The organism is Actinoplanes sp. KI2 (genome assembly GCF_025630775.1).
Lineage (GTDB): Bacteria > Actinomycetota > Actinomycetes > Mycobacteriales > Micromonosporaceae > Actinoplanes.
The window spans coordinates 1-54,106 of sequence record NZ_JAOSZE010000046.1 but is presented as its reverse complement, the minus strand read 5'-3'; the positions used below and the strand labels follow the sequence as shown (position 1 = coordinate 54,106).

58 protein-coding genes and 1 pseudogene are annotated in these 54,106 nt (G+C 71.1%); 25 read left to right on the top strand and 34 right to left on the bottom strand.

Annotated elements, in window-relative coordinates; genetic code table 11:
• Positions 1 to 40: 40 nt before the first annotated feature.
• The 10 genes from ODJ79_RS37435 to ODJ79_RS37390 form a co-directional block, all read right to left on the bottom strand.
• Positions 41 to 1,366 carry a serine/threonine-protein kinase gene (locus tag ODJ79_RS37435; protein WP_263028419.1) on the bottom strand — a complete coding sequence of 442 codons (1,326 nt, stop codon included), beginning with the start codon at positions 1,364 to 1,366 and terminating at the stop codon, positions 41 to 43.
• Between the two features lie 212 nt (positions 1,367 to 1,578).
• Complete coding sequence (locus tag ODJ79_RS37430; protein ID WP_263028418.1) at positions 1,579 to 2,202, bottom strand: V-type ATP synthase subunit D; 624 nt, start codon at positions 2,200 to 2,202, stop codon at positions 1,579 to 1,581.
• A complete protein-coding gene (locus ODJ79_RS37425; RefSeq protein ID WP_263028417.1) occupies positions 2,202 to 3,575 on the bottom strand; it encodes a V-type ATP synthase subunit B in 1,374 nt (457 codons plus the stop codon). Before ODJ79_RS37425 ends, ODJ79_RS37430 begins: the two co-directional genes overlap by 1 nt.
• Entirely contained in the window at positions 3,572 to 5,290 is a 1,719-nt protein-coding gene (locus ODJ79_RS37420) for a V-type ATP synthase subunit A (RefSeq protein ID WP_263028416.1), read from the bottom strand. The genes ODJ79_RS37425 and ODJ79_RS37420 overlap by 4 nt, the downstream gene beginning before the upstream one ends.
• On the bottom strand, positions 5,287 to 5,808 hold the full coding sequence (locus ODJ79_RS37415) for a hypothetical protein (protein ID WP_263028415.1): 522 nt from the start codon (positions 5,806 to 5,808) through the stop codon (positions 5,287 to 5,289). The genes ODJ79_RS37420 and ODJ79_RS37415 overlap by 4 nt, the downstream gene beginning before the upstream one ends.
• A complete protein-coding gene (locus tag ODJ79_RS37410) occupies positions 5,805 to 6,023 on the bottom strand; it encodes a hypothetical protein (RefSeq protein ID WP_263028414.1) in 219 nt (72 codons plus the stop codon). The genes ODJ79_RS37415 and ODJ79_RS37410 overlap by 4 nt, the downstream gene beginning before the upstream one ends.
• Positions 6,023 to 6,433: an ATP synthase subunit C gene (locus ODJ79_RS37405; protein WP_263028413.1), complete on the bottom strand. Its 411-nt coding sequence runs from the start codon at positions 6,431 to 6,433 to the stop codon at positions 6,023 to 6,025. Before ODJ79_RS37405 ends, ODJ79_RS37410 begins: the two co-directional genes overlap by 1 nt.
• On the bottom strand, positions 6,430 to 7,797 hold the full coding sequence (locus ODJ79_RS37400; protein ID WP_263028446.1) for a V-type ATPase 116kDa subunit family protein: 1,368 nt from the start codon (positions 7,795 to 7,797) through the stop codon (positions 6,430 to 6,432). The genes ODJ79_RS37405 and ODJ79_RS37400 overlap by 4 nt, the downstream gene beginning before the upstream one ends.
• Before the next feature lie 19 nt (positions 7,798 to 7,816).
• Entirely contained in the window at positions 7,817 to 8,740 is a 924-nt protein-coding gene (locus ODJ79_RS37395; RefSeq protein WP_263028412.1) for a hypothetical protein, read from the bottom strand.
• Complete coding sequence (locus ODJ79_RS37390; protein WP_263028411.1) at positions 8,740 to 9,189, bottom strand: hypothetical protein; 450 nt, start codon at positions 9,187 to 9,189, stop codon at positions 8,740 to 8,742. The genes ODJ79_RS37395 and ODJ79_RS37390 overlap by 1 nt, the downstream gene beginning before the upstream one ends.
• A 237-nt stretch (positions 9,190 to 9,426) precedes the next feature.
• Between ODJ79_RS37390 and ODJ79_RS37385 the strand changes: the two genes are divergently transcribed.
• Complete coding sequence (locus ODJ79_RS37385; RefSeq protein ID WP_263028410.1) at positions 9,427 to 10,791, top strand: DUF2157 domain-containing protein; 1,365 nt, start codon at positions 9,427 to 9,429, stop codon at positions 10,789 to 10,791.
• Complete coding sequence (locus ODJ79_RS37380) at positions 10,788 to 11,153, top strand: carboxymuconolactone decarboxylase family protein (protein ID WP_263028409.1); 366 nt, start codon at positions 10,788 to 10,790, stop codon at positions 11,151 to 11,153. The genes ODJ79_RS37385 and ODJ79_RS37380 overlap by 4 nt, the downstream gene beginning before the upstream one ends.
• A gap of 49 nt (positions 11,154 to 11,202) precedes the next feature.
• Here ODJ79_RS37380 and ODJ79_RS37375 read toward each other — a convergent pair whose 3' ends face one another.
• Positions 11,203 to 11,703, bottom strand: a complete 501-nt coding sequence (locus ODJ79_RS37375; protein ID WP_263028408.1) for a universal stress protein — start codon at positions 11,701 to 11,703, stop codon at positions 11,203 to 11,205.
• A gap of 206 nt (positions 11,704 to 11,909) precedes the next feature.
• A complete protein-coding gene (locus tag ODJ79_RS37370; protein WP_263028407.1) occupies positions 11,910 to 12,707 on the bottom strand; it encodes a universal stress protein in 798 nt (265 codons plus the stop codon).
• 437 nt (positions 12,708 to 13,144) lie between these two features.
• Here ODJ79_RS37370 and ODJ79_RS37365 point away from each other — a divergent pair, with 437 nt between their 5' ends.
• The 4 genes from ODJ79_RS37365 (at position 13,145) to ODJ79_RS37350 (ending at position 17,617) form a co-directional block, all read left to right on the top strand.
• Positions 13,145 to 14,014, top strand: coding sequence for a universal stress protein (locus tag ODJ79_RS37365; protein WP_263028406.1), 870 nt, complete (start codon positions 13,145 to 13,147; stop codon positions 14,012 to 14,014).
• 169 nt (positions 14,015 to 14,183) lie between these two features.
• Entirely contained in the window at positions 14,184 to 15,506 is a 1,323-nt protein-coding gene (locus ODJ79_RS37360; RefSeq protein ID WP_263028405.1) for a universal stress protein, read from the top strand.
• An 82-nt stretch (positions 15,507 to 15,588) separates the two neighbouring features.
• Positions 15,589 to 16,500, top strand: coding sequence for a universal stress protein (locus ODJ79_RS37355; protein WP_263028404.1), 912 nt, complete (start codon positions 15,589 to 15,591; stop codon positions 16,498 to 16,500).
• A gap of 202 nt (positions 16,501 to 16,702) precedes the next feature.
• Positions 16,703 to 17,617 (top strand): universal stress protein, encoded by a 915-nt coding sequence (locus ODJ79_RS37350; protein ID WP_263028403.1) that lies wholly within the window; start codon positions 16,703 to 16,705, stop codon positions 17,615 to 17,617.
• A 175-nt stretch (positions 17,618 to 17,792) separates the two neighbouring features.
• Here ODJ79_RS37350 and ODJ79_RS37345 read toward each other — a convergent pair whose 3' ends face one another.
• Complete coding sequence (locus ODJ79_RS37345) at positions 17,793 to 18,686, bottom strand: class I fructose-bisphosphate aldolase (RefSeq protein WP_263028402.1); 894 nt, start codon at positions 18,684 to 18,686, stop codon at positions 17,793 to 17,795.
• 150 nt (positions 18,687 to 18,836) lie between these two features.
• Here ODJ79_RS37345 and ODJ79_RS37340 point away from each other — a divergent pair, with 150 nt between their 5' ends.
• Both ODJ79_RS37340 and ODJ79_RS37335 read left to right on the top strand, forming a co-directional pair.
• Entirely contained in the window at positions 18,837 to 19,112 is a 276-nt protein-coding gene (locus ODJ79_RS37340) for a DUF1876 domain-containing protein (protein WP_263028401.1), read from the top strand.
• Between the two features lie 186 nt (positions 19,113 to 19,298).
• Positions 19,299 to 19,943 carry a response regulator gene (locus ODJ79_RS37335; RefSeq protein ID WP_263028400.1) on the top strand — a complete coding sequence of 215 codons (645 nt, stop codon included), beginning with the start codon at positions 19,299 to 19,301 and terminating at the stop codon, positions 19,941 to 19,943.
• A 27-nt stretch (positions 19,944 to 19,970) separates the two neighbouring features.
• On the opposite strand, the gene ODJ79_RS37330 is transcribed toward ODJ79_RS37335, so the two are convergent.
• Complete coding sequence (locus ODJ79_RS37330) at positions 19,971 to 20,366, bottom strand: helix-turn-helix domain-containing protein (protein ID WP_263028399.1); 396 nt, start codon at positions 20,364 to 20,366, stop codon at positions 19,971 to 19,973.
• A 123-nt stretch (positions 20,367 to 20,489) separates the two neighbouring features.
• Here ODJ79_RS37330 and ODJ79_RS37325 point away from each other — a divergent pair, with 123 nt between their 5' ends.
• Together ODJ79_RS37325 and ODJ79_RS37320 are read left to right on the top strand one after the other, a co-directional pair.
• Positions 20,490 to 22,250: a GAF domain-containing protein gene (locus ODJ79_RS37325; RefSeq protein WP_263028398.1), complete on the top strand. Its 1,761-nt coding sequence runs from the start codon at positions 20,490 to 20,492 to the stop codon at positions 22,248 to 22,250.
• 427 nt (positions 22,251 to 22,677) lie between these two features.
• The gene (locus tag ODJ79_RS37320) at positions 22,678 to 23,124 is read left to right on the top strand and encodes a hypothetical protein (protein WP_263028397.1); all 447 of its coding nucleotides are present in this window, start codon (positions 22,678 to 22,680) and stop codon (positions 23,122 to 23,124) included.
• 202 nt (positions 23,125 to 23,326) lie between these two features.
• On the opposite strand, the gene ODJ79_RS37315 is transcribed toward ODJ79_RS37320, so the two are convergent.
• The gene (locus ODJ79_RS37315) at positions 23,327 to 24,187 is read right to left on the bottom strand and encodes a universal stress protein (protein WP_263028396.1); all 861 of its coding nucleotides are present in this window, start codon (positions 24,185 to 24,187) and stop codon (positions 23,327 to 23,329) included.
• A gap of 231 nt (positions 24,188 to 24,418) precedes the next feature.
• Here ODJ79_RS37315 and ODJ79_RS37310 point away from each other — a divergent pair, with 231 nt between their 5' ends.
• Together ODJ79_RS37310 and ODJ79_RS37305 are read left to right on the top strand one after the other, a co-directional pair.
• On the top strand, positions 24,419 to 24,691 hold the full coding sequence (locus ODJ79_RS37310; protein WP_263028395.1) for a hypothetical protein: 273 nt from the start codon (positions 24,419 to 24,421) through the stop codon (positions 24,689 to 24,691).
• A gap of 29 nt (positions 24,692 to 24,720) precedes the next feature.
• Entirely contained in the window at positions 24,721 to 24,879 is a 159-nt protein-coding gene (locus tag ODJ79_RS37305) for a hypothetical protein (RefSeq protein ID WP_263028394.1), read from the top strand.
• 221 nt (positions 24,880 to 25,100) lie between these two features.
• Here the strand turns inward: ODJ79_RS37305 and ODJ79_RS37300 are convergent, their stop codons facing one another.
• The 5 genes and pseudogenes from ODJ79_RS37300 to ODJ79_RS37285 all read right to left on the bottom strand — a co-directional run bounded on the left by ODJ79_RS37300 (position 25,101) and on the right by ODJ79_RS37285 (position 27,160).
• A complete protein-coding gene (locus tag ODJ79_RS37300) occupies positions 25,101 to 25,337 on the bottom strand; it encodes a hypothetical protein (RefSeq protein WP_263028393.1) in 237 nt (78 codons plus the stop codon).
• A 19-nt stretch (positions 25,338 to 25,356) separates the two neighbouring features.
• Positions 25,357 to 25,668, bottom strand: a pseudogene (locus tag ODJ79_RS47300) (PIG-L deacetylase family protein); the annotation flags it as partial.
• The gene (locus ODJ79_RS47295; RefSeq protein WP_411267409.1) at positions 25,665 to 26,183 is read right to left on the bottom strand and encodes a sensor histidine kinase; all 519 of its coding nucleotides are present in this window, start codon (positions 26,181 to 26,183) and stop codon (positions 25,665 to 25,667) included. The gene ODJ79_RS47295 and the pseudogene ODJ79_RS47300, both read right to left, overlap by 4 nt.
• A gap of 56 nt (positions 26,184 to 26,239) precedes the next feature.
• Complete coding sequence (locus ODJ79_RS37290; RefSeq protein WP_263028392.1) at positions 26,240 to 26,770, bottom strand: hypothetical protein; 531 nt, start codon at positions 26,768 to 26,770, stop codon at positions 26,240 to 26,242.
• A gap of 30 nt (positions 26,771 to 26,800) precedes the next feature.
• On the bottom strand, positions 26,801 to 27,160 hold the full coding sequence (locus tag ODJ79_RS37285; RefSeq protein WP_263028391.1) for a hypothetical protein: 360 nt from the start codon (positions 27,158 to 27,160) through the stop codon (positions 26,801 to 26,803).
• A gap of 250 nt (positions 27,161 to 27,410) precedes the next feature.
• On the opposite strand from ODJ79_RS37285, the gene ODJ79_RS37280 reads away from it, so the two are divergent.
• On the top strand, positions 27,411 to 28,571 hold the full coding sequence (locus ODJ79_RS37280; protein WP_263028390.1) for a hypothetical protein: 1,161 nt from the start codon (positions 27,411 to 27,413) through the stop codon (positions 28,569 to 28,571).
• Between the two features lie 79 nt (positions 28,572 to 28,650).
• Here the strand turns inward: ODJ79_RS37280 and ODJ79_RS37275 are convergent, their stop codons facing one another.
• Entirely contained in the window at positions 28,651 to 29,565 is a 915-nt protein-coding gene (locus tag ODJ79_RS37275) for a ferritin family protein (RefSeq protein ID WP_263028389.1), read from the bottom strand.
• A 435-nt stretch (positions 29,566 to 30,000) separates the two neighbouring features.
• Here ODJ79_RS37275 and ODJ79_RS37270 point away from each other — a divergent pair, with 435 nt between their 5' ends.
• Positions 30,001 to 30,753, top strand: a complete 753-nt coding sequence (locus tag ODJ79_RS37270) for an ABC transporter ATP-binding protein (protein WP_263028388.1) — start codon at positions 30,001 to 30,003, stop codon at positions 30,751 to 30,753.
• Positions 30,754 to 30,762: 9 nt separating this feature from the next.
• Positions 30,763 to 33,192 (top strand): FtsX-like permease family protein, encoded by a 2,430-nt coding sequence (locus ODJ79_RS37265; protein ID WP_263028387.1) that lies wholly within the window; start codon positions 30,763 to 30,765, stop codon positions 33,190 to 33,192.
• Between the two features lie 157 nt (positions 33,193 to 33,349).
• Here the strand turns inward: ODJ79_RS37265 and ODJ79_RS37260 are convergent, their stop codons facing one another.
• On the bottom strand, positions 33,350 to 34,228 hold the full coding sequence (locus ODJ79_RS37260) for a universal stress protein (protein ID WP_263028386.1): 879 nt from the start codon (positions 34,226 to 34,228) through the stop codon (positions 33,350 to 33,352).
• 317 nt (positions 34,229 to 34,545) lie between these two features.
• Between ODJ79_RS37260 and ODJ79_RS37255 the strand changes: the two genes are divergently transcribed.
• Entirely contained in the window at positions 34,546 to 35,076 is a 531-nt protein-coding gene (locus ODJ79_RS37255) for a DUF2231 domain-containing protein (protein ID WP_263028385.1), read from the top strand.
• A 320-nt stretch (positions 35,077 to 35,396) separates the two neighbouring features.
• Positions 35,397 to 36,191: a cation diffusion facilitator family transporter gene (locus ODJ79_RS37250; RefSeq protein WP_263028384.1), complete on the top strand. Its 795-nt coding sequence runs from the start codon at positions 35,397 to 35,399 to the stop codon at positions 36,189 to 36,191.
• Between the two features lie 193 nt (positions 36,192 to 36,384).
• On the opposite strand, the gene ODJ79_RS37245 is transcribed toward ODJ79_RS37250, so the two are convergent.
• The 3 genes from ODJ79_RS37245 to ODJ79_RS37235 all read right to left on the bottom strand — a co-directional run bounded on the left by ODJ79_RS37245 (position 36,385) and on the right by ODJ79_RS37235 (position 39,238).
• Positions 36,385 to 37,140, bottom strand: coding sequence for an MSCRAMM family adhesin SdrC (locus ODJ79_RS37245; RefSeq protein ID WP_263028383.1), 756 nt, complete (start codon positions 37,138 to 37,140; stop codon positions 36,385 to 36,387).
• Positions 37,141 to 37,293: 153 nt separating this feature from the next.
• Positions 37,294 to 37,803 carry an FMN-binding protein gene (locus tag ODJ79_RS37240; protein WP_263028382.1) on the bottom strand — a complete coding sequence of 170 codons (510 nt, stop codon included), beginning with the start codon at positions 37,801 to 37,803 and terminating at the stop codon, positions 37,294 to 37,296.
• A gap of 16 nt (positions 37,804 to 37,819) precedes the next feature.
• Entirely contained in the window at positions 37,820 to 39,238 is a 1,419-nt protein-coding gene (locus tag ODJ79_RS37235; RefSeq protein WP_263028381.1) for a ferredoxin reductase family protein, read from the bottom strand.
• Between the two features lie 161 nt (positions 39,239 to 39,399).
• Between ODJ79_RS37235 and ODJ79_RS37230 the strand changes: the two genes are divergently transcribed.
• Positions 39,400 to 39,669: a metal-sensitive transcriptional regulator gene (locus ODJ79_RS37230; RefSeq protein ID WP_263028380.1), complete on the top strand. Its 270-nt coding sequence runs from the start codon at positions 39,400 to 39,402 to the stop codon at positions 39,667 to 39,669.
• Positions 39,670 to 39,847: 178 nt separating this feature from the next.
• Here the strand turns inward: ODJ79_RS37230 and ODJ79_RS37225 are convergent, their stop codons facing one another.
• The 3 genes from ODJ79_RS37225 to trxA form a co-directional block, all read right to left on the bottom strand.
• On the bottom strand, positions 39,848 to 40,606 hold the full coding sequence (locus ODJ79_RS37225; RefSeq protein ID WP_263028379.1) for a sulfite exporter TauE/SafE family protein: 759 nt from the start codon (positions 40,604 to 40,606) through the stop codon (positions 39,848 to 39,850).
• A gap of 38 nt (positions 40,607 to 40,644) precedes the next feature.
• Positions 40,645 to 41,241, bottom strand: coding sequence for a rhodanese-like domain-containing protein (locus tag ODJ79_RS37220; RefSeq protein ID WP_263028378.1), 597 nt, complete (start codon positions 41,239 to 41,241; stop codon positions 40,645 to 40,647).
• 93 nt (positions 41,242 to 41,334) lie between these two features.
• Entirely contained in the window at positions 41,335 to 41,682 is a 348-nt protein-coding gene (gene trxA, locus ODJ79_RS37215) for a thioredoxin (protein ID WP_263028445.1), read from the bottom strand.
• A 233-nt stretch (positions 41,683 to 41,915) separates the two neighbouring features.
• Here trxA and ODJ79_RS37210 point away from each other — a divergent pair, with 233 nt between their 5' ends.
• From ODJ79_RS37210 to ODJ79_RS37200, 3 genes are all read left to right on the top strand, one after another.
• Positions 41,916 to 43,301 carry an MBL fold metallo-hydrolase gene (locus ODJ79_RS37210; RefSeq protein ID WP_263028377.1) on the top strand — a complete coding sequence of 462 codons (1,386 nt, stop codon included), beginning with the start codon at positions 41,916 to 41,918 and terminating at the stop codon, positions 43,299 to 43,301.
• A gap of 8 nt (positions 43,302 to 43,309) precedes the next feature.
• A complete protein-coding gene (locus tag ODJ79_RS37205; RefSeq protein WP_263028376.1) occupies positions 43,310 to 43,678 on the top strand; it encodes a rhodanese-like domain-containing protein in 369 nt (122 codons plus the stop codon).
• Positions 43,679 to 44,033: 355 nt separating this feature from the next.
• Positions 44,034 to 45,284 (top strand): MFS transporter, encoded by a 1,251-nt coding sequence (locus tag ODJ79_RS37200; protein WP_263028375.1) that lies wholly within the window; start codon positions 44,034 to 44,036, stop codon positions 45,282 to 45,284.
• A 557-nt stretch (positions 45,285 to 45,841) separates the two neighbouring features.
• Here ODJ79_RS37200 and ODJ79_RS37195 read toward each other — a convergent pair.
• Positions 45,842 to 46,267: a hypothetical protein gene (locus ODJ79_RS37195; RefSeq protein WP_263028374.1), complete on the bottom strand. Its 426-nt coding sequence runs from the start codon at positions 46,265 to 46,267 to the stop codon at positions 45,842 to 45,844.
• 284 nt (positions 46,268 to 46,551) lie between these two features.
• Here ODJ79_RS37195 and ODJ79_RS37190 point away from each other — a divergent pair, with 284 nt between their 5' ends.
• The 3 genes from ODJ79_RS37190 (at position 46,552) to ODJ79_RS37180 (ending at position 48,973) form a co-directional block, all read left to right on the top strand.
• Positions 46,552 to 46,932: a VOC family protein gene (locus ODJ79_RS37190; protein ID WP_263028373.1), complete on the top strand. Its 381-nt coding sequence runs from the start codon at positions 46,552 to 46,554 to the stop codon at positions 46,930 to 46,932.
• Positions 46,933 to 47,035: 103 nt separating this feature from the next.
• A complete protein-coding gene (locus ODJ79_RS37185; protein ID WP_263028372.1) occupies positions 47,036 to 47,440 on the top strand; it encodes a hypothetical protein in 405 nt (134 codons plus the stop codon).
• A gap of 27 nt (positions 47,441 to 47,467) precedes the next feature.
• Positions 47,468 to 48,973 (top strand): recombinase family protein, encoded by a 1,506-nt coding sequence (locus tag ODJ79_RS37180; RefSeq protein ID WP_263028371.1) that lies wholly within the window; start codon positions 47,468 to 47,470, stop codon positions 48,971 to 48,973.
• A 134-nt stretch (positions 48,974 to 49,107) separates the two neighbouring features.
• On the opposite strand, the gene ODJ79_RS37175 is transcribed toward ODJ79_RS37180, so the two are convergent.
• From ODJ79_RS37175 to ODJ79_RS37165, 3 genes are all read right to left on the bottom strand, one after another.
• Entirely contained in the window at positions 49,108 to 49,794 is a 687-nt protein-coding gene (locus ODJ79_RS37175) for a hypothetical protein (RefSeq protein WP_263028370.1), read from the bottom strand.
• A gap of 135 nt (positions 49,795 to 49,929) precedes the next feature.
• Complete coding sequence (locus ODJ79_RS37170) at positions 49,930 to 50,400, bottom strand: SRPBCC family protein (RefSeq protein WP_263028369.1); 471 nt, start codon at positions 50,398 to 50,400, stop codon at positions 49,930 to 49,932.
• 264 nt (positions 50,401 to 50,664) lie between these two features.
• A complete protein-coding gene (locus ODJ79_RS37165; RefSeq protein WP_263028368.1) occupies positions 50,665 to 51,291 on the bottom strand; it encodes an SMI1/KNR4 family protein in 627 nt (208 codons plus the stop codon).
• 422 nt (positions 51,292 to 51,713) lie between these two features.
• On the opposite strand from ODJ79_RS37165, the gene ODJ79_RS37160 reads away from it, so the two are divergent.
• Complete coding sequence (locus tag ODJ79_RS37160; protein WP_263028367.1) at positions 51,714 to 52,421, top strand: hypothetical protein; 708 nt, start codon at positions 51,714 to 51,716, stop codon at positions 52,419 to 52,421.
• 197 nt (positions 52,422 to 52,618) lie between these two features.
• Here ODJ79_RS37160 and ODJ79_RS37155 read toward each other — a convergent pair whose 3' ends face one another.
• The gene (locus ODJ79_RS37155) at positions 52,619 to 53,392 is read right to left on the bottom strand and encodes a hypothetical protein (protein ID WP_263028366.1); all 774 of its coding nucleotides are present in this window, start codon (positions 53,390 to 53,392) and stop codon (positions 52,619 to 52,621) included.
• A 268-nt stretch (positions 53,393 to 53,660) separates the two neighbouring features.
• Positions 53,661 to 54,074 (bottom strand): hypothetical protein, encoded by a 414-nt coding sequence (locus tag ODJ79_RS37150; protein WP_263028365.1) that lies wholly within the window; start codon positions 54,072 to 54,074, stop codon positions 53,661 to 53,663.
• Positions 54,075 to 54,106 lie beyond the last annotated feature (32 nt).

The window sequence follows — 54,106 nt, the reverse complement described above, 5'->3', positions numbered from 1 at the left end:
TGGACGACGACAACGCCGGGCCGCTGCTGCGGCACAGGCGTCACGCGGCGGCGCGGCTACGGGCTCCGCTCCGGACGGCGTATGTCAGGTCCCGACCTGCGGTGGCGGGCGGGCCGGTGGCGCGCCCGGTCGTCGGTGGCGTATCCGTCGGCGTTGTCGTGGTCGTGGGTGGCGTGGTCGTCGGTGTTGCGGTTGTCGTGGTTGGCTTGGTCGTGGGCAGTGTGGTGGTCGGGGTCGGTTCCGGTGCGGTCGTGACGGGTGACGCGGACGGCGTCGGACCGGGGTAGTGGTGGCCGGTGATGGCCGGAGACGCCGGGGCACGCGTGGTAGCCGCGCCGCTGGTCGGGGTGGCCGATGTGGCGGGCCGGGCCGGGTTCCGGCCGAACGGATCGGTGAGCGCGAGCGCTGTCGCCGTCCCGGCCAACGCCAGCAGCGCCAGGATCAGTGCGGTCACGATTCCCCGCAACCGGGGGCGGACCGGCGGCCGGCCGGGTGACTCCGGGATCGGGTTGAGCCGGAGCGTGGTGGCGGTGGCCGTCGCCCGGGTTCGCGGGGCGGCGCGTTCGGCGGCGCGGGCCATCGCCGCGGCGGACGGGAACCGGGCGGCGGGGTCTTTGGCGAGCGCGGTGGCCACCAGGTTCCTTACCGGCGGCGGCACGTCCGGGGGCAGCGGCGGCGGCTGTTGGCTGACGTGTTGGGCGGCGACGCCGATCGGGTTGTCCCCCAGGAATGGCGGGTGCCCGGCCAGGCAGTGATAGGCGACCGCGCCCAGCGCGTACATGTCGGTGGCCGGACCCACCGGCTGCTTGCGGAGCTGTTCCGGCGCGAGATAGTGGGCGGTGCCGATGACCTCGTCGGCGCCGGTGAGGCTCGCCGACCGGGCCGAGCGGGCGACGCCGAAGTCGACCAGCACGGCGCGGCCGTCCGGCTGGACGATGATGTTGCCGGGCTTGACGTCGCGGTGCACGATGCCGGCCTCGTGCGCGGCCTGCAGGGCGCGGGCCACCTGCGCCACGATCGACATGGCGTCGGAGACGGTCAGCCGGCCACGCTCGGCGATCCGCTCGTTCAGCGGCTGCCCCTCGATGTCGGCCATGACCAGGTACGTCTCGTCGCTGGGCTGCTCGCCGAAGTCGTACACGTCGGCGATGCCGGGATGGTGCAGCGCGGCCATGGCCCGCGCCTCGTGCTGGAACCGGATGCGGAACTGCGGGTCGGTCGCCCGGTCCTCGCGTAGCGTCTTGACCGCGATCGCCCGCCGCAGCACGGTGTCGGTGGCCCGCCACACCTCGCCCATGCCGCCGACGGCGATCTGGTCGTCGAGCCGGTACCGGCCGCCGAGCAAGTCTCCAGTGCGGTGCGACATGTGAATCCCTCAATCAGTCGCGGGGCGACCGAGCGCCGCCGGAAGGTCAGGGACGCGCGGTGATCCGCATCGCTGGGGAACATCGCGACCTCGGACGTCCCTAACCGCGGATCGGGGCACTGTGTCCGGGATGCTATCCCGACCATGTCCACGCCGCGGGCGGCGTTGCCAGGGCCGTCGGACAGCAATAGGTGGGTCGTCCGTCCCCGGGCTCAGCCGGGGGGCCGGTCGGCGGCCCAGCGCCGCAGCAGCGCGTCGGCCGCCTCGGCCTCCTCGACGCGCGCGTACGCGAGGCGGAGTGCTTCGCGTAATGCCGGGATGCGCCGATGTTCGAGCGCCCGCAGGCGGCGGCGGGTCAGTGCGACCTCGCGGCTGACCGTCTCGGCGGCGCGCATCGCGGCGGCGTGCACGGCGGCTGTGCGGACCGCTGCCCGGACCGCCTGGTCGGCGCACCACAGGGCGGCTTCGGCCGGGGAAGCGTCGCCGTCGGATCGTTCCGGCAGGAAGCAGTCGGCCCCGGCCGGGTAGCGCAGGCCCATCAAGGAGGTGTCGGTCGTGGTGACTCGGGCCTCGGGGGCGAGGGCCGCCAACCGGAATCCACGGTCGCCGGCGAGTTGCCCGGCGAGTCCCAGGCTGTGCTGGGCGGGCACGGCCGTGTCCTGCCATCGCCGGCCGGTCTCCGCGGCGCGGGCCGTCAGCCGCTCGGCCTCGGTGCTGAGGACGGTGAGCTTGCGGGTGAGCAGCTCGGCCCCGGCCTCGGCGACGGACAGCCGCCGCCGCAGTTGCAGGACGCCGGCCCGGCCGGGCGGCACACGGATCGCGCTGCTGCCGGCCATCATCGGATCCCGTGCTCGTCGAGCAGCGCCTCCGGCAGCAGCACCAGTTCCCGCCGGGGCAGGGTGGACAGTGCCTGCCAGGCCAGGCGCAGCGTCTCGGCCAGGTCGCGGCGTTCGTCCGGGGCCTGGCTCAGCAGCGTGCCCCGGTAGGCCGTTTCGAACTCCAGGTAGTGCCGGTCTGCCTCGCTCAGGCCCGCGGGCCCGACCAGGTCGGCGAGCTCTCCGGCCTGCCGGGCCCTTGCCAGGGCGGCCATCACCTGCGCCGCGACGTCGAGATGGTCGGCCCGGGTGCGGCCGGGGCCGGCGCCGTGCCGCATCAGCCGCGACAGCGAGGACAGGGCGTCGACCGGCGGGTACGCGCCCAGCGCGGACAGGTCGGGGGACAGCACCACCTGGCCCTCGGTGATGTAACCGGTGAGGTCGGGCACCGGATGGGTGATGTCCCCGGCGGGCATCGTGAGCACCGGCAGGATGGTCACCGATCCGGGCTGCCCCCGGATCCGGCCGCAGCGCTCGTACAGCGAAGCCAGATCGCTGTACAGGTAGCCGGGATAGGCCCGGCGGCCGGGGATCTCGCCCCGGGTGGCCGACACCTCGCGGACGGCCTCGGCGTAGCTGGTCATGTCGGTCAGCACTACCAGCACGTGGCGGCCCTCGACGAAGGCGAGGTCTTCCGCGACCGTGAGGGCCAGCCGCGGCGTGAGAATCCGCTCGATCACCGGGTCGTCGGCGGTGTTGAGCAGCATGGTCAGTTCGCCGACCGCGGCCCGGCCCTCCAACTGGTCGCGGACCGCGTCGGCGTCCGGGTGGGTGAGTCCGAGACCGGCGAAGACCACGGCGAACGGCTCGCCGGCCGCCGTGGACTGTGCGGCGATCTGGGTGGCCAGCCGCAGGTGCGGCAGCCCGGCCTGGGAGAAGATCGGCAGCTTCTGCCCGCGGACCAGGGTAGTCAGTCCGTCGATCGCGGACACTCCGGTCAGCACCGGGTCGGCCGGCGGCTCCCTGCGGGTCGGGTTCATCGGGGTGCCGGAGACCGCGGCGGTGCGCGGGCCGGACACCGGCGGCCCGTCGTCCAGCGGCTCACCGCGTCCGTTGCAGGTGCGGCCCAGCCATCCCGGGCCGACGGCGATCCGCAGCGGGCGGCCGGCGAAGCGTACGGCGGTGTCGTCCGGGTCCATCCCGGAGGTGCCTTCGAGCACCTGCACGATCGCCAGGTCGTCCTGGACGGCGAGCACGACGCCGTGCCGGGGGTCCTCGCCGCCGACGTCGATCTCGGCGTATTCGTCCCAGCCCACGCCGGTGACCCCGGCGACGGTCAGGAGTGGACCGTTGAGCTCCCGTACGGTCGTCCAGGCGGTGGTGGTCAGGTTCATGACGCCGCCTCCCATCCGGCCAGGACGGTGTCGCGCGCCCGGCCCACCAGCTCGGCGTCGTCCGGGCCGGCCAGGTCCCGGACCCGCACCAGGGGACCGAAGTCGATCGCCTCCAGCTCGTCGGCGGTGTGGCCGGCCGCGGCCAGGGCCCGCAGCCGATCGCCCACGGCGAGGACCGCCTCGACCAGCGCGGCGCCCTTCGTGGGCCCGCAATGCGCGTCTTGGGGCGACAGGGCGTTCTGCCGTAACACGGCGTCCCGCATCAACCGGGCGGTCAGCAGGGTGACCCGTTCGGGCGCGGCGAGACCGGCGATGCCGATCAGATCCGCCAGTGCGTTGAGCCGGTCGGACTCCGCGAGCAGCCCGAGCACCCGGGCCCGGTTTCCGGCCCAGTCGGCGGCGCCGTCGCGCGCGTGCCAGGTGGCGACCGCCTCGGCGTCCCGGGAGAACGAGCCGGAGCAGGAGACGGCCGGATAGTGCCGGGCGTACGCCAGATCCCGGTCGAGGGTCCACAGCCCGCGCACGAACCGCTGGCTGTGGGCGGTCACCGGCTCGGTGAGGTCGCCACCCGGCGGTGAGACCGCGCCGACGATGGTGACCGATCCGGTCGCCCCGCCGAGGCACTCCGCGGCGCCCGCCCGCTCGTAGAAGGCGGCCAGCGCGGAGCCGAGAGTCGCCGGATAACCCTCCTCGGCCGGCAGCGCGCCGGTCCGGGAGGCGAACTCCCGCAGCGCCTCCGCCCAGCGCGACGTGGAGTCGGCGATGACCAGCACGTCGTAGCCCATGTCCCGGAAATACTCGGCCACCGTGACCGCGGAGTGGACCCCGCTTTCGCGGGCCATCATCGGCATGTTCGAGGTGTTGGCGATCACCACGCTGCGGTCGGCGAGCCGGCCGCCGCCGCGCGGATCGGTCAGCGCCAGCAGATCGGCGACGACGTCGGCCATCTCGTTGCCGCGTTCGCCGCAGCCCACGTACACGATGACGTCGGCGTCGCACCACTTCGCGATCTGCTGCAGCAGCATGGTCTTGCCGGTGCCGAACCCGCCGGGCACCGCGACCGTGCTGCCCTTCAGGATCGGGAACAGCAGATCAATCACCCGCTGCCCGGTGTGCAACGGGATACGGGCCGGCAGGCGCTCGCGCACCGGGCGCGGATGGCGTACCGGCCAGCTTGCGCTCAGCCGGACCGGCGTGCCATCGATCACCGCGATCTCGTCGGTCACGGCGTACCTGCCGACCGGCGCGATCCGGTCGACGGGGCCGGTCACGCCGGGCGGCACCAGGATCCGGTAGCCGACCGGCCCGGGGCCGGGCACGGTGCCCAGCACCGAGCCCACGTCGGCATGGCTGCCCGCGGTGACCAGTGGCTCGAACGACCAGCGGCGGTCGTCGGTGCCGGCCCCGGGGGCGCGCGGCAGCAGCCACACCGGGCCGTCGCTGAGCGGGCGCAGCAGGCCATCGAAAACGCCGCCCAGCAGTCCCGGGCCGAGCGGGGCGGTCAACGGGCCGCCGGTGGCGCGTACCGGGTCGGCCGGGCGCAGCCCACCGGTGTACTCGTACGCCTGCACCGTGGCCCGCCCGTCGCGGATCGCGACCACCTCACCGGGCAGCGCCGCCGGCCCGAGCTCGACCAGCTCGTGCATGGCCAGCCTGCCCGGATGGTCCACCTCGACCAGCGGGCCGTCCACCCGCAGCACCACCCCGGCGTTCATGGCTGCCACAGCTGTTCGACAGCCGGGCCGAGCTCGCTCAGCGCCCCGTCGGCCAGGGCCGACACGGTGACCTCGACCCGGCGGCCGCCCGCGGTCCCGGCCAGGCCGCCGGGAACGCGTTGCGCCGACCCGCCGGGTCCGAGGACCTCCGCCACCCGGCTGCGCAGCGCCGCATCGACCGCCGGCTCGGCCATCCAGTCCGCCACCCGCTCCGCGACGACGCGGCGCAGCAGCTCGTACGCCTCCCGCCGGGCCCGCAGAATCAGGCGCCGGGCCGCTCGGGCGGCCGCGGCCGCGTCGTCGGCCCCGGCGGCCGCAGCGTCGGCGTGCCCCCGGCCGCAGGCATCGGCCCGGGTCAGATCGGCGCGCTGCCGGGCGGCAGCCAGCCGCCGGTCGCGGTCCTGCCGCGCCGTGTCCCGCAGCCGGTCCGCTTCGGCTTGCGCGTCCCGCAGCAAGGCCTCTCGAACCGGGGCCAGCGCGGCGTCCAGCTCGGCGGCGGTAGGCCGGGCGGTGCTCATGGCAGCACCGCCACCAGCGGGCCGGCCGCGGAGATCTCGGCCTCCAGCGCGGCCGCCGCCGACCGGGTGAGGATCACCAAGCCCACGTCGGCCGGCAGCTTGGCCCACTGCGCTCGGGCCTGCGCGGCGTCCTCCGCCGGCGCCGGCTCAAGACCGGCCAGCTCCCAGCCGCGGATCTCGGCCGGGCCGCCCAGGATCGCGATCCGGCCGGTCATCACGCGTGTCCGATCAGGATGATCGCCACGATGAGCCCGTAGATCGCGATGCCCTCGGCGAGCCCGACGATCACCATGGCGCGGCCGAACAGCTCCGGCCGCTCGCTCATCGCGGCCAGCGCCGCGGCCCCCGTGTACGCCACCGCGATCGCCGCGCCGATCGACGAACCCGCGACCGCGATCGCCGCGCCGAGCAGGGCGGCCCAGCCGGAACCGCCCCCCGACGAGGCGGGCGCGGCCGCCTGCGCCGGGCCACCGGTCAGTGCCAGGACCGTGACCACCGACGCGGCGGCGACCAGGCCGCCGTTGATCGCGAGCATCAGCCGGACCGGGATCCGGCGCCGGGCCAGCAGCGCCCCGGCGACCAGGCCCACGGCCAGCGCGGGCAGGGCGAACAACCACACCGTCATGTCGGCTCCCCCTCCACGTGTAGGGCCCACGGGTGGAACGGCCGGCCCTCCAGCTCGAACACCCGCGAGAACAGTTCGTAGTACTCCAGCCGCAGTGCCTGCACCCCGGCGACCAGCGCCTCCAGCCCGAAGGTCAGGGCGTTGCCGAGCACCAGGACGGCGACGGCTGCGGCCACCGCGGCGCCGCCGTGGTGCCAGAGGGCGACGGTGCCGGCCCAGACCAGCGCGCCGAGCGCGGCGTGGGTCAGCCCGAAGGCGGCGAGCCGGGCGAACGACACCACGTTGGCGCCGATCCGCAGCACGAGGTCGAAGAGCTGGACGCCGGTCTGCGCCACTCCCGCGGCGCCGCCGCCGGCCGCCGCGTAGAGTCCGGCGGCACACAGGGCGAGCGCGACGAGCGCGGCGACAGCGCCCGGTCCCGCAATGCTCCACCGGCCGAGATACAGGCCGGCGGCGAGAGTGGCCAGGCCGAGGAACAGGATCGCTCCGGCGGCGCCGGTCGGCGCGTACAGCGACCGCCGGGGACCCCCTTCCCGCCACCGGTTCACCGTGCCCACGAGGTAGGCGGCGGCCAGCAGGACCGCGCCGAGGCCGACTCCGGCCGCGAGCAGCTGGACGGGCTCGTCCAGCGGGGACAGCCAGAGCACCGGCAGCACCCCGGTGGGACCGAAGAACTCGCCGAACGCGATGCCGGCCGCCGCGCTGGCCAGCCCCGCGCCGGCGACGAACGGCCAGTGACGGCGCAGCCGTTGCAGCCGCTTCACCCGGCCGAACCGGAGCAGGAGCGCGGCGAGCAGCAGGATCAGGCCGTGCCCGGCGTCGGCGAACATCATCCCGAACATGACCACGTACGCCAGCCCCGACAGCAGGGTGGGATCGACGTCCGCGTACGGCACGGTGCCGTAGGTCCGCACCAGCGGGGCGAACGACTCGCGCAGCGGTGTCCCGGCGTGCAGCAGCGTCGGTGGGTCGACGCCGGCCGGGCGGGGGAGCGGAGCCAGACTCGCGTCGGCCCGGGCGAGCCGGGCGGCGAGGGCAGGCACGCTGCCGGTGGGACACCAGCCGGTCCACACCCGTACGCCGGCCTCGTCCACCGCGTCGGCCGCCACGCGTTGCAGTTCGGCCTCGCCGGCGATCAGGTCGGTGCGGCCGCGGGTCACCAGGTCGTCCAGGTCGGGCGGCACGGCGCAGAGCCGGGCGGGGCCGGCGGGTGCACCGCCGGCCCGGCGCAGCGCGGCCGCGGCGGACCCCTCCGGCTCACCGTTGGTGATCGGCTCGTCCAGCTCGACGTCACCGGCCCCGGCGATCGCCAGCAGGGCTTCGCGGGTGCGCCCGTCCGGCGCGACGACCGCCACGCGGCTCATCGGCACGGGTTGCATTCCCTCAGTACGTCGCATCGAAGACCTCGGTGAGATTGCCGCCGCGGGCGGCGGACTCGAGTGCGGCGCGTACCCGCCAGGCGTCGACGGCGAGCACCGCCGCGCAGCCGACCGCGGCGTCCCCGGTGAACCGGGCGCCATGCAGCAGCGCGACGCCGTCCCGATCCAGGCGCAGCCACCAGCGGACCTCGGCCCGCCAGAGGTCGCCGGGCACGCGCACGCCGGTCAGCACCCACCCGGCCCGCCGGTCGGCAGATTCCGCGAGCTCCGTCAGGGTGCGCGCCGGGAGGCAGGCAGCCCCGGTGAGAGGCAGTAGGTGAGCCGCTGCGACGCGGTCCACCGGCCGGTCTTCGAGCACCCGGTGCCGGGCGAGCAGCAGCAGCGCCGCGCCGGCTGCCCAGTCCGCGGCGGCCGGCACCCGCAGCGCCACCCGATGCAGCCAGGACAGCCGCGGCACCACGGACAGCGCCCATTCGCTGTCCGCCCCCGGGTCACCCCACACCGAGGCGGCAAGCGACGCGCGCAGCGCCGGCCGGGTCGCCGCAGCCTCGAGCCGGGCGCCGGCGGAGGCGAGCGCCCCGAGCCGGAACAGTGGCTCAGCGGGCCGGCCGGCGAGCTGTTGACGCCGCTCGTCCAGGTTGTCCAGCTCGTACCCACCGGCCAGCACGCGCAGCATCTCGGCGGTGTGCCGGGACTGCCAGCCCGCCAGAACGCGAAGGTGCCACACCAGGCAACGGCCGACGGCGTGTTCCGCCTGGGCCGGAGATTGTCCGGGCCGGACCTCCCGCCCGTACGGCGTGCACGCCAGCTCGGAAACAGCGGCCCGGAAGTCGGCAATACCGGCGAGCCGGCGGGCGGTCGCCACGCCGACCCGCCGCCGGGCGAGAGCCCGGGCGCGGATCGTGCCGGCCACGTCTGCCGCGGCCATCACGGCACTCCCACCGCGCGGGCCGGTTCCAGCGCCCCGCGAACCTGCAGCGTCGCCGTATCAGCGAGCGCAGGAATCCGGGCGGCGGCCTGCCGGGCGATGCGCTCTGCTTCCACGCCTGCCGTCGCGATGCGCTCCTCGCCGCGTGCCTTGGCTGCGGCGCGGGCTTCGGCAAAGGCCCTCGCGTAGAGCGCCGGCCGGTCCTCCTCGGCGGCCCGCAGGATCGCCTGCTCCTCGCGGAGAGCGTCGATCCGGATCCGGTCGGCTTCGGCGGCCCCCGCTGCGACCATGTCCCGGGCCTGCTCGACGGTCGGGGCCAGCGCCGCGAAGACCGGCGCGACCTCGGCGAGCTGCCGGCTGCGGTGATCGGCTGGCACCGCGGGCGGAGCCGCCGGGCCGGGCGGTCCGGCGGAGCGGAACCGATCGAGAAAGTCGCGAAGCCCGGGCACGGGATGTCCCTCTCGCCGCGGCGAGCCGGCGTGGCGTCGCCTGCCACCATCGTCCGTGCGGTGCTCGCGACCCGGGCAGGGCCGGAGGGCCCGGTACGGCGGGCCGTCCGCCGGATTCGTCGGCGACAGAGGCCTAACGGCCCTGCCTTTCGAGCGGCGGCGGCGATGGTATGGGGTCAAGGGAGCACCGGCCTCGCCGGCGATCGTGGCTTCCACGCAGTTCGGAGGCGGGCGAATATGAGGACCGTCGAGTTGAACGCGTTGATCGACCGCTGGGTCGCGGACGGCGTGATCACCGCTGAGCAGGCGGGCCGGATGCGCGGCGGTGGGCTGCCGTCGCCGAGGCGGCCCGGGCTGGTCGTCGAGGCCCTCGGGTATCTCGGTGGCGCCCTGGTGACAGTCGCCCTCGGCCTGGTGGCGGGGAGGTACTGGACGGCGCTGGGTCACCTCGGCCGGTTCGCCGTCGTCGGTGCCGCGGCGCTGCTGCTGGCGGCGGCCGGCGCAGCGGTACCGCGGACGCCGGCCGGGCCGCTCGCGCGCCTGCGGGCCGTGCTCTGGATGGCCGCCTGCGGCGCGCTCCTGGGCTTGCTTCTGCTGCTGGCGCGTGAGCAGTTCGGCTGGGCCGAGGAGGCAGCGTTGTGTTTCGCGGCGGGCGGCACGCTGCTGTGCGCGGCGGGATTCTGGCGGGTGCACCGCCACCCGGTCCAGCACGCGACGGCATACGCGTCGGCGCTGCTGCTGGCCGGGTCGATGGCGGCGCTGTCGCCGGGCCCGGAGACGTTGCCCGGCCTGGCGATCTGGGCGGTGGGTACGGTCTGGGCATTATCGGCGCGGGCCGGGCTCGTCCGCCCGGAGTCGCTCGGCCGATGGCTCGGGGCATTCGGCGCCGCAGGCGGTGCGCTGGCGGTGGCCGGCACCGGCTGGGGCTCGGTGCTTGCCCTGGCTACGGTCGTCGCGCTGGTCGCGGCATCGATCCGGTGGCGTGACATGATGCTGCTGGTCATCGCGTCCGGGGCGGCGCTGTTGATCGTGCCGGTAGTGGTCGGGCTGTGGTTCCCCGGCGTGTTGAGCGCGGCGTTGGCGCTGCTTCTGGCCGGGCTTGCGCTGGTCGTGGCGGCCGTGGTGGTGGCCCGGCGGCCTGGCGTGAGGTCCGCAGGTCCTGATGCGGCAGGACCAGCGAAGGAACCATCCGTCCCTGACCGGACCGCCGGATCCGGTGCAGCATTGACGGTGAGGCCCACCGGTACCTTGGCGAAAGCCTTGGACGGCGGAACCATCAGGCTCGGGCGGCATCGCCGACGCCGGTCCCATTCCGCCGTGGGTGGCGAGCAGCGCCGCCGATGGGCCTCATTCTGCCCGCCTGGCAGGACCATCGGCCCTGGTCCCGGCCTGCGCCGACGGCGCACCGTGGGGACATGCCGGGCGCCGTCCTGGTCCTCGAGGCCGATCGCGGGCCAGCCCGCCGCCATCTCGAGCGGGCTGGTCGCCGACCTTTGCCGTGGCGTCGAGGACACCATCAAAGCGTCCGACTCATCGGAGAAGGCCGGCGGGCAAGCTGGTCGCCGGGTTCACCGACACGAAACCCGAGGGAGGACGCCATGAGTCACGGCAAGGAAGTACGGGATGCGCTCAGGGGGCCTACTCGCGCGCTGCGGCAGGCCATCCCCGAGGTGTACGCGGGATACCGGGAGCTGCATGACGCCGCGCTGGCCGACGGCGCACTGGATGCCAGGACCAAGGAGCTGATCGCGCTGGCGATCGCCGTCAGCAAGGAATGCGACGGCTGCATCGCCGCGCACGCCCACGCGGCGGTTCTGCACGGCGCGACCCCGCCGGAGGCGGCCGAGGCGATCGGCGTCACCTTCCTGATGAACGGCGGCCCGGCCACCGTCTACGGGGCTCGCGCTTTCGACGCGTTCCGCGAGTTCTACGAGGAGCACGGCACCCGGGCGACGGCCGCTTGAGTAGAGGGCTAATAGGAGCCGGTCGGCCGCGGGCTCGGCGTCTTCGTCATCAAGAACGGCAAGGTGGGTCCGAGGTTGCCGCGCGTTGACCCCGCGGTGTAGACGACGACGGCATGATGACGCCGGAACGGCCAGGCTCATCGACCGGTGGATCACCACCGGGCCGCGACGCGCGGGGCGGTGGGGATGATGGCGACGGGGCAGTCCGCGAGCTCGGCGAGCCGTTTCGCGGTTCGCCGATCGCACCGGCGGCGGCGACCACCAGGGCGGCGTCGCGGCTGAGTGCGGCGAGCGCGCGGGCGGGGTCGTCGTCGTGCAGGATCTGCCGTTCCACGGTTGCCGCCTCGTCGGGTGGCAGGTTGTCGTAGAGGGCGGCGGTCAGCAGCCGGTCGCTGTCGGTCATCGATTCGCGCCGGGTCCACACGTGCACGACCCTTAGCGGCAGACCCCGTTGCCGGGCCTGGCCGCGAGCATAGATGAGTACGTCGGCGCAGCTGGAGTCGTCGTCGAGCGCTGCCAGGACGAAGTGCGGGTCGATCTGCGCGGTCATGGCGGCCTCCCTGGCTCGGAGCTCATCGGACGTCCGGGTCGTGGCGCCGGCGGCCGTCTTGACGACGATGGGTCTGGCGGCTCGGTGGCCGTCCCCTCAGGTGGCCAGTCGCCGTGTTGCCGGGCGTCCGACGGGCTCAGGTCCACCATCGCTCCGTCGGTGGGCTTGTTGTCAGGGTCGTTGGTCACCTGGTGCCGGTGGTGTGTTTACCGCGCGTCGCGTTGCTCGAGCGGTACGACGGCGACCGGGCAGGGCGCTTCGGTGGCGACGGTGAGCGGCACGTCGCCGGTGCGGGCCCGGCCGATCACGCCGCGCCGCTTGTCGCCGACCACCAGCAGGCGAGCGCCGGCGCCGGCGTGGATGAGCTGGTCGCCGACCGCGCCGGCGAGCACCGAGCGGCGGGTCGGCACCAGGGGATACGCCCGAGCCAACGGCGCGACGGCGTCCCCGAGCAGGGCTGCGGCTGCGGCCCGGTCGGACACGTGCAGCGCGGCGACCGGCAGCCGATTCTGCTCGGCATACGCGTACGCCATCTCGAGTGCGGACCGGCTTGCTGGGCTGTCGTCGACCCCCGCCACGACGTGGCCAGGGTACGGGGTTGCCGCCGCCCGGCCGATCGGGCGGACGACGACAACGGGGCAATGTGCCTGGCGCACCACCCGGCGTACCGTCCGGCCGCCCTCGCCGTCGCCGATGATCAGCAGCCGCGCGCCCGCCGAAGTTTCGGTCAGTTCCTCGGACGCATGCCCAGTGCAGATCTTGAGGGTGGTGCGGTCTCGGCCGAGGCGGCTCCGCACGGTCGCGTAGGCGCGGGCCAGGGCCGGGTCGACGACCTCGACCTCGGCCGGCGTGGGCTGGCCGGCGATGCGCTGCAGCGGCGAGCCGGGTACGCAGACGTGCAGCAGGATCAGCTGCTCACCGGTGTGCGTGGCGAGCTCGACGGCCCAGGTCAGGGCCCGCCAGCCGCCGGCTCCGCCGACACCGGCGGCGATCGGGTGGCGCATCGGTCTGCTCCGCGGGGTCAGTGCCGGGGACACCGGCACGGGAATGACTTCACGGTGCGCTTCTCCGCCTCGCCAAGGTCAGGGCCGAAGGTCATCGGTGATCGGGAAACCGGGGCCCGTCGACACTGACGTCCGGCGAAGGCCGCTCCTGATCAGCGTCGGTATTGAGGGGTGGTCGGCAATGAGGGTTTGGGCGCTCGAACTGCTCGCCTATCGCCGGATCGGCGACGGCCGCGGCTGGCCGCAGTGCTTGGCCTGCACCCGGACGGCGCCTCCCCGGCAGATCGCGTGCGGAATGCCACGTCCGGGCGATCACAGTGCTCTTCTCTGCTGGTGGGGGTGGCAGGACCATCGGCCTGTCCGAACATGACCTGCCGCTCTGACCCGGCACACCGCCGGGCCGCACGCTCAAGGGGAGACCTGGGAAAGGAGTGGTCATGAAGGTCAATCCCATCATCGTCGGCGCCGACGGCACCGAGAACAGCAAGGCGGCGGTGCGATGGGCGGCGCGCGAGGCGCAGCGCCGGGGCCTGCCGCTTCGGGTCACGCACGTCTACGACTGGGAGTGGCGCGAGGCCCGGTACGACTCGAGCAACGTCTACGTGGACGACCCGCGGCGCCACGCCGAGGGCGTCACGGCCACCGCCGCCTACGAGGCGCGGGTGGTGGCCCCGAAGCTGGAGGTCGAGAGCGATCCGGTGATCGGTCACCCGGTGGCACGGCTGCTGGCCGAGACCGAGCACGGGCAGTTGACGGTGCTCGGCAGCCGGGGCCGCGGCGGGTTCGCCAGCCTGCTGCTGGGCTCGGTGAGCCAGCGGGTGGCGACCCACGCGCCGACTTCGGTGGTCGTGGTACGCGGCCGGGGTGACGTCACCGAGGGCCCGGTCGTGGCCGGGGTGGACGACTCGCCGATCGCGGACGCGGTGCTGGCGACCGCGTTCGACGCGGCCGCCGGGCGCCGGTGCGGACTCGAAATCGTGCGGTCGTATCTGCCGGTCGTTCCGCTGTGGATGGACAAGAAGGCCGATGCCGACGCCGCTTCGCCAGAAGCTGATCGGCAAGAGTTGGCGAAGCTGCAGGCGCAGCTGGCGCCGTGGCAGGAGAAGCACCCCGACGTCCCGCTCGAGGTTCTGCTCACCCATCACGGGATCGCCGGTGAGTTGGTCGCGGCGTCGCACCGCGCGCAGTTGGTGGTGGTCGGCAGCCGCGGACACGGTGTGATCGCCGGGACCATGCTGGGGTCCACCGGACTGCAACTGCTGCACCACGCCGACTGCCCCGTCTACATCGTCCGGGCCAAGCACTGACCGCCTACGCATGTTCCAAACGCCGCCTGCGACCGCGGACGGCGGCGTGTCCGGCCACCGTCCGCGGTCGCAGCAGATTCACGCAGGCTCATGGGTGAGCTAATGGGTCCAACGACTCTCGCGGCCGGGCCGGCCGGCGGTTCAGGCTGAAGGAGAGAGGGGGCGCGAGATGACTTCGCTACGGGTGATGGCCGGATACGACGGGTCGGTGGCGGCCGGGGCGGCCATCGACGCGGCCGCGGCGTTGCTGCCCCGGGCACAGGCGTGGATCACGCATCTGTGGATGCCGCCGTTCGCGGACGACGCCCTGCGGCGCCGGCTCTGGCACGGCACCCGCCGGGTCGACGAGTTCGTCGAGGCGGTCGAGCGGGAGGGCGGCGCGGAGGCCGATCGGCTGGCGGCCACCGGCGTCACGCTGGCCCGGGCGGCCGGCTGGGACGCCGAGCCGCTGGTCGAACGTGGTTACGGCGGTGAAGGCGTGCAGTTGGCCGAGTTGGCCGAGAAACTGGAGCCGGACGCGCTGGTAGTCGGCTCCCGGGGGCTCGGCGGCGCCCGCGCCGTGCTGGGCAGCGTCTCCGACATGGTCGTGCACTACGCGACCCAGCCGGTGCTGGTGGTGCCGTACCCGATGTTCGCCGCCGAACGCCAGGCTCTGGCGGACGGCCCGATCGTGGTCGGCTGGGACGGCTCGCCCGGGTCCCGCCGGGCGCTGGCCGCGGCCGGACAGCTGTTCGCCGGCCGGCGGATCATGCTGGCCGCCGTCCAGGACAGCGAGCTGCCGCAACCGGCGCCGCCGGGTTACCAGGAGTACACGGTGCCGCCGGCGGCCGGGCTGCCGGCCGGCCGGGCGGTCGCCGAGGCGCTGGCCCGGCAAGGCGTCGAGCATCGTGCCGCCGCGGTCGTCGTCGGCTCCCGCGGCCGGTCGGCCATCCGCGAGATCCTGCTGGGCAGCGTGGCGATGGCGACCCTGCATCACGTGAGCCGTCCCGTCCTGGTCGTTCCGCACCGGGCCGGCGAGGGAGGAGCCATGATCGGCGCCGATCGCATCGAGGTGACCACGCTGCCCGCCCGTACGGTCGTGGGCCGGCGCGAGACCGTTGCTATGGCGGATCTCGCGGGGTTCTTCGGCCGGACTATCCCGCTCGTCGCCGCCGAGTTCCAACGGCACGGCATCACCCCGGCCGGCCCGGCCACCGCCGTCTACACCAACGAGGTCCACCAGATCTTCCAGGTGACCGTCGGCTTCCCCGTCGACGGCGAGCCGCCGGACATCGGCGGCCTCACCGCCGAGCATCTCCCCGCCGGCCGGGTGGTCCGGGCCGAGCACGTCGGGCCGTATCGGACGCTGCCGTCCATGTACGCCGCCCTGAGCGCCTGGTTCGCCGACCATGCCCGCGTGCCGCCGTCGCGGATGTGGGAGGAGTACCTGGTCGGGCCGGGCACCGTGGACGAGTCGGAGTACCGGACCCGGGTGGTCTACCCGCTGGGCTGACCGGCCGGGGACCAACGGCCCTGGCCGGGTCGCCGTACCGGGGTTGTGATGGGAGCAGAGGAACGGTCCGGGGAGGTCGGCCATGAGTGACCTCGACAGGCTCCGTACGGAGCGAGATTCCCGGCAGGCCCGCGCGGCCCGCGTAGACACCACCCGGTACAGCGGGGCGGTGAATCGATATCTGGGTGTGCTGGGCTACCGCCCGGATGACTGGGGAGCGCCGGGGCCGGGCCGGGTGCCACCGGGTGTGGTCGCGAAGACCGGCCTGGTGCTGGTCGGTGTGGACGACAGCCCGATCAGCTACACCGCGGTGGACCATGCCGCGATCGAGGCCGAGCTGCGTGGCTGGGATCTGCGCCTGGTGCATGTGCAGGGTTCCCGTCCGTCCGCGCAGGACGCCGGTGCCCGGTTGCTCGATCAGCTGGCCGAGCGGGTGCGTGCCTGTGCCCCGTCGGTCGCCGTGACCAGCCGGATCGTGACCGGTGCGGCGGCGTCGCGGTTGCTGGTCGAGGGGCGGCACGCCGGCCTGGTCGTGGTAGGGCATCGGCACGGCGCGGCGAGCTCGGTGTTCGGGGTCAGCGTGGGTGAGCGGGTGGCCGTCGACCACAACGGTGTGGTGATGGTCGTGCGCATTCCCGGCTGGCCGCCGGGCCCCGGGTTCGCCGCCCGCCCGATCGTGGTCGGCGTGGACGGTGACGACAGCCCGGCCGTCGGCTTCGCGCACGCCGAGGCCCGGCTGCGCGGCAGCGAACTGGTGCTGCTGCACGCGGGGCGGACGCCCCGAGTCGAGAAAGTCGAACTCTTCGGCGGTGTGCGGATGCACCGGCGGTTCGTCGCCGACGATCCAGCGGCCGCGTTGATCGACGCGTCGGCCGAGGCGGCGGCGCTGGTGGTCGGCCGGCACGGCCCGGGCGGCATGCCCGCGGGCATGCTCGGTTCGGTGAGCCGCGCGGTGGTCCAGCATGCGCACTGCCCGGTCTTCCTGGTGAGCTGAGGCGCCCGGTCTTCCTGGTGAGCTGAGGCCCGGGACCGACGTCTCCGCCGACGGGTCGTCCGGGCCCTTACGGGGTACACACGCCCGCGCTCGGACGGAGGGAGCCACAGGCTCCCGTGGTGGGGCGAGCGTGACCTATGGCCCGGCCCGACCGGTCATGCGACCGTGTCGGGCCGTTCCGCGTCCTACCTAGTCTGCGAACATGGGCAGCGAGGCGGCGACACCGCGGAACCGGCCGGTCGTGGTTGGGGTGGACGGCTCGCCCAGCACACCCGCCACCGTGGATCTGGCCGCGGCCGAGGCGGCGCGCCGTTCGGCGTCGTTGCGGATCGTGCACGTGTGGCCGGGGCGATATCGAGGCGTGTTCCGTAGCCGGGAGGCGGTGCCGTCCAAGGCGGATGGCATGCGGCTGTTGGAGGTCACGCACCGGCGGGCCGCGCTCGCCCGGCCGGGCCTGCCGATCGTCACCGAGCTGCTGGAGGGCGGGGCGGCCACCACGCTGACCGGCTGCTCGGGCGAGGCTCGGCTACTGGTGGTGGGTCATCGCGACGAGCCCCGCACCGGGTCGAGTTGGGGTTCGACCGCGGCCTATCTGGCCCACCACAGCACCTGCCCGTTGCTGGTGAACCGCGGCGCGGGCCGCGACGGGCCGGTCGTGGTGGCCTCGTCCGCCCGGCCGTCCGGGGCGGCCACGCTCGGGTACGCATTCGCCCAGGCTGCGTTGCTGGGCAGCCGCCTGGTGGCGGTGCACAGCTGGATCCGGCCCGGCGCGGCGGACGGTCGCGCGCCTACCGTGGTGAAGGGCGGGTACACCGAGCAGCGCCGTGCCGCCGAGGCGAGGCTGATCGACGCGCTCGCCGAGTGGTCGGCGCGCTTCCCGGACGTGGCGGTGGAGCGGCTGGTCGTGTCCGACCTAGATCTGGCCTGCACGATCGACCGGGCGTCGCATCGCGGCCGGTTGCTGGTCGCAGGGATCGGAGCGCACGGGCGCTTCGCCGAGCTGCTGTACGGCGCCGGGCAGGTCGGCCTGCGAGGGAGTACCTGCCCGGTGGCGCTCGTGCCGGTCGGCTGGCCGGCGCCCAGACCCGGTGCTGCTGCGTCGATAGCCGCGCGATGACACCGGCCGCCCGTTCCCGCCGGCCCTCGAGGAGTGCGCCTGCGCTGCCGGTGACCCGGAAGGTTGGCGATGCGGCCGGCATCCGGCAGTCCATCCGCCGCAGCCGCCGGCGGGCCTGATGGGCTGCCGATCCCGGAACCGGAATCTGTTGCGCCGGATGTCAAAGGTCGCGGCGTCACGGTGTCGGGTATTTGGCGAGGATCTGGCGTAGCCGGTCGACCAGGACCAGCGACTCGTCGTGCTCGCGCTGCCACACGTTACGGCCGAAGATGAGCCCGGTGGCGCCGGCCGACATCGACTCCTGGGCCTTCTCGAGCATCGCCTCGTCGCCGGCCCGGCTGCCGCCGGAGACCAGCACCATGGTGCGGTTGGCTGCCCGTACGACCGCGTCCATGGCCTCCTGGCTGCTGAACTCGCCGGCGTACGCGTCCGGCACGTCGGTGTGCTTCTCCGGGTGCGGGAAGTTCACCTTGACCACGTCGGCGCCCAGTTCGCTGGCGACGCGGGCGGCGTAGTGCACCGCGTAGAAGGAGTCCTTGCCGCCCTTGTGCTCGATCGCCGCGCCGCGTGGGTAGGCCCACACGATCAGGGGCATGCCGAGGCGCTGCGCGTCCTGTCGGACGGTGCGGTACTGGGCGAAGTCGGCTTCCTGCGCCGGCGAGCCCACGTAGAGGGTGTAGCCGACGGCGTCGGCGCCGAGTCGGACGGCGTCCTCGACCGAGGCGTGTAGCGGCGACAGCGCGTTGACGTCGCTGGGGATGTCGGTCTTGCCGTTCAGCTTCAGGATCAGCGGGACCTCGCCCGCGTAGTCCCAGTAGAACTTCTCGGCCAGGCCGATCTGGATCGCGATGCCGTTGAACCCGCCCTCGAGGGCGAGCCGGACGATGTACTTCGGGTCCCCCGCGATCGGGTCGGCGAAGAAGTCCCTCGGGCCGTGCTCGAGGCCCTGGTCGTACGGCAGGAACAGGGCGGTGCCGTTGCCCAGGCCGTGCTTGTACAGGATGCGGTGCAGCCGGGCCCGTTTGCCCGCGCTCAGCCCGCACTGGGACAGCCGTAGCCGCGCGCTCATGACGATCTCCTTTCCTTCTCCCTTCACCGTGCGCGCGGATCGGCAGGTTCGGTCAGGGTCAGCGGTCCGGGACCGCCGGGACCAACAGCACTGGCCGCTCCGGACGGTCCGGACTGGGATGGTGACCGGAGGATCGGAGGAGGTGCCGTCATGACGCACACCCGTACCTGGACGGTCCAGGTGAACATCGCCGAGGACGAGCTGGAGCGCACCACCCACGCCGCGGCCGTCCTGCACACCGACGCCCGGTCACCGGTGCGCGGCGAGGGCCACGCCCGGCGGCGGCCGACGGACATGGAGGTGCCGGAGATCGGCGACGAGCTGGCCACCGCGCGGGCGCTGGCCGATCTCGCCTACCAGCTGCTGGACGTGACCACGGCCGACATCGAGCAGTTCACCCACAAGCCGGCCCGATTGACGGCCTGACCTTTGCCGCGCCCGGCGACTGGCACCGGCCGGCGGAGCGCGGCGCCGCCGCCCGCCCGGAGCCCCGATCTCGAAGCTGCCGCCCAGGCCGTGGGCCCATGAGGTCGGGCTTGACCTGGCATTGTCCCCGGCCGGACGGGACTTTCGGTCCTGTGGCGGGCCCGCCCACGACGGTACGAAGAAGGGATGATCCAGGCATTTCTGCTCGACGACCACGAAGTTGTCCGCCGTGGCCTGGCCGACCTGCTGGAAGCCACCGGCGACATCGAGGTCGTCGGAGAGTCGGGTTCGGCGCAGGAGGCGGCCCACCGGATCCCGGCCTTCCGCCCCGACGTCATGATCCTGGACGCCCGGCTGCCCGACGGCAACGGCATCGACGTGTGCCGCGATGTCCGCGCGATCGACCCGACGATCAAAGGCTTGATTCTCACCTCGTACGAGGATGACGAGGCGCTGTTCGCCGCGATCATGGCAGGCGCGGCGGGCTACGTGCTCAAGCAGATCCGCGGCACCGACCTGGTGGACGCGGTGCGCCGGGTCGCCGAGGGGCAATCGCTGCTCGACCCAGCGGTCACCCGGCGAGTTCTCGAGCGCATCCGGCACGGTGTCGAAGAACCACGGGAACTGGCCGGGCTGACCGATCAGGAGCGGCGGATCTTGGACTACATCGCCGACGGCGATACCAACCGGGAGATCGCCGGCCGGATGTTCCTGGCCGAGAAGACGGTGAAGAACTACGTCTCCAGCCTGCTCGCCAAGCTAGGCCTGGAACGGCGCACCCAGGCTGCCGTGTTCGCCACCCGGCTGCACAGCGAGCATTCGCACGGCTGAACGACCGTAGCTACCGGACCCGCGGCCTCACTGTGCGTGGCCGTTGATCAACGCGGAGATCCGTTGCCGGGTGACCCGGAACAGCGCGGCGATGCGGTTGATGCTGACCCCCTCGGCATGCAGAACGAGCGCCTGGGCCCGTCGCCACCGGCTACCGCTGACGGACAGGGCGCTCATCGCGACGGAGATGCGTTCGACAATGAGCGGCGGGGTCTCGGCGGACACGATGGCCGTCCAGCTCTGGCCGCTGTCGTGCTGCTCGGCCAGCTCGGCGGCCCGATGGCGCGCGTCCCGCAGCTGGTCGAGGCAGTGGTCCAAGGCCTGCATCAGTTCGTCGAGGGCGGCCCGGGCCTCGACGGAGTGCTGCCGCGCCACGCCCTCCGACGGCCGGCTGTCGATCATGTTGAGCTCTCCTGCCTCCATGCGGTGCCGAATACCGCAATAGTTGTTGCATGAAACTCCCATTGCGCCAGGGCCTTGTGACCCCCTACCGGTGAGTGGCATGCTGCAATGGCTATTGCGTGCAACGCTTGTTGCGAGGACCGCATGAATTCCGACGGCGAGAACCGCGACACCGAGCTGAGTTTCCCGGATCTGCCCCGGCTGGAGTTTGATCAGCTGCTGGGGCAACTGGTCGAGCGTGCCCAGGAAGTGATGGCCACCCAGGGGCGACTCCGGGGACTGTTGCGGGCCAACCAGGCCCTGCTGGCGGGCCTGGATCTGCGTCCCTTGCTGCAGCGGTTGACCGCGTCGGCGGGCGAGCTGGTCGGCGCCCGGTACGCCGCGCTCGGCATCCTCGACGGGCACGGCGGGCTCGCCGAGTTCCTGCACAGCGGTATGCCCGCCGAGACGGTCGCGGCGATCGGGCCGCTGCCGCGCGGCAAGGGCCTGCTGGGCGCGCTGATCGACGACCCGCATCCGATCCGGCTCGATCAAGTGACTGGGCACGTCGGTTCGGTGGGCTTCCCGCCCGGTCACCCGCCCATGCAGAGCTTCCTCGGGGTGCCGATCCGGATCCGGGACGAGGTGTTCGGAAATCTGTACTTCACCGACAGCCGCAACGGCCGGTTCAGCGCCGACGACGAGGAACTGGCCGTCGCGCTCGCGGCCACCGCCGCCGTGGTGATCAACAACGCTCGGCACTACGAGATCAGCCGGCGGCGCGGCGACTGGCTGGCCGCCTCCGCCGAAGTGACCCGGGACATGCTCACCACCGGCACGCCGGCGGCGCCGCTGGAGACGATCGCCGAGCACGCCTACCGGCTGGCGGACGCCGATCTCGTCGCGGTCCTGCTGCCGACCGAAACCGACCGGGGTTTCCTGTCGGTCGCGACCGCCATCGGGAGCCCGGCCACCGGCGCGGCCGCCGAGGATCTGATCGGCTCCCGCAGCGGTCTGGAGGAATCGCTGTGCGCGCACGTGTTCACCACCGGTGAGCCGCTGCGCCTGGCCGACGCCGGCGACCGGCTCGGGCTGCCGCCGACCGTGCTGGCGGGCGCGATCGATGTCGGGCCCGTGCTGGTCGCGCCGCTGACCGGGTCGGAGCAGACTCGGGGCGTGCTGACCGTGGCCCGGCTGCCCGGCCGGCCGCCGTTCCAGGCCGAGGACCTGCAGATGGCCACCGCCTTCGCCAACCAGGCCTCGGTGGCCCTGGAACTGGCCGAGTCCCGCCTCGAACGCGAACGTGTCACGCTCCTGCACGAGCGGGACCGGATCGCCGCGGACCTGCACGACCACATCATCCAGCGGCTGTTCGCCGCCGGGCTGGCGCTGCAGGGCGCCACGGCGCGGATGGGCGACCATCCGGTGGCCCCGCGGGTGGCAGGTGTGATCGACGAGCTCGACGACACCATCGCGCAGATCCGCACCACCATCTTCGCCATCCAGCGGACCGCCGCGGCCGGCCCGCAGGGAGTGCGCGCCCGGATCCTCGACCTGGTCACCGAGTCGGCCACCACGCTCGGCTTCACCCCGGCGCTGCGCTTCACCGGGCCGATCGACACCGTGGCCGACGCCGGCGGCGTCATCGACGATCTCACCGCCGTGCTGCGGGAGAGCCTGAGCAACGTGGCCCGGCACGCCCGGGCCAGCCGGGTCGACGTCGATCTGATCGTCGAACCGGGTGACGCCACAACCGCAGCCCGGCTCACCGTCAAGGTCTGCGACAACGGCGTCGGCATCGGCGACATCACCCGCAGCAGCGGCACCGCCAACCTCCGGCACCGCGCGGAACAACGCGGCGGCACCTGCACGCTGGGCCCGAACGAGCCGTCCGGCACCTGCCTGACCTGGTGCGTACCGATCTGACGCGCAGGTACTGGCCGAGCTGTCCAAGCCGGTGGCGCCGGCCAGGGCCGCGGCCGGCCTCGAGCCGGGCGATCGGCATCTGCCGGCATGCGCCGACGGCGACGCAGACGAACGGCGCCCAGGTGTGGCGGGTGCGTTCGTCGTCTTCCCGCACGCCACACATACCCGCTGCTGCTCACACCGGACACCGGGGAGTGACCACTGCCCGGCATGCGGGCCGGCGCGGAGGACCCGCTCGGGACGGTCCGCGCGCTGACCGGTGGCCTCGGCGCCGGTCCGCTTTCCCTGGCACGTCGGCGAGCCATTGTGCCACCGGGATCGTGTCGTTGGGCCCTGTCCCACGGCGACTCGCTGCGCTGTGCTGGAGGTGATGGGCCGGCCGGCCCCGCATTCGCGCCCGGGCACGCCGGACGACCGGGAGGACGACATGTCCACGACTGCGAAACCGGGCCGCCGCAGCGCGATCCGGACCCTCAACAAGAGGATCCTCAACCCGCTGATGCTGCTGGTGGCCGGGCGCCGCCATTGGTATGCCGCCAAGCTGCACCACGTCGGGCGCCGCTCCGGCCGGCCGTACACCACCCCGGTCGTGGCCGAGCCGGTGCCCGGCGGGTTCGTGGTGCCGCTGCCCTACGGCAGCGGCGTCGACTGGCTGCGCAACGTGCGGGCGGCCGGTGAGGCGGTCATCGACCTGCACGGCGTTCCGTACGCCGTGGACCGGCCGCAGGTCGTCCCGCCGGCGGCGGTGTTGCCGATGGTCCGGCCGAGCCGCCGCCGGGTCTGGCGCCGCCTCGGCATCGAGCGCTTCCTGCGGCTTCGGGCCATGGGCGCCACCGTTCCTCGTCGGCGCCACCCGGGAGCCGGCCCGGACTGAGCCGGGGCAGCCGATCCGCGCCCGCCGCCTGATGCTCATCAGGCCGGCCGGGGTGGCGCTCGTCTTGGCCACGTTCGGCTGACGCTGCTGAATCTGGAACGGTCGGTGGTGGCGCGGGCGGGCAGCTGCTGCGCGCGGGCCGAGCAGCGCGATCTCTCGGCGAGCGGCTATTCGGAGGTAACCTCTCGGGGTCGAGAAACCATCATCGATCGTGGGCGTCGTGCACGACCAGGACCGGCCGGTGGGCGTGGTGCAGGGTGGCCATGGCCGCGCTGCCGAGCAGGATCTCCCGGGGTGCGGAGTGCCCGCGCGAGCCGACCACGACGACGGCTGCGTGCCGTCGGCGAGCGGCGGAGGCGAGCGCCTCCGCGACCGCTCGGCCCGGCGTGAGGTGGCCGCCGTGGGCGTGCAGCCGCAGGAACTCGTGTGCTGCCGTGGGTGGGGCGACAGCGTCGTCGGTGACGGCGGCGAGAATCGTGGGCCGGCCGGCGAACAGCTTCTGGGCGGCGTCCAGCGCCAGCTGTGCGCCCGGTGATCCGTCCCAGCCCACCAGCACCGGCCCGCCGGTCAGGTCCGCGCGTTCGTCGGTCAGCAGCGGATGGGGTACGACCAGGACGGGCCTGGGGGTGGAGTGCGCCACCACGTCGGAGACGCTGCCCAGCACGGCGGGGGCGCCACCGAGCCCGCGGGAGCCGACCACCACGACGTCGGCGTCCAGCTTCTCCGCCAGATCGGCGATGGCGTATCCGACACCTCCGTAGGTCTGTTCGATCACTGGTTCGCAGGCCCAACCGGCGGCCCGAGCCAGGGTGACGCCCATCGCGGCGACGTGTTCGGCGTCCGCCGCGCCCTCGCGTTCGATCGCGGCGTCGAGTTCGTGCAACCCGGTCTGCCGGTCCCGCAGGTGCCGGCGTAGCGCCTCGTCGGCGAACGGCGCAGTCCAGCAGGTGATGATCCAGGCACGGCCCGAGGGCAGGAGCATGGCTCCCGCGTCGATCGCCGCACCGGCCGGCAGTGATCCGTCGTATCCGGCCAGCACCCGAACAGCCCTGGTGTCGTCCATGAACTCCACCTGCTTCCGGCTCACCTCCAGGGTGCCCCGTCGCGCCGCAGGGTGGGGAGAGGCGTTGGACCCGTCCTGATCGCGCACGGTTCAGCGACTTCGAAGGTCGCCGACTGTTTGGGCGGCGGACTTCCCGGCCGGGCGGGGACCATCGGCCCTGGGGGATTGTCGCGTCTCGGCTCACGCTGGGAGACGCAGCCACGACGGTGTCACAACCCACGGGAGGATCCGGTGTGGCAAGCACTGAAAGACATCGCCGACAACGTCAAGCAGTCCCTGGGCATCGAGATTCCCGCCGCGGCCGACCCCACAGCGGTCATCGACACGGCGGCCGGTGCCGCTGACCAGGCAAGCGAGGCGGTTACCACCGCGGCCGACGCCACATCCAGCGCGGCCACCGCGGCGGCGGGCAGTGCCGCGGATGCGGCCGGGGGAGCGGCCGCCGGGGTGGCGGAGCAGATCAGCGGCAAGGTGTCGGACTTCCTCGGCCGCCTCGGCGGCTGAGCACCCGCTGCCGCCGAAAGGAGCCTGTCATGCCGACGCTTTCCGAGCGACTTCGCGAGTTCTTCGACAGCCCGCAGGGCAAGCGCCTTGTCGAACAGGGACAACGGCAGCTGTCCAAGCCGGAGAACCAGCAGAAAGCCAAGCGGCTGTTGGGCAAGCTGCGCGCCGGTCGTACCGAAAAGCGGTAGCAGCAGCGCACGACAGCGGGACGGAAGCCGGCACGGCCGCCGACCATGCTCAATCTGCTCATCGGAAACCACTACTGTGTCGGCGGTCAGGCAGCCGACGCAAGTACTCGAGGTCGGCGAGCAGTTCCAGGCGCCGCCACAGCACACCGCCGGGTACCGCTTGGCTGGGGTGGCAGTTCACCGCGTCGAGCTGGCGGGTCCGGTCCACGGGCACGGTCAGGTCAATCGTCGGGCCGGTGGCCGGCGAAGGCGGCGCCGTAGTCGGCGTTGAGCGTCTGCGCTACCCGGGCGGGCAACGTCCAGCCCAAGACAGGCAGGGCGGTGGGGGCCGCGGCGGTCAGGGCGGCGGCTGTTGCCGCACGGTGGTCGGGGTGGCCGGTGACGCCGCTGGGGTCGAACACGACCAGCCCGTCCGCGGCGACCTGGGCTGCGGTGGCCGCTACCTCGGCGGCCAGCACCCGGGGGCACGGTGGCCAGTCGGCCGTCGGGGTGATCGAGCAGTCGCACTGTGTCCACGCCCAGCGCTTGCGCTGCGGCGTGCAGTTCGGCGGCGCGGATGGCGGTGAGGTCGCCGGGCACGCCGTGGAGGGTGGAGGCTTCGCCGTGGGTGAGGCACAGCACCGAGACGGTGGCGCCGTGGGCGGCGAAAGCGGAGAGGATGGCGCCGAGGCCGAAGGACTCGTCGTCGGGGTGGGCGATCACCGCGAGCACCGAGCGCCAGGCCGGCAGGGCATCGAACCCGGCCGGGCGGATGTCCGCAGCGGGTCGATCGCTGGGGGTCTTGTTCATGGCGGGCTTCCTGTGCCGGGGCGGAGCGTTCGGGCGGGAGCAGGCCTGGCGGCCTGGTATCGGTGGACGAGCACGACGAACGTCTGCCTATCGGCGGTCAAGAACCGTCGTCGGGCGAGGCTGCGGTGCGACGCTGTAGTGGCAGCCGGAGGGTCACGGTGAGGCCGCTGCCGGGGCGGGGAGTCGATGGTGACGGCGCCGCCGTGTGCGATGGCCAATTCCCGTACGACGGCCAGCCCGATGCCGGTGCCGCCGATCCGGGCCGCGTCGCGGCCGCGCCACAGGCGTTCGAAGGCGTGTGGCAGTCGGCGCAGCCGGGCCGGTGATCGTCCGGCAACGTGGCCAGCAGGTGCGTGGTGAAGCCTGAGCCGGTCTGACCGGCCTCCAGCCACTGCACACGCGCCTGTGGCAGAAGACTGGCGAACCAGCGCCCGAACCGGTCGTCGGCGTCCTCCGTCACGCCTTCCTCCGTCCCGGTGCCGCCGCCTCGCGGGCGGCACCGTTGTCTTGAGCATCGTTCGTGTGCGGACGCGCAGGCAGGCCGTTTTCGTCCACGGCTGCCGACGGCCGGTCAGGGAAGGTTGACGTGGCCGGCCCTCATCTTCCACAGGTAGTACTTCTCGAAGGCGAGCTTGAAGGCGTGGTTCTGCGGGCCGGGCACGAGGATGCCGTGCTTGCGGGGCGGCAGCATCTTGTCGGCCAGGATGAGCACGCCGTTGTTGCCGGCATCCATCACACACACGGCCGGGATGTCGCCGAAGCTCTTGCGGGTCGCCGGTTGTTCGCCGCGGATCTGCGCGGCGACGTTCTTGGCCGCGACGTGGGCCATCTGCTCGGTGGGCAGCCCGGTCTTGGGCACGCCGGCGGGGGTGGGTGTGGTCCAGGGCACCTGCACGGCGGCGGCCAGCCCGACGGCGTAGATGTCGTCGAAGCGCCGACTTTGGTAGGTGTCGCGGACCTCGACGTAGCCGCCGGCGTTGGCCAGCCCGTCGGTGCGGCGCAGGAAATTCTGGCTGGCGAACGGGGGCACGATCATCGCGAACACGTACGGGAACTTGTCGCCGTCGGCGGTGATGACCGCGCCGTCGTCCACGGCGCTCATGGCGACGTTAGTGCGGAAGGCGATGTTCTCCTAGCGCAGGAACATGCCGAGCAGCTGATCGCCGTGCGGCAGGCCGCCGATGCCGAAGTGGCCCAGGAACGGTTCCGCGGTCACCTGTGTGATCTTGGATTGCGCTTCAGACCGGCCTTGCGCAACTGGAACGAGGTGTTGAACAGGAACTCGTACGCTGCGCCGAAGCAGCTGGCGCCCTGCGTCGCGCCGATCGCGATGTCGTCCGGTTTCCCGGAACCGTTTCCAGGCCTCGCCGGTGCGGATCGCGCCGTCCAGCGAGGTGATCCACTTCGAGTTGTCCCGCAGGCCGTCGACCGCGTCGAGACACTCTTTGTGATCAAGGTCTGTTGCGGCGACATCGACGGCGCAAATAGGCACGCTGCCAGTCAACCTTCCGGCTGGCCAAGAGTGCAATCTCCGCCCGCTCTCACCGGCCCGGCCAGGGAGATGGGCCTCCGAAGTGGAGCAGTTAGCCCCTTGCGGCCGGAGTCGGCGAGGCGCGGAGTGGAGGTAGGGCCGAGCGCTGGATCGCTGTGCCGTCCCGCCACGGATCATCGACCCGTTTCAGCGTCGTTGCCGCCTCCACGAGAGGCACCGGCAATGTTCCGTTTGGACAAGGAGGACAGAAATGACCCTGATCCGAAGACTGAACGCAGGGCTGGCGGTCACCGCCATGGCGCTGACCGCCGCCGTGTCCCCGGCCATGTCGGCCGTCGCCACGCCGGCCGCCGCGCCTGCGATCAGCACCGGCCGGCTGGTCCAGCTCCGTTCCCTCGGCGGGGACTCCACAGCCGTGGTGATGAACCAGCGCGGTGACATCTTGGGCCACAGCGTCGACAAAGCAGGCAACTATCGAACCGTCGTGTGGTGGCACGACCGGAGCACCCCGGCCGTGGTACCGGTAGCGGAGGCGTTCGCCGGCGCGATAAGTGACAACGGTCATGTCGCCGGCCGGGTTTCCCAGACCGGCAAGCTGTTCGTGTGGCACCCCGGCACCGCAGTCAAGTATCTGCGCCCGCCGGCCGGGACCAACCCTGAGGTGACCGGCCTCAACGACCACGACCAGGTCATCGGTACGACGTACTACCAGAACGGCACCCACCGCGCCTTCACCTGGCAGGGCCGCCATTACCGGTTGCTGCCCGTACCAAAGGGCGCCAACAGCACCGCCGTGGCCATCAACAACCGCGGCCAGATCATCGGCACCATCGTCTCGCACCACGGCACCACCGAACGGGCAGTCCTCTGGCAAGGCACTCGGACGATCCGGATGACCCAGCTCGGCACTCTGGGCGGCACCTCCAGCCGACCGGCGGCGATCAACGACCGCGGCCAGATCATCGGCAACAGCACGCTCCGAAAGTCGTCGGACGAACACCCGTTCCTCTGGCAGCACGGCCGAATGACCGATCTGCTGGCACACACCAAGGCCGTGACGGGCACGGTGACCGCCATCAGCGACACCGGCCTGATGACCGGCCAAGTGTCCTGGCCCGATCGCAGCGAACACGCGGTGCTCTGGCGCGGCCACCAGCTCGTCGACCTCGGCCTGCCCGGCTCCTCCTCCTACCCCAGGGCCGTCAACGACCGTGGCGACGTGGCCGGCATGAACTGGTCGCGGCCGGACACCTTGGGCGTGCCGTTCCGCTGGCGGCACGGGAAGATCACCTTCTTCCCGAAACCGGTCGGCGACATCTCGACCCGCGTCGTCGGCATCGACCCGCACGGAACCATCGTTGTCTCGGAGGAGACCTCGTACTACGGCCAGATCGTGCTCCGCTCCGCGTGAGCCGGGCACCGCTGCCATCGCATGACCAGGAAGGTGCCATCGAGACGATCACACGCAAGCTGCACAGTGGAATAACGGCTCAGGATTGCGGCTGGCCATGGACATGGGTGTGGCGCCCGGGAACAGACCCGCTCAGACAGGCGAACCGGCTGGCGTGCACCGCCTCGTCCTGGGCGAGTTCGTTGAACAGCTGTGCGGCGTCCGAGTCACCGTGTTGTGCCGCGCGGTCGCGATATGCGGGGTAGGTGGTGGTCGCTTCTTGCTGTTCACCGGCTACCGCGGTGCGCAGGTTCTCGTCCGTGGAGCGCACCAGTCCGGCGAGGGCGGCCTCCTCCGCGAAGTGCTCGTTGAGTTCCTGGCTGCGCGCGGCCCGGAAGAGTCGCGCCAGACGCGGATGGCCGGCCAGCTGGGCGTGCCCGGCGTACAACGCGTACTTCAGACTGGCGAACGCCTCGCCGTGCATCGCGCTGTCGAGGTTGGCCGGCGTCTGGCCCGTGCAGCGCGGCGACCCGGCGGGGATCGGGGCGGCCGGTATCCGCTCGCCGACGGGGAACTGCTGGTCGGCGCCGGGGTCGGTGAGCGCGTCGCGGGCGGCCGCGAACCGCTGCGCATGGTGTTTCTCGTCGCCGCTGAGCTCGGTGAAGACCTCCGCCGCCGCGGTACAGCCGTCCCGCTGCGCCTGCCGGGCGAACGCGGGGTACATCACGGTCGCCTCGTAACGCTCCCCCGCGATGGCGTCGGTGAGGTTGTCCACGTCGCTGCCCACCAGGTCAGTGAATCGCGCGAGCCCGGCGAAATGGTCGTACCGTTCCTGGCTCGCGGTCTTCCGGAACAGCTTGGCCACCGTCTCCAGATTGTCGTCCGCCGCCTGCGCCGCGTAGGCGCGGTATGCCGCGTAGGCATAAGCCTCGCCGTGCATCGCCGCCACCGCGTCTGCCTGCGTGGCCGGACTGATACTGACCGGTTCGCGTCTGTCGCCGGCCGCATACGCCACGGCAGGTGCCGAGACCACAACGACGACGGCCAGCCCGACCCCGAGCGCAGAACGCGCACGCATGCGTACCTCCTGAAGTCGAAATAATGGCAACTGCCACCTTCGTACCATTCAGATCGGTTCCTGGTGCGGCTTCGCGTTGAGTCGCGTCTTCATCCACGGCTTCACGTCGGCCGCCGTCGGTCCGCACCCATCAGCAGACCTCGACCGTCGATCCGCGCGCCGGCGGCATCTGCTGCAGGCGTTACACGAGTTGGAGATCTTCTACCACGGCATCGGCCTCAGCACGGCCTTGGCAATGCCCGGCCATTCGCCCGCTACCGCGCCGATCATCGACTGGCGTTCACGGGAGGCTGTAGACCAGTGTTGTGGTGCCGGTCGGCCCTGCCTGTTCCGGCTTCGGTGTGGCACACCGTAGATATGGGTGGCGCGACGATGGATTTCGGCCCGGTGGTGAATGCGCGTGCCGGTTCGGAAGGAACCCGGATCGACCTGGACGACGTGTGCCGGCACTTTGCCGTGGGCGGCGGTGTGGTGCGGGCGTTGGAGCACGTGAATCTGCACGTCGATGAGTCGGCCTTTGTGGTGGTGCTGGGTCCGTCGGGGTCGGGCAAGACGACGCTGCTGAACCTCGTCGGCGCGCTGGACGCGCCGACGTCGGGCACGATCCGGCTGGCCGGGGTCGAGCTGACCACCGCGTCGCGGGCCGAGCGCACCCGCGTTCGCCGCCACACGGTCAGCTTCGTTTTCCAGAGCTTCAACCTGTTTCCCGGACTGACGGCGCTGGAGAACGTGCAGTTCGGTGCCGATGTGGCCGGGCGCGGGCGGGCCGAGTGGGTGGCGGCGCAGGTGCTCGAGCAGGTCGGTCTGGGCGACCGGGGTCGGCACTTCGCCCACCAGCTGTCCGGTGGCGAGCAACAGCGGGTGGCGATCGCGCGGGCGCTGGCCACCGGAAACCCGATCCTGCTGGCCGATGAACCGACCGGTGAGCTGGACTTCCGTACCGGCGTGCAGATCCTGGAGCTGCTGCGGGCGCAGGCCGAGACCGGCAAGACCGTCGTGGTGGTGACCCACAACCGGGAGATCTCGCGGGTCGCCGACCGGGTGATCGAGCTGTCCAGCGGCCACATCGTCGCGGACGGCCCGCCCGTGGGCGGCCGCGCCGCGCTCGCCGACCTGCACTGGTAAGGGGACGCCATGAACCGGTTCCGGTTCTGGATGCGCTGGTCCTGGCGCGATCTGCGCCGCCGGTGGCTGCTGGTCGGCGCGATCGCCCTGGTCATCGCGCTGGGCACCGGCACGTACGCCGGCCTGCTGGGCACCTCGGCGTGGCGTACCCAGTCGAACGACGCCAGCTTCACCGCAGTCGATACGCACGACTTGCGGGTCGCGCTGCCGCAGGGCAGCCACGTCCGGGAGGGAACGCTCACCGCCCTGCTGTCACGCCTGCCGCATGCCGGTGGCGTGACCGCGGCCCGAGAACGCCTTGTTGTCCCGACCCAGATAGCCGGACCCGGCGGGCTGCTGGTCACCGGCGAGCTTGTCGGCACCGATATCCGGCCCGGTCCAGCGGTCGACGGCGTCTGGATCACCACCGGCCGGGCGCTCAGCACCGCCGACGACGGCCGGCTCAATGTGGTGGCGGAGACCGTCTTCGCAGCAAAGAACGACCTGCCGGTGCCGGCTGAGCTCGCTGTCTCCGGCGGCGCCCGGTTGACGGTGGTCGGCCGCGGTCAATCCCCGGAGTACTTCCTGGTCACCGGTGCCCAGGGTGGCGGCACACCATTCCTGAGCCAGAAATCGTACGGCGTGCTGTTCGCCTCGCTGCACACTGTCCAGCGGGCCACCGGCACGGCCGATGCGGTCAACGACATGGTGCTGACCTTGCGGGCGGGCACGGACCGCGACGCCGTCGCCCGGGAGCTGCGCCACGCGCTCGACACGGCGCAGCCGCCGGTCGCGGCGACCGTCAGCACCCGCGACGACATCGACGCCTACCGCATCCTGTACGAGGACATCGACGGCGACGCCAAGCTGTGGCGGGTCGTCGCCCTCCTGGTGCTGTTCGGTGGCGCCCTGGCCGCGCTGAATCTGACCACGCGGATCGTCGAGGCCCAGCGCCGGGAGGTCGGGATCGGGATGGCGCTGGGCGTGCCATCGCGTCTGCTCGCCGTCCGGCCGCTGCTGTTCGGCGCCCAGGTCGCCCTCCTCGGCGTGGTGCTGGGGCTGCTGGTCGGCTGGGCGATCGGGATTCCGCTGCGCACTCTGTTCACCGACATGGTGCCGCTGCCGATCTGGCGTACCCCGCTGCAACTGGACGTGTTCGCCCAGGCCGCCGTACTCGGGTTCCTGCTACCGTTCGCGGCCGTGGCCTGGCCGATCTGGCGAGCCCTGCGAGTGCAACCCGTGCAGGCCATCCGCGTCGGCCATCTCGCCGCCCGCGGCAGTGGCTCGGTGCGGATTCTGCGCCGGCTGCGGCTGCCCGGACCCGGATATCATCAGATCCCGCTGCGCAACATTCTGCGGACCCCGCGCCGCAGCGCGCTGACCGCACTCGGGATCGCCGCCGCGATCACCACCCTCGTCACCGTCTTCGGCTTCCTGGACACCTTCCGCGGCACCCTCGACGGGGCCGGCGACGAACTCCTGCACGCCGCACCGAACCGGGTGGCCGTCACGCTGGACACCTTCCAGCCGCTGGACGGCGACGTGGTGCGGCAGGTCACCGCGCTGCCGCAGGTCGCCGCCGTCGACCCGGGCCTGCTCGCGGCCGGCACCGCCCACGCCGGCGGCCGCCAGATCGACCTGGCCGTCGAGGTCCTCGCTGACCACGCCGCCTGGACCCCGACCTTGACCACCGGCACCACGCACGGCGGCATCATCCTGGCCGGCAAGGCCGCCCGGGATCTGGGCGTGCACGTCGGCGACACCGTCACCGTCGAACATCCCCGAGCCACCGCCGCCGGCCTGCGCACTGTGCAGACCCCCATGCAAGTCGCCGGTATCCACCCGAACCCCATGCGGATGCTCGCCTATCTCGATCAGGACTCCGCCGCCGCGTTCGGCCTCACCGGCACGACCAACCTGCTGACCGTCACCCCGGCGACCGGCATCGGCCCGGAGACGGTACGGCGCGCGCTGCTGGCGGTCCCGCATGTCGCCTCCGCCCAGACCGCCCAGGCAGCGACCGACGGCATGCAGGCCAGCCTCGACGAATTCGTCGGGATTCTCCAGGTCGCCGCCGGGGTCACCCTCCTGCTGGCCCTGCTGATCGCGTTCAACACCACCACCATCGGAGTGGACGAACGCGCCCGCGAACACGCCACCATGCTGGCGTTCGGCCTGCCGCCCCGCACCGTGCTCGGCATGACCACCGTCGAAACCGTGCTGGTCGGCGCGGCCGGCACCGTCGCGGGCATCCTCGGCGGATACGCGCTGCTGCGCTGGCTCACCGCCACGACCATCCCGTCCGTGCTGCCCGAGATCGGCGTGACCGCCACACTGTCCGCACGGACGGTGGGCGAGGCCCTCGTCCTGGGCGTGCTCACCGTCGCCGTCGCGCCGCTGTTCACGCTGCGCCGGACCCGCCGCATGGACATTCCCACCACCCTCCGCGTGATGGAATAGCGAGCCCACGATGCGCTACATCCGGTATCCGATGAACAGGATTACCAGGGTGACAAGCCACGCGACGCCTTTGCGGACGTTGCGCGCGCAGAGATGCGGCCGAGCCGGACCTGGGTTTACCAGCCTATGCGGGGTCCCGGTCTGCTCGCGCCGAGAATCAGTTCGCCGGTTGCGGGTGCGGGACGATGGCCACCGGGCAGTCGGCGTGGTGGAGGACAGCTTGGCTGACCGAGCCGAGCAGCAGTCCGGTGAAGCCGCCCCGTCCCCGGCTGCCGACGACTACCAGTTGCGCGTGCCGCGTTGCCTCGATCAGCGCTGGGCGGGCGCCACCGCGCACCAGCTTGCGCTCGACCACTACGTCCGGGTACTTGGCCTGCCAGCCGGCGAGCGCTTCGGACAGCAGCCGCTCCTCGTCGTGTCCCAGCTCGGACACGTCATAGACCAGCGGCAGCATGTCACCGGGACCGGTGGAGACCGGATGCGCCCAGGCGTGCTCCGCCACCAGGGGAACACCGCGCAGCGCGGCCTCCTCGAAGGCGAATCCGACGGCCGGGTCGTTGGCGGAGGAGCCGTCGACGCCGAGCAGCACCGGCGATTCGCGGTCGGCCTCGCCGCGGGCGACGAGGATCGGGCACGCGGCGTGGGCGGCCATTTGCACCGCGACCGAGCCGACGAGCAGGGCACCGAAGCCGCTGGCCCCACGATCGCCGACCACGACCAATCGCGCGGTGCGCGAACAGTCCCGAAGGACCGTACCGGCCTGCCCGGTGATGATTTCTCCGTCGATGGGCAGATCGGGAGCCATCTCATGCGCGTGGCGCCAGGCTTCACCCAGGATGTTCTCCGCGTGGGGACGAAGCCAGCCCTCCGCCGGGAACTGTGGGTACGGCGAAGCTAACGCGTGCACCAGGCGCAGGCCACACCGGCGCAGGACTGCCTCCTGGGCGGCCAGATCCACGGCGGCCAGGCTCGGTACGGACCCGTCCACGCCGACGACGACGGGAACGGCATTCACTGAACGATCGCGTGCGCGCATGACGGCCTCCCATCACGTTCAGCCTGCGGCCGCGCCCGACCACGTCGGTAGGGGCGCACGACCCTCTTACGGCCAGAACGAGGTTCGTTCTGGGCCAACGCCTCCGACCGTCGGCGCCCGGCGATCAACACGGACAGTGGCGGCGCACCCAGCCGTGGGCAGGAGGTTTGCTGTGAGGACGCGACGCGATGTGTCGTTCCCGCGCCGCCTGCGCCCGCGCCCGCATGTGAGGCTTTTGCCGTTATCGCGCATTTTTCAGGATAATGCGGTCGTAGGATCGGGCGACGGCACGCGAGCGCTGTGGTGAAGGGATCCGCATGTCGACGATCAATGGACTGCCGGCCCATATTCTGCTGGTCCACGCGATCGTGGTGCTGCTGCCGCTGGCGGCCACGCTGCTCGTGGTCACCACGGTGTGGCCGGCGATGCGGCGCCGCCTCGCGGGGCCCAACGTACTGCTCGCCCTGGCGGTGCTGGCCCTTGTGCCGGTGACCACAGACGCGGGCGAGTGGCTGGAACAGCGGGTGCCGCAGACCCCGCTGTTGCACGACCACACCGAGCTCGGTGACACCGCGGTCTGGGTGGCGCTGCCCGTGGCGGTCCTCGCGCTGTTTGTCTGGTGGCGTGGTCGCGAGGCCGACAACGGTGTCGCCCCCGTGGGCGGTCGTACCTTTCTGGCCCCTGGCTCGGCGGTGGTGACCCGCATCGTCGTCGCTGTGGCGGTCGTAGCCGCCGGCCTTGGGATCTATGACGTCTATCGGATCGGTGACTCCGGCGCGAAGGCCTCGTGGACCGGCCAATTCAGCTCCACGCCGTTGCCCGGCGAGGGGCGAGACGACGGCGACTGACCCGAGGCGGCCGGACCGTATGCTCGGCGCGTACGGCCCATGCTCGTCGCCCACCTCGTCGCGGACAGGCGACCCGTTCACCGCCGGGACATCGGAAGCACTGGGACGAGCCGGCAACGCGGTGGCCGTCATGTGCGGGTCAGCCTGATGGTGGGACGAGACAGGGACGTGACGTCCATGAGCGCAGCGACTGGTAAGGCATTGGATCTGCGGCGTTACGCCTGGCTGTCGATTGCGGCCGCGGTCCTGACGATCGCGTTGAAGTCGCGTACCTGGTCACCGGCTCGGTCGGGTTGCTGTCGGACGCCGCGGAGTCGGTGGTGAACCTGGTGGCGGCGATCATCACGCTGGTCGCGTTGACGGTAGCGGCGCGTCCGGCCGATGCCAGTCACCACTACGGTCACGGTAAGGCCGAGTACTTCCCCGCCGGCGGTGAAGGCGTGATGATCTTCGTGGCGGCAGGGGTGATCCTGGTCAACGCGGTGCGGCGATTCATCCATCCCGTGCCCCTGGACAGCCTCGGGCTCGGCGTGGCGATCTCAGGCTTGGCCACCGTGGTGAACGCGGCGGTGGGGCTGCTGCTGATCCGCGTCGGCCGCCGGGAGCGCTCGGTCACCCTCACCGCTGACGGCAAGCATCTGATGACCGACGTGTGGACCTCGGCCGGCGTCCTCGCCGGTGTCGTCCTGGTCGGCGTCACGGGCCGGCAGCGCCTGGACCCGGTCGTCGGCGCGGTCGTCGGGATCAACATCCTGGTCACGGGCGGCAGGCTGGTCGCGCAGTCGGCACGGGCACTGCTGGACCAGTCCCTCGGCCCGCAGGAGTTGGCCGCCGTGGTGGCGGCGCTGGATCGGTTCCGGTCGGCCGAGGTGGGCTTCCACGGCCTGCAGACCCGCGAGTCCGGGCGGCGCCGGTTCGTCTCGATGCACGTGCTCGTGCTCGGCGCGTGGACCGTGCAGGCCGGGCACGACCTGGTCGAAGAGGTCGAGCGGGCGATCCGTGAAGCACTGCCGGACACGACCGTGCTGACCCACCTCGAACCCCGGGGAGGACCCCCGCGCGTACAACGACTACGCCTTCGAGGGCCACCCCGATCCGTCTATCCAACCGGATGAGTCACCCAGCAGCAGGTGACCCTCGGCAACACGTCCTAAACTAAGCGGCGCAGACGAGGCTGATCTCGTCGGTGACCGGCGTTGCGGCGCCGTTGCCGTCCTCGCCGTCTTCGACATCGATTTTGTGCACGAGCCGGCCGGGGACGAGATCGGCGGCCGTGGCCGGGGCCGGGCACGCGGCCGACTCGTGGTTCTACTTGATCTCGGTCCGGTCGGTCACGATGACGGTGATCGTCATCCCGCCGACGGTGTCGACGACGAGTGTTCCGCCGGTGGCGTCGAACGAAGTGATGGTGCCGCTGTTCTCGTGGCCGTCGTTGACGCCGTCACCGTTGCTGTCGCCCTTGCGAGGATCGCTGCCGTGCCGGTATTCGTTGTGGTCGCTGACGCCGTCGCCGTCGGTGTCCTCGTCGCCGTCCTTGACGCCGTCGCCGTTGCTGTCGGCCTCGGTCGGGTTGTCGCCGAGGTCGAACTCCTCGTGGTTGGTCAGCCCGTCTCGGTCGGGGTCCTCGTCGCCGTCGGTGACGCCGTCGCCGTTGCTGTCCGCGGTGCGCGGGTTGTCGCCCATGACGTACTCCTGAGCGTTGGTCAGCAGGTCGCTGTCCGGGTCGGCGGTGGCATCGGCCCGCAGCGGATTGATCCGGTTGCGGACCTCCCAGCCGTCCGGCATTCCGTCGCTGTCGGTGTCGGCCCGGCGAGGGCTGGTGCCGGCCCGGTACTCGCGCAGGTTGGTCAGCCCGTCCTTGTCGCGATCACCGACGGCGTCGTTGCGGTGCGGGTTCAGGCCGTTGGCCCGTTCCCACTTGTCCGGCATGCCGTCGTGGTCGCTGTCGCGGGACGCCGACAAAGAGGACGCACCGGCCGCCGAAGCGGCACCGGACATCGGGAAGGCGGCGGCCGCGGCGGCCACGACGGCCACAGCGATCCGCAGGTTACGGCGGTGATTCATAGCGATTCCTTCCTGAACCATCCGGGACGCATACCCCCGGGCGTATATCTGACTGCCACGTTAGCGAGCGGGAAGGACTCCGACCTGCCCTGGTGGCTCGTGCAACCGGATCGCTCCGGATTCGCTCCCAGGCTGCCGAACGGGGTCGGGCGGTCAGCCGAGGTGCGCCGCGTCCAGCGCGGACTGCAGCGACCGCAGGTAGCCGCCGCTGGTCACCGTGGCGCCGCTGACCGCGTCGACTCGGGCGCTCTGCGCGGCAAGCACTTCGGCGCGCAGCTTCGGCAGGGCGTACGCGTTGATTTGGTCGTCGGTGGAATTTCCGGTCGGGTGCTGAAGCGCGCGCACGTTGACGATCGTGTTGCCGGTGATCGTGACCCGGACCTGGACCGGGCCCCGCTGGGTCTGCGCGACGGCGCCGTCGACGGTCAGGGTCCGGGTTGCCGGGGCTTTGGCGGCCGGCGACGCGGACCGGCGGTGGGTGCCATGGGTGGGCGCTGCGCTGTTGGCCGCGACACCGCCCGGGACGGGCACGATGTGCGCTCCAGCCGCGTCGACCTGGGTGGTTGCATCGGCGGTTGCGACGTTGCCGAGGCTGGTGCGGTAGCTGAACAGCATGACCACCGCCGAGATCGTGGAGACGATCCACAGTGTCACTCGACGCATTGTTGCCTTCCTTTCGTCACCATGCGAATTCCTCGCTGTGGATCAGTTCGTCGGCCATGCCGGCATTGCGCAGGCTGGCTCGGACCGTGGCCATCCAGGCCGGCGGTCCGCAGAGGTACGCCTCGCGGCGGGCCACATCGGGCACCAGATGGCGCAGCGCCGACGCGTCGTCGCCGGCGGCGTACTGGGCCGGCAGCCAGGAATCCGACCGGCTGCGACCGCCGTCGAGATAGACCACCCGGACGCCGTAGCGGCGGGCCAGGTCGTCGAGTTCGGTCCGGAACACCGCCTCGGCGTGCGTGCGTACCCGGTAGAGCAGGGTGGCGCCGACCCGGGCCGGGCCGAGTTCGTCGAGCAGTGCCCGCATCGTCGTGATGCCCACCCCGGCGGCGATCAGAAGAGGTGGGCGCCCGGTGGCCTTTGCCGCGGTGAGCGTTCCGTACGGGCCCTCGATCAGCACCCGAGTGCCCGGCCGCAGCGAACGCGCCCGCCGGCTGCCGTCGCCGAGGTCCTTCACGGTGATCCGCAGCAGGTCCGGGCGGGGGCCCGCGGAGAGCGTGTACGGGTTGGCCCGCGACCAACCCGGCCCGTCCAGAAAACGCCACAGGAAGAACTGGCCGGCCCGGACCGGCAACCGGTCGAGGCGGTGGCCGCGCAGGTAGACCGAGACCACCCCGGGCGCCTCGGCGACGACCTCGGCGACCCGCAGCCGGTGATATGCCGAGCGCCACAGTGGCAGGCCGAGCCGGAACATCAGCACCGCGGCCAGCGCCGCGCCGTACAGGCTCCACCAGTAGAGCCGGGCATAGGGCGAGGTCACGAAGTCGGCGCCCGTCCACAACTGGTGGGGCAGCGCCAGCCCGACCCCGAGGTACGCGTACAGGTGCAGCAGGTGCCACGACTCATAGCGCAACCGGCGGCGGGCCGCCCGGACGGACAGGACCACGACCGCCACGAGCAGGCCGGTACCCGCCGCGGCCAACAGCATTCCCGGGTACGTGGCCACCAGGTCCCAGCCGGTGGACAGCAGCCCGGACGGGCCGGACTGGGCATATCCGACGGTGATGAGCAGCACGTGCGCCACCATCAGCCAGAACGAGGCGAAGCCGACCATCCGGTGTCGGCGGGCCAGCAGATCCTGGCCGTAGGCGCGCTCGACCCACGGGATCCGGGCCATCAGCAGCACCTGCAGCAACAGCAGGTCCGAGGCGATCAGGCCGGTCAGCCGGCCGACGCTGGTCGCGGTCGCTCCCGGGCCGGCCAGATGGCGGATGCCGCCGTTGGCCAGCCACAGCGCGATGACCACCGTCACGCTCAGGATCGTCGCGGCGCCGGCGACATCGCGCCGCCAGCGCCCGGGCGCCGGCGGCGGACAAAGCATGGTTGCACCGGCCAGGTGGACCCGGCCGGTGGCTGACGTGTACGTGGAGGTCACCGGGCAAGCTTGCGGGCCCAAGATTGGGAAAACTCGAAGAATCCGCAGGTAGCAGCGCTGTCCGGGGTTGCTGCCGACGCCTCCGTACGCGTCTCGGGTCACAGCACGGCCGATACCCGCCCGGGTATTGTTGGAGGCCACGACAGGAATGAGAGTGGGATATGGAACTCGACGCTGCTGCGGTAGGCGATGTCATCAAGCGGCTGCGCCGCGCCGAGGGCCAGATCCGTGGCGTGATCGCCATGCTGGAATCCGGCCGCGACTGCGCCGAGGTCGTGACCCAGCTCGCCGCCGTATCGCGGGCGCTCGACCGGGCCGGCTTCAAGATCATCGCGACCGGGCTCCGGCAGTGCGTCACCGCCGAGGAGACGGGTGAGGGCCAGAAGTTGGATGTGGCCCAGCTGGAGAAGCTGTTCCTCTCCCTGGCCTGAAGCGACACGAACTGGCGGCGCCGAACTGGCGGGTGCGTAGCCCGCGGAAGTCGACTTCAGCCGGGCGCAACCAGTCCAAGATCGCTGCAACGACGGCGAGTCTTCGAGTCCGCTGTCGTCCCGGCAGCCGCTTCGCCCGTCTCCGCATGAGGTTATGACGCCGTGCGGGGTGGCTTGGTCAGATCGTGCGGATGACGACGAAGGCGGCGACGCCGAAGACGAGGTAGGCGAACAGGCGTTGCAGGCGGCGGGTGGGTACTCGGGTGGCGAGCCGGGCGGCCGCGAGGGATCCGGCGATCGCGGTGACGGTGAAGGCCGTGGCGATTGGGTAGTCGATCGGGGCGTCGCCGGCGTGCGCGGCGAATCCGGCGGCCGAGTTGATCACGATGATCAGCAGTGAGGTGGCGACGGCGGCGGGCATGTCCAGGCCGAGCAGCAGGACCAGGGCCGGGATGATGAGGAAGCCGCCACCGACGCCGAACAGCCCGGTGAGGAAGCCGACCGCAATCCCGGTGCCGATGGATTTGGGCAGGCAGCCGCGCCAGTTGACGCCGCCGCCGGGCAGGGCGCAGTCACCACCCGCGTCACCGGTCTCGCGCAGCATCCGCAGTCCCGCCGCCACCATGAGCGCGGCGAATCCGATGAGTACGAGGCGCGGGTCGAGCAGGTGGTTGACGGCGGCGCCGGCGAACGCGGCGAGGGCGCCGGTGCCGCCGACGATGCCGGCGATGCGCCATTGCACCAGGCCGGCGCGCAGCCGCGGAAGCAGGGCGGCGGCCGAGGAGATACCGACGACCAGCAGTGATGTCGGTACGGCCGCGGCGAGGGGCTGGCCCGCGCCGTAGACCAGCGCGGGGACCGCGAGGATGGACCCGCCGCCGCCGAGCAGGCCGAGCAGCACGCCGATGAGGGCGCCGAATCCGACCGCCGCGGTCAACGCGGGTCCCTGGAGTGGCCGTTGGTCCGCATGGCCGCCTACCTGAGGTTGTCGGTCAGGGCGGCTACGACCTGGTCGAGGTCGGTGCGGGGGCCGCGGTTGTAGGGCAGTCTGGATAGCAGCATGCCCATGGCGCAGGTGTTGGTGAGCGCGGCGACGGCGAGGCCGCCGCCGATGAGCGCGGCGATCCATTTGGCCGGCTCGAACGCGATACTGGCCAGCACGGCCAGCAGGACGATGCCACCGGCAACAAGGCGGACCTGTCGTTCCAGGTCCCAGCGTGGGATGCCGGTGGTCACCGGCGCGCCGGCGGCCTGCCACGCGGTGATGCCGCCCTGCAGGATCCGCAGGTTCGGCAGGCCGGCGACGCGCAGGCCCTGTTCGGCCTGGGTGGCGCGTTGCCCGGAGCGGCAGACGAGCACGACCTGCTCGTCGAGGTGGTGGCGTAGCTCGTCGCGGTGTTCGCGCAGCAGGTCCAGCGGCACGTTGTACGAGCCCGGTACATGGGCGGTTTCGAACTCCGCGGGGGTACGCACGTCGATCAGCCGGGGCGCGGTACCGGCCGCGACGAGCTCTCGGAGGGTGGCGACATCGAGCGTGGCCGGGCCGTTGCTGCCGGTGGTGTCGTTGCTCATGGGGGTGGGGTTCTCCTGAGTCTCGCAGGCGCGTGTTCGTCCTGAGGGTGTCCGGGTCGCGGGGCGAATCAGGGCCTCGAGGCGGCAGTGCGCTCAGCGAGGACCGCGAACCTCGTCCATGTCGAGGTCCCGGAAGCTCTGGATTACCTGCTCGAGTGCGGCGGCCGGCAACGCGCCAGGCTGGGCGAAGACCAGCACACCGTCACGGAAGACCATCAAAGTCGGGATCGAGCTGATCCGGGCAGCCGCGGCCAAATGATGTTCGGTCTCGGTGTCGACCTTGCCGAACACGACGTCCGGGTGCTGCTCGCTGGCGCGTTCGACGACCGGCGCGAAGCTGCGGCACGGCCCGCACCACGCCGCCCAGAAGTCAACCAGCACGATCGGGTTGTCGGTGACCGTCTGCTCGAAAGAGCCCTTGGTCAAGGTCACGCTTGCCATCATCGCCTCCACGGGCTGTCGGGATTCGCTACTCCCAATATACCCCCGGGGGTATGCATGCGGTTCGCTGTGAATCAGTCCATACCTCCGAAGCTTTGTCGCTCCCGGCGCTGCCCGCTATCGTCGGCTCAGATACCCCAGGGGGTATCCGATAATAAGGGTGGCGGCCTCGCACCCCACCCGCCACCCGGGCAGCCAAACGGTCGCTCGGCGAAACCTCGAAAGGGCCGCGCATGTTGTTCATGCAGTACTACCTCGACTGTATGTCGCAGGCGTCATACCTGATCGCCGACGAGAGCACCTGCCAGGCCGTGCTGGTCGACCCACGCCGCGACATCGCCGAGTACCTCGCCGACGCCGACGCACATGGGCTGAGCATCGAAGGGGTCATCAACACCCACTTCCACGCCGACTTCGTCGCCGGGCACCTGGAAGTCGCCGCCGCCACCGGAGCCTGGATCGGCTACGGACAGCGCGCCGAGACGGAGTACCCGATCCGCAAGCTCGCCCACGGGGACCGCATCAGCCTCGGCGAGACCACCTTGGAGATCATGGAAACCCCGGGGCACACCCCGGAGTCGATCAGTGTGCTGGTCTACGAACACCCCGGCGACACCGTGCCGTACGGGGTGCTGACCGGCGACGCGCTGTTCATCGGCGACGTCGGCCGACCGGACCTGCTCGCCTCGGCCGGTGTCACCGCCGACGAACTCGGCCGCATGCTCTACGACAGCGTGCAACACAAACTGATGGGCCTACCGGATGCAGTACGGGTCTTCCCCGCGCACGGCGCCGGATCCGCCTGCGGCAAGAGCCTGTCCACCGAACGGCAGTCCACCGTCGGTGAACAACGCCGCACCAACTACGCCTGCGCCCCGATGGACGTCGAGCAGTTCCTCACCCTGGTCACCGGCGGACAACCGGCCGCCCCCAGCTACTTCGCCTACGACGCCGCCCTCAACCGCCAGGCCCGCGCCCTGCTCGACCACTCGAGCGGACCCCGCGCGCTCAGCGCCGCCGAGTTCACCGCCGCCCGCACATCGGGCGCCCTGGTCGTCGACGCCCGCGACCCGCAGGAGTACGCGGCCGGATACGTACGCGGCTCGCTCAACATCCCGGCCGACGGCCGCTTCGCCGAAACCGCCGGCACCGTCATCGCACCCGGCCGGCAGCTGTTGGTCGTGGCCGCCCCTGACCGGGCAGCCGACACCGTTCTGCGCCTGGCCCGCGTCGGCTTCGACACCGTCGCCGGATACCTCGCCGACCCCGAAGCCAGCCTCGCCGATGTGGCAGACCAGCTGACCCAGGCCAGCCGGCTCACCGTGCCCGACCTGCACACGGCACTGCAGCAGCCGGTCCCGCCGCTGGTGCTCGACGTGCGCAACGCCAGCGAACGCGACACCGGCGCCATCGCCGACGCCCTGCACATCCCCCTCGCCGAACTACCCCACCGCCTCGACGAGATCCCCACCTACCGGCCCGTCGTCGTGCACTGCGCCGGCGGCTACCGCTCCTCCGTAGCCGCCAGCCTGCTCCGCGCCCACGGCCACCCCGACGTCTCCGACTTGATCGGCGGCTACAACGCCTGGCACACCATGCTGCACCCCACCAAAGCGTAGGAAGCAAGATGACCCCACGACCACGCGCAGCCGCCACGCTCGCCATGAGCGCAAGCCTGATCACCGCCGCAACCGGCTGCACCGACGCCGGCCCGCCCATCGCCGGCCAGGCCGCCGCGCGGACGCTGATCGACGTACGCACTCCCGCCGAGTTCGCGGGCGGACATCTGCGGAACGCCCTCAACATCGACGTACAGTCGCCCACCTTCACGTCGGACGTCGGCCGGCTCGACCGGTCCGGCAGCTACCTCATCTACTGCCGGTCCGGCAACCGGGCCGAATCCGCCATCACCATCATGCGCACCTTGGGCTTCACCGACCTGATCAACGGCGGCGGATACGACCAACTCAAGTCCACCGGCGTCCCCACCGCCTAACCACCGTCCCCACCTAGGAGATTCTCATGTGCCGATCAGTACCATGCCGCACCTGCGGGAAGACCACCTGGGCCGGCTGCGGCCAGCACGTCGACCAAGTAATGCGCGACGTGCCCAGCGGTCAGCGCTGCCCCGGACACACCGACGAGGAACCGGCGCCGCCCCGCGGACTCTTCGGCCGGCTCTTCGGCCGCTGAAGAACCCAGGCACCTACAGCGAACATCATGCCCACGCACCCACACCGGCCGCGGCGGCCGGGCCAGCTCCAACACCCCGGCCGCCGCGGCCAGCCCGTCCTCGCCGACGGGCCGGAAGACCCGGCCATCGCCACGCGCGCCAGCCCGGCCGGTGCGGCATGACCGCCACCACCACCGCACCCGTACGGCTGGGGCTGCGCGCCAACCTGGCGCAGTTCTCCTTGCTGGTCGCGGTCAACGCCCTCGTCGGCGGTCTGCTCGGGCAGGAACGCACGATCCTGCCGGTGCTGGCCGAACGGGACTTCCACCTCACCGCGTACACCGCGGCGCTGACCTACATCCTGGCCTTCGGCGCCACCAAGGCGATCACGAACTTCTTCGCCGGCACCCTGTCCGACCGCCACGGCCGCAAACCCGTCCTGCTCGCCGGCTGGCTGATCGGCGTACCCGTACCCCTGATGATCATCTGGGCGCCGTCCTGGGGATGGATCGTCGCGGCCAACGTGCTGCTCGGCGTCAACCAGGGCCTGGCCTGGTCGACCACCGTCATCATGAAGATCGACCTCGCCGGGCCGGCACGGCGCGGCCTGGCCATGGGCCTGAACGAGGCCGCCGGATACCTCGCGGTCGCCGGCACCGCCCTGGCCACCGGATGGCTCGCCGCCGAGCACGGACTACGTCCCGCACCGTTCCTGCTCGGCCTCGGCTACGCCGGCGTCGGCCTCGGCCTGTCCGCACTGTTCGTCCGGGAGACCCGCGAGCACGCCGGCGCTGAAGCCGCCCACCACCAGGCCGTTTACGGCGACCACCACGGCGACCTGCGCACCGGTCAGGTCGCGGCCTTGGTGTCTTGGAGGGAACCGGCGCTGGCGTCGGCAAGCCAAGCCGGCCTGGTCAACAACCTCAACGACGGGCTGGCCTGGGGCCTGTTCCCGCTGCTGTTCGCCACCGCCGGCCTGTCGCTGACCCGGATCGGGGTCCTGGCCGCGCTCAACCCCGCCGTCTGGGGCCTCGCCCAGGTCGTGTTCGGACCCGCCTCCGACCGCTACGGCCGCAAGCCCTTCATCGTCGCCGGAATGCTAGCCCAGGCCGCCGCCCTCGCCGCCGTCGCCGCCGCCACCTCGTTCACCGCCTGGGCCCTCGCCGCCATCCTGCTCGGACTCGGCACCGCCGCGGTCTACCCGACCCTGCTCGCCACCCTCGGCGACGTCGCACACCCGACCTGGCGCGCCCGCGCCGTCGGCGTCTACCGCCTCTGGCGCGACGGCGGCTTCGCCATCGGCGCCATCCTCGCCGGAATCATGGCCGACCTGGCCGGCATCCGCGCCGCCGTGTGGGTCGTCGCCGCCCTCACCGCCGCCTCCGGGCTACTGGCCTGGGCAAGGATGTACGAAACCCACCCACGCTGACCCCATCATCAAGCCACGCGAGCGCCGCACACCGCCAGGCAGGGCCAGCCTGCCACCTCGCCTGCCGACGAGCACGACGTCCTCGACCGAATCCGCGCCCGGAAGCCGCTGGTGTCTGATGCGCGGTCGGCCGGGTCGCCGCCTGCACGGTCCCCGCCGGCAGCGCCCACGCATCGTGGCCGAACTGCGCGACGGCCTCAGCGAGGCAATCACCGGCCGCCCGTGCAGCCGGAATGTAGCCCTCGAGCGGGGCGGCCGCCGCCGCGATCACCTTCGTCGGCGACCCGAGGCAGGTCGCCGACGAAATCTCCGACGCCGACCATAAGTCGGTTCAAGCTCACTACCCAGGGGCGGGCATTGCCGCACAGAGTCGACCCCCTTGTCGGTCTTGCCGGCGGCGACTCTGCTCTGGTTCGTCAATGGCTGGCAGCGCGGTAGCACCCGTACGATTCAGCTATCACACGTGTCGCTCGCTATCTGAGCTGGCGGCAGAGGCCCGCCAAGGTGCGCGGATTTGTTGCGATGAGGAGCCCTACTAACCTCGCCGATCCCGCCTCTCACCGGGCGCGCGCGCCAATGGAACGCAACTTCAGCTCGAAGCCATGGATGGCCGCCACGTACGCTTCCAGCGCGGCGCTCCATCTGTCCGATTGGTCGAAGGCGTTCCGCAATAAGCGATGAAGATTTCGTAGCTGCTCGACATCGGCCAGCAGTGGCTCACTTCCAGGCGTAGCCGCGAATCTTGTTCCGACGCGATAGCGGTCCGCGCTGCCTTTGTGGACGTTTGCCAGAGGAAGGCCTGCGTCGTGGGCTTCGATGAGGTCTCCCGCGAGCTGGTGATGGACAGCGAGCAGCTCGGCGCCGTTGTCCAGCAGGCGCTGGAGCTGGATCTTCCGCCACTCGTACCGTCGTCTGACGATGTCGGTGAGAACGACGAGGAGTCCGCCTATCAGGACGCCGACCAGCGACGTGAGGGCCTGCATGGTTTCACTGTCGGCGACGCGGTCAACAGCTACCAGCAATGGTCAGAAGTCGGTCCATGGCGGCGCGGATGCGGGCTTCGGGCCTCGTTGCGGATCCACCACGCTTGCGGTGGTTACCCTGCCGCCGGTCGGCGGACTCCTCAACGAATAAGACCTCCGGAGAGTCGTGCGCGGAGGTGTCAGACCGCGAAACCCCGTACCGCTCGTGCAGGCCCGGTACCGAGAGTGACCTTCGAGGCACCGGATCGCGGCTAGATCCGTGCGGCGACGTTAGGCTACTCGTCATGGCCAGCCGAGTAGGGGACATCGTCGTCGACTGCAACGACCCGGAGCTGCTGGCGTCGTTCTGGTCAGCAGTGCTCGGCTACCGAATCTTCGCGCGAGACGAGAGCGGAGTGGCCATCCGAGGGGCTACGGTCAGTCCGGACATCTTGTTCATCCGGGTGCCCGAGCAGAAGCGCACAAAGAACCGCCTGCATTTCGACGTGTGCCCTACCGATCGGGCGCAGGAGGACGAGCTGACCCGGCTGCTGGATCTTGGAGCGAAACGGTCGAGCATCGTCGGCAGCGGTAGCTGGGTGGTCATGGAGGACCCGGAAGGCAATGAGTTCTGCCTGATGTCCAAGCGGATCGCGAAGGAACCGGCGCCGTTCCACGACGCGTAGCGAGCCGCGACGCACTCAACTCAGATTCGGATATCGCCAAGGTCGCGGACCGTTACGCCGTGTAGTTGTTGATCTGGCTCAATGCGGCGGTCCCCTCGGTGCCATGCCCGACGCGGTGGTGCTCAGCCTCCTGATCCAGCTGCGCCGCAAAGGTGGCCAGCGTCTTCGGAGCTGGTGTGGCGTTTTCGGTGATTGCTGGTGTGTCGGCGTGGCTGTCCTCCGCAGGGGTGACGGCATGGCCGTGGCCAGTGTGGGGTGGGTGAATGTCGTCGAGGAGGGCGTGGTTCTGGTCGGCTTGCGGGTGGTATCGGTGGGGGAGCAGCCGTTTCTTCTGGATCGCGGTGATCGGTATGCCGTCTCCTGCGTCGTCGTCTTTCTCGTCTGGTGGTGGTTCGTTCGATGCCTGGGTGCAGGCGTCGGTAACGACTCGGCGGCGTGGCCGGTCGCCCGGGAAGCCCGGCCCTGGCCTGTTGCGGTTCGCTTTCTATGGGCGGATTTCGACGATTGAGTATCAGGATCCGGTGTCGTCGCGGGCGTGGCAGATGAGGCGGCGGGTCGGGTGGTCGCGGGCCGTGGCCGGATCGTGGTGGAGTTTTTCGACGTTGGTGTGTCGCGCAGTGTGCCGTGGCCGCGACGTGCGCAGGCGGCGGCGTTGTTGGCTGCGGCGGCGGATCCGGACCGCTGTTTTGACGCGGTGGTAGTGGGTGAGTTCGAGCGGGCGTTCGCCGGCGATGAGGCGCCGGTGCTGATTGCGTTGCTGGAGTCGTTTGGGGTGCAGGTGTGGCTGCCGGAGGCGCGTGGCCGGATTGATCTGGGCGAGCCCGAGGATCGGGCGTTGCTGCGGATGCTGGGGCATCGGTCGGAGTACGAGGTCTTGCGGAATCGGTTTCGGACCGGTGCGGCGATGGCGGCGCAGGTTCGGGAGCAGGGCCGCAACGTGGGTGGGCGGCCGCCGTACGGGTATCGGCTGGTGGATGCGGGCCCGCATCCGAAGCTCATGCATGCGGCCTGGGGCCGGCGCCGTCATCGCCTGGATGTTGATCCGGTGACGGCTCCGCATGTGCGGTGGATTTTCGAGCGGCGCCGGGAGGGGATGAGTATGGCGGCGATCGCCCGGTCGTTGAACGAGCGGGGTGTCGCGTCGCCGGGCGTCTATGACCGTGAGCGGAATCGGCATCGTGTCGGGTCGGTGTGGACGCTGCGGACGGTGGCCGCGATTGTGGAGAATCCCCGGTACACCGGTCGGCAGGTGTGGAACCGGCAGTTCACCGATCATCGGGAGGCGGTTCCGGGGGACAGGCGGTCGAGCCAAGGGCCGGCGCGGGTCTGGAATTCGCGTACCGATTGGGTGATCTGCGAGGAGCTCACCCACCCGCCGCTGGTCAGTGACGACGACTTCCTGGCGGTGCAGCAGATCACGGCTCTGGAGAAGCCGGAGGACGGGCGGGCGCGGCGGTATCCGTTCCGGGGTTTGCTGGTCTGCGGGGTGTGCGGGCGCCGGTTGGAGGGTCACTGGGTGAACCGGCGGGCGGCGTACCGGTGCCGGCACGGCCGCACCAGCGCTCATCCGCGCGATGCCGACGGGCCGCGGTGGGTGTACTGGTCACAGGCCCGTCTGACCGAAGCGTTCGCCGGTCTGGATGCCGATCTGGCACAGCCTGGTGATCCGGACGGTGCGGCCGCGTATCTGCGCGCCCGGGACGCCGTCGTCGTGTGTGGCCCGCGCACGATCGCGATCGAGAATGCAGTCCTGGACGAGGAGGGCCCTGTCGAGCCGAGGCAGGAAGTCGGCGCCGTTCAGCTTGAACTCCCGTTGCCATCGCCGGGGGTCCGGGTGCGGGGCCGAAAGAGTCTCCGGAAGCCGAAAGCCCGAAGCCGAGGACGGCGTCGGAAAGGCAGAACCCCCAGCCAAGACCGACGTCGTAGGACGTCAAGATCTTTCTTGGGGGTTAACGTGTCCGGCCGATGCGATTGCGGCTTCTGCGATCAGACCGAAACAACGCGGTCACTTGAAGGACCCGAGCGAGCCTCGTGCCCTTGACCAGCCGGTGGGCGCTCAACCGTAATCGCCCGCCGGGAGCACGGCAGCACGGCAGCCCTGCCCCGGACCCGGCGTGAGCGCCGCGTTCTCTCGGCCAGATGCGCGCGCACCGGACGCGTGCTGATCGATCTGTGTCACAGCATGTCGAGCACGGTCTCTACCCGTGCCGCCAAGACGGGATCCATGGTGCCCTCGACACGGACGCTGACGACTGCGCTGCCCGGCGATCGCGCCAGCCGGACGTTCAGTGGGGGCGCACCCGCCAACGGGTACTCGAACCAGGCATCGGTCGATTCGTCGTCGGTGTCGTCCAGCGCACCGATCAAGGCGGCTTCGTCCAGCCCGTCGTAAGGATAGCCGATGTAGGCACTGATCTTGCGAAACAGCTCGACAAGGTGATCCTCGAAGACCCACCCGGCGACCGATGGCACATCCCCGCGGCGGTCCGCGGCCGCGGTCGCCGCATCCGATCCGGGTCGAGGCGACACGAGCCGTTCTGCTTGCGGGTCGTAACAGTCCAGCCCATGCAAGCCGGCCAGGGCAGGCAGAGCGTCCACAGCCTTCCAGTGAAACGGCAGGGTGAGCCCCACGAACCGGTCCGCCAGGTCGGTGCGTCCCCAGGGCTGCCGCCGGCCCAGGTCGGCGTGCCACGGGCTGATCATGTCAGCCAGCTCCGGCCACCGGCGTAGCAGCTCCGCGCGGAAAGCAACAACCCGATCATCGGGTACCAGCGCCTCGGCCCGCTCCTCGGCAAGCCGATCAGCCAGCCGGCCCGGATCGTGCCCCGTTCCCGAGGGCCAGAAGTACAGGTCGTAGCTCACCCGCAGCAAGATAACGATCGTGCGAGAGCGGCGCATCCCGGCGCGAGCTGGTGCCCGCCGACGAGGCGAGCCGTGACGGTGCCGAGCAGATGCGAGGCGGCGCGAGCGCGCGCTGTCCCAGGTGGTCTGGGGTCCTCAGATTCGGTCCGCGTACGCCTCGGCCACGCGTTTGATGTGAGCGGCGCGTTGCTTGAGCAGCCGTCGTAGGTACGGGGCGAGCAGGAGCCGGGTCACCACCGCCCCCACTAGCCCGAGTGGCGCGTCGACGGTCATGCGATCGGTCATCTGCGTCCCGGCATCCCCCAGGTCGTGGAACAGATGCTCATGACGCAACATGCGGAATGGGCCACGGGTCTGCTCGTCGACGAACAGATGCGGACGGTCATGGACGGTGATCCGGCTGACCATGCTCCAGTATCGGCCCAAGTGACGGGCGTGAAAGGTGACCTCGTCGCCGAGCGCGAGCCGCCGCCGGCCGGTGCTCGTTGTCGCCGTCTCCTGGCTGCCGGGCAGTGAAGCGGCATGCACATCCACGTCGAGTTCCAGGTCGAAGATCACCTCCGGAGCAGCCTTCACGACCGTCACGATCTCAACCACCGCGGGCACGTCGGCAGCATAGACCGACATTCCAGGACACCAGCGTCTCGGCCAAAGGTAGTACACGCGCTCGCCGGTCCACGAGCACCGACAGTGACCGCCACACCGAGCGGCGCGCGATGACTGCGGCATGAGCGCGAATCCACAAAAGCAATGGCGGGCAGGTGGCTTTCATGGCGTGGATGCAGATCCGGCCCGGGTGGGTGGAGCTGGTCTACGCATCGGTCGCCTCAACGGCGAGCAGTGAAACATCGACCGTACGCTAGGCAGCGGTCAAGCCATGGCACGCTCGGAAGCGTCGAGCCATTGCAGATACCACGCTGCGAACGTCACCGGCGTCACCCCGCCCGGCCCGACGAGCGGACGCAGGTCGATCTCGTCGACTCGCGGGTCGTCCCACATCTGCCCTCGAGCGGGACCGCTGACCACCAGCCACGTGCGCTGCGCACACCCGATGTGCTCCAGGCAGATCGCGCCGGCCGTCGACGCGTCGTCCCACAACAGCGCGACGACGCGCTCGTCGTACGCCTGCATCGCGATGTCGAACGTGTCCAAATCGTCGAAGTCCGCCTCATCGGGACAGCCCTGCCGCAGCTCGGCGAGCGCGGCCGAACCGATCCGCTGCACCGGGAAAGGCATCGCGAGCAGCGGCACGCTCGTCAGGTCGGCGCCGTCGCCGTGCCAGCGCCAGATCCCGGCCGGCTCGCGGCGGACCGGAAAGACACCGTACGTGGGACCCGCGCCACCGGCACCCACCTCCGTGAGGAACGAGCGATACTCCTCTGGCAGGGCCACGCCGAGGTATCCCTCGAGATCGTCCAGCTCATCGGCGGACAGGGCTGGTTCTAGCAGGAATCCGTGTCCGGATGCGCCAAAGACCCGTCCGTCGCCGCCGCGCACGCGCAGCGCCTCGACCCGTTGCCGTACGCCCGTCCAAACCGACACCGGGCCTCCTCGTCGTACTCGTGGCCGCTCGAACCGCCAGCAGAATAGGTGTCCGATCTCAGCCGAGCCAAGATCTTCGACCCGTCCACTTCCCGCCGCATGACGAGCGACAGCGCATGGCCTCGGGAGTCTTCCTCAAGCTGTCCCCAGCGCTGGGAACGAGGCACTATCCGGCAGGGGAACTCCACCGGCAAGATACACATGGTGACCCAGTTACCTCGGCATGCTGGAGAGCCGCACGTACCACCTGGGCTCCGCGCATTATCGGCGGCCGATCAGTGCTTTGGCCACAGACGTGACTCAGCGGTCGCACCACCGACCTCGCGATTGTCCGAAACACGCTCGCAGGTAGAACGAAGTTCACCTATGGTCGCAAGGTGCAGATCTATGTCGACGGCCCGGATGGACATTTCACGCCACTCGAGGGCGAGGAGCTCGAACGCGCGAGAGAAGCACTGTGGCGAAGCGACCTGATCTCCTTCGCCGATAAATACGTAGACCAGGATCTCTGCATGGAGCACCCTGCCTTCGATGAGTTCTACCGCAGGCTCTCGGCGCTTGTCTGGCTCCACCGCACGGTTGATCAAGGAGTCGAGGCGATCTCCGCTAAGCATGCACACTCAAAGCGGACCGGAGATCATCGCATGTCGGGCTGGGCCGGCGAGTGCGACATGCTACTGGATGACGAGATCTATCTCAGGGAAGACCTCCTAAAGATCAACTCGGGGGCGTTGATAGCGAGTTGCGCTGCAGCCCTGGAATCACTGGCCAGCGCTTTGCTTGATCGGGTTGAGGATCGCTCGCTACGTCGGCAGGGATTGCAGCGGAAGATAGAGGCAATCTTGGAACGATGGCCGGACGTCGACGATCCGGATGGGATCAAGCAGGAAGTTAAATGGATAGCGGATCGCCGCAATGCGTTCGCGCATTCATTACTTGATGAGGTTGATGTCTCGGAGCGCATTCGGAAAACTTGGACATTCGATCCGGCAGCGGTTGAGGAGGCCTTTGTTCGAGTAGGGTCGGTTGCTGGTCGTCTCGCGGAATGTTGGCTAATAGAATCAGACTCGGCCGTTGAAACCTGACCGCTGGGGGTGCCTTTCCCCGATCTGTATCCTCCGGCTTGAGGTGCAACCGCATCTCAAACCCAGAAGCACTCTTCTCGGCTAGATCCGGGCGTCCGCGGGCAAGCTATCCATCACCCTCTGGAGCTGAGGGCTCTGGTGGTGTTACAGCAATGCCACCCGTGCCGGAAGATCAATTATAGGCTCCGGGGCGGCCGTCAGAGCAGGACTAGGGCGCTCAGGATGGTCGGGTCGGCCTCGACGACGTCGCCCGGAGGAGGGGCCGTGATGGCGGCTGGCGTCCCGTAGTCGGTGAACCGGAAGATCGTGGGTCGCGTGGGGTTCTTCGGGTCGGCGTAGAGGTCGATCTCGGCGAAGCGTCCTTGATCGTCGAGGGTGGCGCTGACCTTCAGATCCTTGCGGGTCGGGTGGGACGTGTACGGCGACTGCGTGATGGTGCGGGTGCCGGTGAACGTACGGTCGCCGGTCTTGGTGACGCGTTTGGCCTGGAGCGCCGGATTAGCCAGGTTCCACGGGAACTTGTCGTTGAACACGACGGAGTACTCGCGGCCGTTCAGCAGCGGGGTGTGCGCCCAGCCGCCCGCGTTGAGGCGCTCGAGAATGGCGGGATCGATGAACGTGGAATCCGGAAGTTTGCCGGTCACCTGCACGTACAGCTCGGTTCCGACTCGGCGTACGACGTAGTACTTGCCGGTGATCTCCCAGTTTCCGGTCTTGGCGTCCACCGTGCCGGTATAGCCGTACAGGTCACCTCCGGTGTCCTGGGCGAAGTGCGCGGACTCGGTGCCGAGCCGGGCTTTCGCCGCGGCGAAAGCCTGCGCGGGATCAGCCGGGATGCTGACCGCCGGCACCGGGGACGGGCTCGCGACGGGCGCATGGTCCGCGCTGGTGGAGCAGCCGGCCGCTCCCGCGAGCACCATCGCGCCCGTGATCATCAGCCGCCGTGTCCACATCCTGATGCCTTGTTTCATGGTCATGAGGGTGATCACTGTAGCGGTGTCGCCAGGCCCTGCGCCGGGTAGACCGCCAAGGGGATGTCGCCGCCGACACGCAGTCCGGATTCGTCGTCAACGTGCGCTCCCGTCAGCGTGATCAAGCGTGCGCTCATCGGCCATGAGCGGTCCCCAGCGGTCCTCGACGTCCGTCACGCGCGGTGACTATCCAGCGGCAGGCGCACACGATCGGCGGCATGAGCGTGCACCCACTACCGCGGCACCGCATGAGCGCGGCAATGACCACTCAGGGCAAGCGCCGGTCTGCCCGGTCACGTAGGGAGCCGGCGCGGAGGTCCCGCAGGAACGCCCGCACGTCATCAAGTCGGCGCTGGGTTAGTTCGGTGAGCCGTTCGCTGAACTTGGCCGGGTCCAGGTAGGCAGAGAGCCCGGAACGGTAAGCGGCCTCGAGTAGCTCGACCCCGAGGTCGTAGTCGTGGATGCCCGGGTTGGATGAGACGGTCCAGACCCGCTCGTCCGGGCCGATCAGCCAGGCACCTCCGGGCTCCGGCCTCCCCGCGTCGTCTACACAGACGCCCGACCACAACACTCCGTCTCCAGCCGGCGTAACACGGAACGAGTGCCCCTCTGGCGGCTGTCCCATCTTAGCAGCCATGACGGCGACGGCGCGCTCCGAGTCCAACTCGATGTGTTGATCCATGGCAGCAACGGTAGGCGCCGGGCGCACTCAAC

Coding starts and splice junctions, on each gene's coding strand:
- ODJ79_RS37290 (WP_263028392.1), bottom strand. CDS start 26,770: ATGAGCGCCGTGGACGACGGCGCGGTCATCACCGCCGACGGCGACAAG.
- ODJ79_RS37405 (WP_263028413.1), bottom strand. CDS start 6,433: ATGACGGTGTGGTTGTTCGCCCTGCCCGCGCTGGCCGTGGGCCTGGTC.
- ODJ79_RS37375 (WP_263028408.1), bottom strand. CDS start 11,703: ATGACCGCGCAGATCGACCCGCACTTCGTCCTGGCAGCGCTCGACGAC.
- ODJ79_RS37340 (WP_263028401.1), top strand. CDS start 18,837: ATGACGCACACCCGTACCTGGACGGTCCAGGTGAACATCGCCGAGGAC.
- ODJ79_RS37260 (WP_263028386.1), bottom strand. CDS start 34,228: ATGCGCGCACGCGATCGTTCAGTGAATGCCGTTCCCGTCGTCGTCGGC.
- ODJ79_RS37190 (WP_263028373.1), top strand. CDS start 46,552: ATGGCCAGCCGAGTAGGGGACATCGTCGTCGACTGCAACGACCCGGAG.
- ODJ79_RS37210 (WP_263028377.1), top strand. CDS start 41,916: ATGTTGTTCATGCAGTACTACCTCGACTGTATGTCGCAGGCGTCATAC.
- ODJ79_RS37395 (WP_263028412.1), bottom strand. CDS start 8,740: ATGGCCGCGGCAGACGTGGCCGGCACGATCCGCGCCCGGGCTCTCGCC.
- ODJ79_RS37185 (WP_263028372.1), top strand. CDS start 47,036: ATGCCCGACGCGGTGGTGCTCAGCCTCCTGATCCAGCTGCGCCGCAAA.
- ODJ79_RS37365 (WP_263028406.1), top strand. CDS start 13,145: ATGAAGGTCAATCCCATCATCGTCGGCGCCGACGGCACCGAGAACAGC.
- ODJ79_RS37230 (WP_263028380.1), top strand. CDS start 39,400: ATGGAACTCGACGCTGCTGCGGTAGGCGATGTCATCAAGCGGCTGCGC.
- ODJ79_RS37420 (WP_263028416.1), bottom strand. CDS start 5,290: ATGAACGCCGGGGTGGTGCTGCGGGTGGACGGCCCGCTGGTCGAGGTG.
- ODJ79_RS47295 (WP_411267409.1), bottom strand. CDS start 26,183: ATGCTCAAGACAACGGTGCCGCCCGCGAGGCGGCGGCACCGGGACGGA.
- ODJ79_RS37245 (WP_263028383.1), bottom strand. CDS start 37,140: ATGAATCACCGCCGTAACCTGCGGATCGCTGTGGCCGTCGTGGCCGCC.
- ODJ79_RS37255 (WP_263028385.1), top strand. CDS start 34,546: ATGTCGACGATCAATGGACTGCCGGCCCATATTCTGCTGGTCCACGCG.
- ODJ79_RS37400 (WP_263028446.1), bottom strand. CDS start 7,797: ATGAGCCGCGTGGCGGTCGTCGCGCCGGACGGGCGCACCCGCGAAGCC.
- ODJ79_RS37205 (WP_263028376.1), top strand. CDS start 43,310: ATGACCCCACGACCACGCGCAGCCGCCACGCTCGCCATGAGCGCAAGC.
- ODJ79_RS37195 (WP_263028374.1), bottom strand. CDS start 46,267: ATGCAGGCCCTCACGTCGCTGGTCGGCGTCCTGATAGGCGGACTCCTC.
- ODJ79_RS37270 (WP_263028388.1), top strand. CDS start 30,001: ATGGATTTCGGCCCGGTGGTGAATGCGCGTGCCGGTTCGGAAGGAACC.
- ODJ79_RS37265 (WP_263028387.1), top strand. CDS start 30,763: ATGAACCGGTTCCGGTTCTGGATGCGCTGGTCCTGGCGCGATCTGCGC.
- ODJ79_RS37435 (WP_263028419.1), bottom strand. CDS start 1,366: ATGTCGCACCGCACTGGAGACTTGCTCGGCGGCCGGTACCGGCTCGAC.
- ODJ79_RS37315 (WP_263028396.1), bottom strand. CDS start 24,187: ATGGACGACACCAGGGCTGTTCGGGTGCTGGCCGGATACGACGGATCA.
- ODJ79_RS37305 (WP_263028394.1), top strand. CDS start 24,721: ATGCCGACGCTTTCCGAGCGACTTCGCGAGTTCTTCGACAGCCCGCAG.
- ODJ79_RS37430 (WP_263028418.1), bottom strand. CDS start 2,202: ATGGCCGGCAGCAGCGCGATCCGTGTGCCGCCCGGCCGGGCCGGCGTC.
- ODJ79_RS37220 (WP_263028378.1), bottom strand. CDS start 41,241: ATGAGCAACGACACCACCGGCAGCAACGGCCCGGCCACGCTCGATGTC.
- ODJ79_RS37345 (WP_263028402.1), bottom strand. CDS start 18,686: ATGAGCGCGCGGCTACGGCTGTCCCAGTGCGGGCTGAGCGCGGGCAAA.
- ODJ79_RS37410 (WP_263028414.1), bottom strand. CDS start 6,023: ATGACCGGCCGGATCGCGATCCTGGGCGGCCCGGCCGAGATCCGCGGC.
- ODJ79_RS37325 (WP_263028398.1), top strand. CDS start 20,490: ATGAATTCCGACGGCGAGAACCGCGACACCGAGCTGAGTTTCCCGGAT.
- ODJ79_RS37155 (WP_263028366.1), bottom strand. CDS start 53,392: ATGAAACAAGGCATCAGGATGTGGACACGGCGGCTGATGATCACGGGC.
- ODJ79_RS37150 (WP_263028365.1), bottom strand. CDS start 54,074: ATGGATCAACACATCGAGTTGGACTCGGAGCGCGCCGTCGCCGTCATG.
- ODJ79_RS37320 (WP_263028397.1), top strand. CDS start 22,678: ATGTCCACGACTGCGAAACCGGGCCGCCGCAGCGCGATCCGGACCCTC.
- ODJ79_RS37280 (WP_263028390.1), top strand. CDS start 27,411: ATGACCCTGATCCGAAGACTGAACGCAGGGCTGGCGGTCACCGCCATG.
- ODJ79_RS37360 (WP_263028405.1), top strand. CDS start 14,184: ATGACTTCGCTACGGGTGATGGCCGGATACGACGGGTCGGTGGCGGCC.
- trxA (WP_263028445.1), bottom strand. CDS start 41,682: ATGGCAAGCGTGACCTTGACCAAGGGCTCTTTCGAGCAGACGGTCACC.
- ODJ79_RS37335 (WP_263028400.1), top strand. CDS start 19,299: ATGATCCAGGCATTTCTGCTCGACGACCACGAAGTTGTCCGCCGTGGC.
- ODJ79_RS37355 (WP_263028404.1), top strand. CDS start 15,589: ATGAGTGACCTCGACAGGCTCCGTACGGAGCGAGATTCCCGGCAGGCC.
- ODJ79_RS37425 (WP_263028417.1), bottom strand. CDS start 3,575: ATGAACCTGACCACCACCGCCTGGACGACCGTACGGGAGCTCAACGGT.
- ODJ79_RS37350 (WP_263028403.1), top strand. CDS start 16,703: ATGGGCAGCGAGGCGGCGACACCGCGGAACCGGCCGGTCGTGGTTGGG.
- ODJ79_RS37380 (WP_263028409.1), top strand. CDS start 10,788: ATGAGTCACGGCAAGGAAGTACGGGATGCGCTCAGGGGGCCTACTCGC.
- ODJ79_RS37415 (WP_263028415.1), bottom strand. CDS start 5,808: ATGAGCACCGCCCGGCCTACCGCCGCCGAGCTGGACGCCGCGCTGGCC.
- ODJ79_RS37240 (WP_263028382.1), bottom strand. CDS start 37,803: ATGCGTCGAGTGACACTGTGGATCGTCTCCACGATCTCGGCGGTGGTC.
- ODJ79_RS37370 (WP_263028407.1), bottom strand. CDS start 12,707: ATGCGCCACCCGATCGCCGCCGGTGTCGGCGGAGCCGGCGGCTGGCGG.
- ODJ79_RS37385 (WP_263028410.1), top strand. CDS start 9,427: ATGAGGACCGTCGAGTTGAACGCGTTGATCGACCGCTGGGTCGCGGAC.
- ODJ79_RS37200 (WP_263028375.1), top strand. CDS start 44,034: ATGACCGCCACCACCACCGCACCCGTACGGCTGGGGCTGCGCGCCAAC.
- ODJ79_RS37330 (WP_263028399.1), bottom strand. CDS start 20,366: ATGGAGGCAGGAGAGCTCAACATGATCGACAGCCGGCCGTCGGAGGGC.